Source organism: Pseudomonas sp. 34 E 7 (assembly GCF_900005715.1).
Taxonomy (GTDB): domain Bacteria; phylum Pseudomonadota; class Gammaproteobacteria; order Pseudomonadales; family Pseudomonadaceae; genus Aquipseudomonas; species Aquipseudomonas orientalis_A.
The window spans coordinates 57,722-115,392 of the sequence record NZ_CVTX01000153.1 but is presented as its reverse complement, the minus strand read 5'-3'; the positions used below and the strand labels follow the sequence as shown (position 1 = coordinate 115,392).

Sequence of the window (57,671 nt, the reverse complement as noted above, 5' to 3'; positions counted from 1 at the left end):
GGCCGAGCAGGCCCAGCGTCTTGCCTTCCAGCTCGACAATCGGGTAGTCCAGCAGGCAGAACTGCCTGGCCTGCTGCCATTTGCCGGCTGCCACATCGCGCTGATAGTCCTTCAAGCGCGTGGCCAGGTTGAGCAGCAGCATGATCGTGTGCTGGGCCACCGACGGCGTGCCGTAGCCCTGGCAGTTGCTCACGGTGATGCCCTGGGCGCGGGCGGCTTCAAGGTCGATGTTATTGGTGCCGGTGGCCGACACCAGGATCAGCTTGAGCTCGGGGCAGGCCGCCAGGAGCTCGGCACTGAGCGGGACTTTGTTAGTGATGGCGACTTGAGCACCCTGCAAGCGTTCGCGCACATTCTGCGGCGTGGTCTGCTCGCACAGCTGCAGCTCGCTGAAGCAGTCACGCAATCCGCTGAGGTCGAGGTCGCCGATGTCCAGGGAGGGGTGATCGAGGAAAACGGCGCGGCGCTTGTTCATCATCAACTGTACCTTTTGCGGCGGAGTTCGAAGGCGTAATCTGCTGAGCCTATCAGATGAAATAATCCGTTACTTAATGGAGTGAGCATGTACGTCGCCGAGTTTTTGACCGTAGCCTTGATTCACTTGTTGGCGGTCGCCAGCCCCGGACCTGACTTCGCCGTAGTGGTGCGTGAAAGCGTGACCCATGGCCGTCGCGCCGGCACATGGACTGCGCTGGGCGTCGGTTCGGCGATCTTTCTTCACGTCGGCTACTCGTTGCTGGGCATCGGCTTGATCGTGTCCCAGTCCATCGTGCTGTTCAATGCATTGAAATGGGCGGCGGCGGCGTACCTGCTGTATATCGGCTTCAAGGCGCTGCGCGCGCAACCGGCCAAGCCACCGGTGGAAGGCGAGCTGCATCGCGAGGTGGGCGAGCGCACCCCGCGTGGCGCGTTTACCGCAGGTTTTGTGACCAACGGTTTGAATCCCAAGGCCACGCTGTTTTTCCTCTCGCTGTTCACCGTGGTGATCAACCCGCACACACCGCTGGCGGTGCAGGCCGGTTATGGCGTGTACCTCGCGGTGGCGACAGCGCTGTGGTTTTGCCTGGTGGCCATGCTGTTCAGCCAGCAGCGCGTGCGCGCCGGGTTTGCGAAGATGGGGCATTGGTTCGATCGCACCATGGGCGCGGTGTTGATTGCGATTGGGGTGAAGTTGGCGTTCACGAGCATGAAGTAATCGCTGCCCTTGAGCGGGCACGGTAAAAAATGTGGGAGGGGGCTTGCCCCCGATAGCCATAGGTATCGACACACCTGCGTAGCACCCAACCGCAACCACGATGCGAAGCGAGCCGCTCTTGATCTGGCTTTTGATCTTGATCTCAGGCGCCCCGTTAAACCACGCTGGCCGAACGCAGGCTTGAATCCGTGGGTAACCCGGCAGGACGCCGGGTTAGCCGCACTGGGCCATGGATGGCCCATTGCGGCGGCCCACGGATTCAAGCCTGCGTTCGGGCACACCGAGCATTAGCGAGGTGCCGAGTGGTGGGGCATGAGCCCTTTGGTTACTTTGGGGCTTTTCCAAAGTGACCCGCCGTCAGGGCGGAACCCTAAGTGGCCGTTACCGCAGAAACGGATACGTACTCGGTCCAATCCAACATCCTGGTCGGCTCTGAGGCCGCCATCGGGGGCAAGCCCCCTCCCACATTTGGACCGGGATCGACACCAACATCCTGGTCGGCCCAGAGGCCGCTATCGGGAGCTAGCTCCCTCGCCACATGTCGGTGTCATATCAAAGCTGTATAGATACCTATGCCCCGATAGCGGTGGATCAGCTAATAAATACTTGGCTGAAACACCGCCATCGGGGGCAAGCCCCCTCCCACATTGGATCTGCATGCGTCCGAGATCATGGCTAAAAGCTAGCATTTACCGGACCCTGCAAATCATTCCTTTGGCTGATTTAGCTGCAACATAACCTCTCTACAGTGCAGGTCTTCACGCCAAGACCGCGCAGTCATAAAAGGGAGTCGTATGTTGCAGACCCGTGTTATCCCACCCGCCGAAGGCGCTTACCAATACCCGCTGTTGATCAAACGCCTGTTGATGTCCGGGGCGCGTTACGAGAAAACCCGGGAAATCATCTACCGCGACAAACTGCGCTACACCTACCCGACGCTGATCGAACGCGTCGCGCGCCTGGCCAATGTGCTGACCGAAGCCGGGGTCAAGGCCGGTGACACGGTGGCGGTGATGGACTGGGACAGCCACCGTTACCTGGAGTGCATGTTCGCCATCCCGATGATCGGCGCGGTGATCCACACCATCAACGTGCGCCTGTCGCCGGAACAGATCCTCTACACCATGAACCACGCCGAGGACCGCTTTGTGCTGGTCAACAGCGAGTTCGTGGGGCTTTACCAGGCGATCGCCGGGCAGCTCACCAGCGTCGACAAGACCGTGCTGATCACCGACGGCGACAGCAAGACAGCCGACCTGCCCAACCTGGTGGGCGAGTACGAAACCCTGCTGGCGGCGGCGAGCCCGACGTACCACTTCGAGGATTTCGACGAGAACTCCGTGGCCACCACCTTCTACACCACCGGCACCACCGGCAACCCCAAGGGCGTGTATTTCACCCATCGCCAACTGGTGCTGCACACCATCGGCGTGGCGACCATCATGGGCAGTGTCGACAGTGTGCGTTTGCTCGGCACCAACGACGTGTACATGCCCATCACACCGATGTTCCACGTGCACGCCTGGGGCCTGCCTTACGTGGCGACCATGCTCGGTTTGAAGCAGGTCTACCCCGGCCGCTACGACCCCGAATACCTGGTGGAGCTATGGCGCAAGGAAAAGGTCACCTTCTCCCATTGTGTGCCGACCATCCTGCAAATGGTGCTCAATGCCAAGGCCGCTCAGGACGTGGATTTCGGCGGTTGGAAAATCGTCATCGGCGGCAGCGCCCTCAACCGTTCGCTGTACGAAGCCGCCAAGGCCCGCGGCATCCAGTTGACGGCTGCGTACGGCATGTCCGAGACCGGGCCGCTGGTGTCCTGTGCTCATCTCAATGACGAGCTGATGGCCGGCAGCGAAGACGAACGCACCACCTATCGGATCAAGGCGGGTGTGCCCGGGCCGCTGGTGGAGGCGGCGATCATGGACACCGATGGCAACTTCTTGCCTGCCGACGGCGAATCCCAGGGCGAGCTGGTACTGCGCGCACCCTGGCTCACCGAGGGCTATTACAACGAGCCGCAAAAGGGCGCCGAGCTGTGGGCCGGTGGCTGGATGCACACCGGTGATGTCGCCACCCTGGATGCGTTCGGCGTGATCGATATCCGTGACCGCATCAAGGATGTGATCAAGACCGGTGGCGAGTGGGTCTCGTCCCTGGCCCTGGAAGACCTGGTCAGCCGCCACCCGGCGGTACGCGAAGTAGCGGTGGTGGGCATGGCCGACCCGCAGTGGGGCGAGCGCCCGTTTGCCCTGTTGGTGTTGCGTGATGGCCATGTGATAGGGGCTCGTGAGCTCAAGGAACACCTCAAGCCGTTCGTTGAATTGGGCCACTTGAGCAAGTGGGCGATTCCGAGCCAGATCGCCGTTGTTACTGAAATTCCCAAGACCAGCGTCGGCAAGCTCGACAAAAAACGTATCCGTATCGACATCATCGAATGGCAGGCCAACAACAGCACGTTCCTGTCGACCCTGTGACGCCGCTTGCCGTCCCCGTTCGGGGGCGGCAATGCTCTATCTCAGGCCTTTACTTGTGATTTGTGGAATTTCAGCCATCCTTGCCGCGTCGGCTTTCGTCGACGTGGCGAAAGGGTCGGGGCAGACGGGTTGGTGATGCAAATCACACTTTAGAGGGATCAAGCACTACCCCCTGCTGGCTATAGTCCCTTCCAGAGTTTTTCGCGGATGTTGCGCTTCGGGTGAAGGTGGCCCGGTTGTCGCTCGGCATTGGAATCGTTGTATCCCGGCCGTTACATGCATCTTCCGAAAGAGCTCGCTGCCATAACAATAAAATGCACATGGAGTAGCGTCGATGACCTCAGTAAACCAGTTCTGGCGCCGGGCACGTCTGCCCCTGGCCGTCAGTCTCGCTTCTACGCTCGCCGGGCCCGCATTCGGCGTCAGTTTCAACATTGGTGAAATCGAAGGGAGCTTTGACTCATCCCTGTCGGTGGGCGCCAGTTGGAGCACGTCCAAGGCCAATCGCGACCTGATCGGCGTGAATAACGGCGGCAAGGGCTTGTCGCAGACCTCCGATGACGGGCACCTGAACTTCAAGCGCGGAGAAACCTTTTCGAAGATCTTCAAAGGTATCCATGATCTGGAGCTGAAATACGGCGACACCGGTGTGTTTGTGCGTGGCAAGTACTGGTACGACTTTGAACTCAAGGACGAAAGCCGTCCGTTCAAGGACATCAGCGACAACAACCGCAAGGAAGGCGCCAAGTCTTCCGGCGGGCAGATCCTCGATGCGTTCGTCTACCACAACTACTCGATCGCCGATGCGCCGGGTTCCGTGCGTTTCGGCAAGCAAGTAGTGAGCTGGGGCGAAAGTACCTTCATTGGCGGCGGTATCAACTCGATCAACCCGATCGACGTCTCGGCGTTTCGCCGTCCGGGGGCCGAGATCAAGGAAGGCCTGATTCCGGTCAACATGTTCTATGTGTCGCAGACGCTGACCGATAACTTGTCGGCGGAAGCGTTTTATCAGTTGGAGTGGGACCAGACCGTTACCGACAACTGCGGCACTTTCTTCTCGCAGCCTGATGTTATTTCCGACGGCTGCAGTAACAATTTGCGAGTGTTGAACAGCCGTCGCTTCCTGCCTGCCGCAGTGCTGCCAGGGCTCGCCGCAAATGGCGTAGACGTCAATAATGAGGGTGTATTGGTGCGTCGCGGCGCGGACCGTGATGCGCGCGACAGTGGTCAGTTCGGTGTCGCGTTCCATTACAACTTCGAGCCTCTGGATACAGAGTTCGGCGCTTACTTCATGAACTATCACAGCCGCGCGCCAATCTTCAGTGCCCAGGGCGCCCCACAGTCGGCCTACACCGGCGCAACGCCAGGGGTGCCTGCCCAATTGCGTCCATTGGTGGTCGCGGGTAACTCCAATTATTTCGTTGAGTACCCGGAGGATATTCGTCTCTATGGCTTGAGTTTCTCCACTACCCTGCCCACGGGGACGGCATGGAGCGGCGAGTTGAGCTACCGCCCGAATGCCCCGGTCCAGTTGAGTACGACAGACATTCTGTTTGCCGGTGTCACGCCGCTTCCGCCCTTCAACAATGCATCTGTGTTGAAAGGGTCGCCGGGTCAGGACTTGCATGGTTATAACCGTAAGGAAGTCACCCAGTTCCAAACCACCTTCACGCACTTCTTCGATCAAGTCATGGGCGCCAGTCGCTTGACCACCGTCGGCGAAATCGGCGTGACGCACGTCGGTGGGCTGGAGAGTAAATCTCAGGCGCGTTATGGCCGCGACCCTGTGTTCGGTCCGGGCCAGTTACCTGGTGGTTTCTGTACCGCCCTTAACAACTCCACCGCTCAAGGCGGCGGCCAGGCCAATGCTGCCAACCTCAACACCAACTGCAACAACGACGGCTACACCACCGCAACGTCCTGGGGCTACCGCGCTCGTGCCATCTGGGAATACCCGGACGTGTTCGCCGGCGTCAACCTCAAGCCCAACGTGGCCTGGTCCCATGACGTCAAAGGTTACTCGCCAGGCCCCGGCGGCAACTTCGAAGAGGGGCGCAAGGCGGTCAGCCTGGGCCTGGATGCCGAATACCAGAACACCTACACCGCCAGCCTGGCCTACACCAACTTCTTTGGTGGCAAGTTCAGCACGGTGAATGACCGCGATTTCGTCGCCCTGAGCTTCGGCGCCAACTTCTAAGCACACTCTTTTCAAGTGGTATGTATTCAGGAAGTCCAGAACATGAAAATAACTAAAAGTCTGTTGCACGTGGGTGTGCTTGGGCTGTCGATCCTGGCGAGCAACGTCATGGCGGCGGTGTCGGCGGATGAAGCCGCCAAGCTGGGCACCAGCCTGACCCCGATGGGCGCCGAAATGGCCGGGAACGCGGCCGGTACCATCCCCAAATGGTCACCGATGCCGGTGAACGCAGGGGCGGTGGATGCCAAGGGTTTCCTGGCCAACCCGTACGCCAGCGAACAACCGCAGTTCACCATCACCGCGCAGAACGTCGAGCAATACAAAGACAAACTGGCCCCCGGGCAGTACGCGATGTTCAAGCGTTACCCGGACAGCTTCAAGATGCCGGTGTACCCGACTCATCGCGGCGCCACGGTGCCGGCTGACGTGTTCGCCTCCATCAAGAAAAACGCCACCACGACCAACCTGGTGTCCGGCGGCAACGGCCTGGAAAACTTCGAGACGGCGGTGCCGTTCCCGATTCCGAAAAGCGGCGTCGAGGTGATCTGGAACCACATCACCCGTTATCGCGGCGGTAGCGTCACGCGCCTGGTGACCCAGGCCACCCCGCAAACCAACGGTTCCTACAGCCTGGTGTACTTCCGCGACCAATTCGTGTTCCGCGACAAAATGAAGGACTTCGACCCGAAAAACCCCGGCAACGTACTGTTCTACTTCAAGCAGCAAGTCACCGCGCCGGCGCGTCTGGCCGGTGGTGTGCTGCTGGTGCACGAGACCCTGGACCAGGTCAAGGAACCGCGTTCGGCGTGGGTCTACAACGCCGGGCAACGCCGCGTGCGCCGGGCGCCGCAGGTGTCCTATGACGGGCCGGGCACGGCCGCCGATGGCCTGCGCACCTCCGACAACCTCGACATGTACAACGGCGCGCCGGACCGCTACGACTGGAAACTGGAAGGCAAGAAGGAAATCTACATCGCCGCCAACAGCTACAAGATCGACGATCCGAAGTTGAAATACGCCGACATCATCAAGGCCGGCCACATCAACCAGGACCTGACGCGCTACGAGCTGCGCCGCGTCTGGCATGTGGTCGCGACCTTGAAGGAAGGCCAGCGCCACATCTATGCCAAACGTGACTTCTACATCGACGAGGACACCTGGCAAGCTGCGGTGATCGACCATTACGACGGCCGTGGCCAACTGTGGCGCGTCGCCGAAGCCCATGCCGAGAACTACTACGACAAGCAAGTGCCGTGGTATGCCCTGGAAACCCTCTACGACTTGCAGTCCGGCCGCTACCTGGCCCTGGGCATGAAGAACGAAGAGAAGCAGGCGTATGACTTCGGCTTCACCGCCACCACCAGCGACTTCACCCCGGCAGCCCTGCGCCAGGACGGCGTTCGCTAACCTGCGCTGATCCTCAAATGTGGGAGGGGGCTTGCCCCCGATAGCGGCGCGACAGTCGATGCATGTATTGACTGACCCACCGCCATCGGGAGCAAGCTCCCTCCCACATTTTGTTTGGGGTGTCTGTAGCGATATTTTTTGTCGCAGTTCTTTTTCAGACATTTGTTGCAAAGATCTACAATCCCGCCGCTTTTACCGCTAGTCTGCGGACATCTGCAATGCCGACAACAGCCTTCTACAAGAGCCCGGCGATGACTGATCTGTCCCGAATCCAGGGGCCTGCCGGCGCGGTAATTCCAAGCCTGGGAGGCCGTTTCTACAGGCCGCCGTTGCCCGACGGTTACGTGCTGCGCCCACGCCTGTGCGAACGCCTGGGCGCCGGCCTGGAAGGACGGCTGTTGCTGGTCAGCGCGCCGGCGGGGTTCGGCAAGAGTTCCCTGGCGGTCGAGTTCTGCCAGAGCCTGCCGGCCCACTGGCAAAACCTGTGGCTGGGCCTGAGCCCGCGGGACAACGACCCTGGCCGTTTTCTCGAGCGCCTGCTCGAAGGCTTGCGCGCGTATTTCCCGCAACTGGGTGCCCAGTCCCTGGGCTTGCTGAAAATGCGTCAGCGTCACCAACCCTTCGCCTTTGAAGAATGGCTCGATGGCCTGCTCGATGAGCTGACGGTGCATTTGTCTGTCCACGCGCCGCTGCTGCTGGTGCTCGATGACTACCATTTGGCCCAGGGGCCGGTGCTGGACCGTTGCCTGCAGTTTTTCCTCAATCATTTGCCCGATGGCCTGGTGATGCTGGTTACCAGCCGCCAGCGTCCGGACTGGCACCTGGCGCGCCTGCGCCTGTCGCGGCACCTGCTGGAATTGCATGAGCAGGACCTGCGCCTGACCCATGACGAATCCCTGGCCGTGCTGCACCGGCACAGCAGTTCGCTGCGCGGTGAGGCTCTGGAGAACCTGATCCGTCGCAGTGAGGGCTGGGTCGCCGGCCTGCGCTTCTGGCTGCTGGCGGCCTCCGAAGCCGGCAGCGACGGTGCCTTGCCCCAGGGCCTGAACGGCGGCGAAGGGCTGATTCGCGATTATTTGCTGGAAGAGGTCATCGACTGCCTGCCTGCGCAGGTGCAGGCGTTTCTGTATGACACCGCGCCCCAGGAGCGTTTCTGCGGCGAGCTGTGCGACGCGATCCGCGAGGCCCATGACAGCCCGGAAATCCTGCGCTACCTGCAGGCCCACCAGGTATTTCTGGTGCCGTTGGATGAACAGGGCCACTGGTACCGTTATCACCATTTGTTTTCCGACCTGCTGCGCGCGCGCCGCGAGAAGAGCGCCACCTTGCCCCTGGCCAGTCTGCACCTGCGGGCCTGTCGCTGGTTCAACGCCCAGGGCCTGATTGATGAGGCGGTGGAGCAGGCGCTGCGGGCCGGTCACCTGGATGTGGCGGCGAACCTGGTGCAGAACCTGTCCGAGGAGCAACTGCTGGCGGAACAGAATGTCGGCATGTTGCTGCGCTGGAAAATGGACTTGCCCGACAGCCTGTTGATCAGCACGCCGCGCTTGATCGTGCTCTACAGTTGGGCGCTGGGGTTGGCGTGCCAGTTGGACGCGGCGCAGGAATTATCCAGCTACCTCAGCCGCTTCCTGCCGGCGCCGTCGGCCACCGCGCAGAAATCCATGCTGGCCCAATGGCTGGCACTGAGCGGGATCATCGCCCGCGGGCGAGGGGACCGCGAATTGACCCAGCGCTATTGCAGCGAGGCCCTGGAAAGCCTGCCGCACAAGCGTTATGGCCAGCGCCTGATGTGCCTGTCGACCTTGTCCAACCTGGCGATCGTCGATGCCGATCTCTGGCGTGCCCGTGGCCTGAATCGTGAGTCCCTGGAATTGGCGCAGCGTGTCGGTAACCCGCTGTTTGAAGCCCTGGCCCATTACGACCGCGCCCGGGTGCTGCAGGCGCGCGGCGAGGTCCTGCGTGCCCTGGACGAAGTGCGCCAGGGCCTGCAGCGCCTGCACGGGCTGGCGGCTCAGCGGCTGTATGCCGTGCGCGCGCGATTGTCGCTCTATGAAGGTTTCCTGTTGCTGCTGCGTTACCAGCCCGAAGCCGGCCTTGCGCGGTTGCGCGCCGGCCTGACTGAAGCCCGCGCCTGCCGGGATATCAGCGTGCTGATCGGACATTGTGTGATCGCCAGCTTCGAAGGCCGGCGTGGCGATTTTTCCACGGCCTTTGCCGAACTGGCCGAGGCTGAACGCCTGATGCACATCTGGGACGTGCCGCCGATCTACTACCTGGCGATGATCACCCTGATCAAATGCGAGCTGTGGCTGGCCCAGGGCCGTACCGACCTGGCCGAGGCCTGGCTGGCCCGGCTGGGACAGACCTACACCGGTGAGCAGGCCGCCGCCGCACCGGAGTTTCACCCGCACTTGCCGCAACATGTGGAGCTGCAACAGGCCGCGCTGGATGCCATTCGCCAACAGCCCGACAAGGCGCTGCAACGGCTTGAGGACGTGGCGCAACAGGCGCTCAACAGCGGTCGCCAGATAATCGCCCTGATCGCCCTGGCCCAGCAGGCGCATTTGTTGCTGGCGTGTGGTCAGCAAACCAGGGCCGGGTTGGTGCTGGCCCGCGCCCTCGAAGCCGGCACCGGGGGCGCACTGCAACCGTTCCAGCGGTTGCTGGAGCAATACCCGCAGTGGATGCGCGAGCAGTTGGGCAAGCATCCACACGTTCTGCTGAACCAGGCCTTGCTGGCGTTGCTACCGGCAGTCACCTGTGTTGAAAGCGCGCCTCATCATGAAACCCTGAGCACACGTGAGCTGGCGGTACTGCAACTGATCGCCCAGGGCTGTTCCAACCAGGAGATCAGCAACCAGCTGTTCATTTCCCTGCACACCGTGAAAACCCACGCCAGCCATATCAACAGCAAGCTCGGCGTGGAGCGCCGTACCCAGGCGGTGGCGCGGGCCAAGTCGATGGGGCTGTTGGGCTGATGGCGCTGCGCATTGTGCATCGTTTAATTAAACGATCCACCGCTGTCGGGAGCACGTACCTCCCGAACCTGAATGATCCATGGCCTGGCTCCGGTTTGCGCCTCGCTCACGGAATTTTTACCGTTTGTCGTGTTCTAAACCCGGCACAGGTCCGTTGCCCACGTCCTCTGCATCACCGAATGCAAAAGTAGGAGCTTCCTTCATGTTCACTCCGCGTCGTCTGCTTGTTGTTGCTACCGCCGTAGCCCTTTTATCCGGCTGCGCTTCACCTAATCCTTATGATGGCAGCCAGGGACAGGCCGGCAATGGTTCCGAGAGCGGCATGAGCAAGACCGCCAAGTACGGCGGCCTCGGCGCGCTGGCCGGGGCATTGGCCGGTGCGGCCATCGACCATAACCACCGTGGCAAGGGCGCGCTGATTGGCGCAGTGGTCGCGGGCGCCGGCGCTGCAGGCTATGGCTACTACGCCGACCAGCAAGAGAAAAAACTGCGCGAAAGCATGGCCAATACCGGCGTTGAAGTGCAACGCCAGGGTGACCAGATCAAGTTGATCATGCCCGGCAATATCACCTTCGCCACCAACTCCGACGCTATCGCCAGCAGCTTCTACCAGCCGTTGAACAACCTGGCCAACTCCCTCAAGCAGTTCAACCAGAACACCATCCAGATCGTTGGCTACACCGACAGCACCGGCAGTCGCCAGTTGAACATGGACCTGTCCCAGCGCCGTGCGCAGAGCGTGGCCAACTACCTGACTTCCCAAGGCGTCAGTGCCGCCAACCTGAGCGCACGCGGTGCCGGCCCGGATAATCCGATTGCCAGTAACGCCGACGTCAATGGTCGTGCCCAGAACCGTCGTGTAGAAGTGAACCTTGGTCCGATCCCGGGCCAGCAGTACGGCCAGCCGGGCGCCCAGCAACAGGCGCCGCAGCAGAACAACCAGTTCCAGGGCAACCCGTACTCGCAATACCAGTAAACAACCGATACAAAAAAGGGCGCCGTGCAGTCAATGCACGGCGCCCTTTTTCATGGCTGACGGTTACATGGATCGTTCCCACGCAGAGCGTGGGAACGATCACCTGGGCACTGACGGTTACATCAGTCGATGTATTCGAACACCTTCACGATTTTCTGCACACCCGACACGCCCTGTACCAGGTTGGCCGCGCGAGTGGCTTCAGCCTGGGTCAGCAGGCCCATCATGTAGACGATGCCGTTGTCGGTGACGATCTTGATGCGCGAGCCCGGCACGGCGCTGTCGGTAAGCATCTGCGCCTTGATCTTGGTGGTCAGCAACGCATCGTTGCTGATCGCCAGCAGGGTGATCGGGTCCATGACCTGCAGTTCGTTGTGCACCTTCTTGACCCGCTGCACCGTCGAGGCAGCCTGTTCGGCCTGGGCCTTGAGCTCTTCGCGCGGAGTCTGGCCGGCCAGCAGCACGACGCCGTTGAAGCTGGTCACGACGATGCGCGATGCGCCATTACCCAGGTCCGTGGCCGCTTTGGCGACGTTGACCTTGACCTTGGTTTCGATCAGCGAGTCATCGATGGTGCTGCCGAATGTGCGTGTGCCCCGGTCGTCCTGGATGGGGGTGTCCCGTGTTGCGGTGATTGCCGTGCTGCAACCGCTGATGGCAAGGCACAGCGTGATGGCCAAAAGGCTAAGGCGGTTAACGGTCATTCTTCACTCCCGAACAGTTGGCTGTCGATCAGATCGCACAGGCAGTGGATCGCCAGCAGGTGGACTTCTTGAATGCGTGCAGTGACATTGGCCGGGACGCGAATCTCCACGTCCTCAGGCAGCAGCAATGAGGCCATGCCGCCGCCGTCGCGCCCGGTCAAGGCTACGACAATCATTTCGCGATCATGTGCGGCCTGGATCGCTTGAATGATGTTCGCCGAGTTGCCGCTGGTGGAAATCGCCAGCAACACATCGCCCGGCTGGCCGAGGGCGCGGATCTGTTTGGAGAAGATTTCGTTGTAGCTGTAGTCGTTGGCGATCGAGGTGATCGTCGACGTGTCGGTGGTCAGGGCGATCGCCGGCAGGCTCGGGCGCTCGCGCTCGAAGCGGTTGAGCAGCTCGGAGGAAAAATGCTGGGCGTCACCGGCCGAGCCGCCGTTACCGCACGAAAGCATTTTGCCTTCGTTGAGCAAGGCATTGACCATGACCTGACTGGCTTGCTCGATGTGCGGTGCAAGTACGTCCATCGCCTGTTGCTTGGTGTCGATGCTGGCCTGGAAAAGCTGGCGAATTCGGGATTGCATGTCCATCTGTGTGACCTTAATTAGCGCGGCTGTTTGACACGGAAATGTGCAGCCCGCAAAGCAAAGAGCAAAAGTGTGTGGTGAAGGTGCCGGGTGAGTCAGCTGTCGAAGGCATCTTTGAGCCAGTTCAGATCAGCAGGGCCCGACGGTGTGCTTTCTATGGCAACCACATCGAAACGGCAGGGGGAATTGGCCCAGCGATGCTCTTTTAACAGGAAAAACTGCGCGGCGAGTATCAGCTTCTGACGCTTGCGCCCATCGATACTGGCGAGCGCGCCACCCCATTGTGCGTGTTTTCTGTAGCGGACTTCGACGAATACTACTGTATCGCCGTCAAGCATGACCAGATCAAGCTCACCGCGTTTACATAACCAGTTCTGCGCCAGAAGACGCAGACCCTGTTGCTGCAGGTAGCTCAATGCTTGGTGTTCGGCATCCTTGCCGCTTTGTGCGCTGGACCGCTCGGGCATCAGCGCGGGGTGTCCGGCAGGCGTTGGATTTCGCCGCCGACAAACTTCGCCCAAGGCATCTGGCGGTCAACGCGCTGGTTGGCGCCGATGCCCAGGTTACCGGAGAGACCGTCGACCCGGGTGTCCGGCAGCGCCTTGAGCTGGCCCAGGCGTGGCGCCAGGCGATAGGCATCGACGCCCATCGCGTAGAGCCGGCCCAGGCTGCCATTGGCTTGCGGCCATTGTGCGGCAACCTGGTTGCGCAGCGGGTCGGTGGTGTTGAGCAACCAAGGGGTTTCGCAGAACATCACGTTGGTCATGTCCAGGTACTGGTTGCGGTCGCCGCTGGCGCTGAATACGTGGGAAGTCGCGTAGACAGGCACATCACCGGCGTATTGGAAGTTCAGGGTCGGCTTGATCTGCTGGGCCAGTTGCGGGGTCACGGCCAGGAAGATGAACTCGATGTCCTGGCGACGCGACGGCTGGGCGGCAACGTCAGTACCGACGGTGCTTTGCAGGCTCTTGGCGCGGCCTTCGCTCTTGCGCAGCTGGAACAGGTCAGCGATCTGCTGGGCCAAAGCCACCGGCTGATCGACGTACTCGACGCCCATGACGGTGCCGCCGTTGGCTTCCCAATCCTGACGGAACGCTTTGTACACACGCTCGCCCCATTCGCCACGGGGCACCATGGCGGCGGCGCGGTGCAGGCCGTCGGCCCGGGCGCGGCGCGACACTTCACGGGCTTCGTCTTCAGCGGCCAGGCCGAACTGGAACAGTTGCGCCGGGCCTTGATCGGTTTCGCTGTAGTTCAGCGCCAGGGTGGTGATGGGGAGTTGCGGGCGAGCACTGAGCTGTTTGACCAGCGGCTTTTCCAGTGGGCCGACCACCAGTTGCACGCCGGCGGCCTGGGCCTTGGCGTAGAAGTCGTCGATGGAGGTCAGGCGCGAGCTGTCGTAAAACTCAATCACGGGCGGTTTCTGCCCGGCCTGTTCGGCCTGGTAGTGCGCGGCCATGAAGCCTTCACGCAACGCCTTGCCGACGGCCGCCAGGGCGCCTTCCTGCGGCAGCAACAGGGCGATCTTGTTGAGCGGCTGGCTGGCCAGTTCCTTGAGTTTGGTCAGCGGCGTCGGCAATTGCACCGCCGCCGGATGGCCCGGGTTGCGCGCACGCCAGGTGTCGATGGCGGTTTGCTGTTGTTCCAGTGTGCCGGCGCCCTTGACCGCCTGGGCCAGGGTGATCCAGCCGTCCAGCGTCGGGTTGCCGGTCGCTTGCAACTGCTCGGACGGCAGTGCGGCAATCAGCGCCCAGATCGCTTCGTGATTGTTGTTGGCCGCGTCGCCGCTGAGCAGAGGCGCCATGGCGACACGCTCGCGCGCCGCAGCCAGGGTCTGGCCGTCGGCTTCATAGGCGCGGGCATGCACGGTGCCGGTGCGGACCTGCTGATCGGCCGGCAGCTCCTTCAGGCTTTGCAGGCTGGGATGGTCCAACGCCGTCAAGGCAGCCTTGGGCTGGTTGCGGGTCATCGCCAGTTCCGCTGCCAGGGTGCTGGCAAATATCTGCCCGGCTGGCTTCAGCACATTCAGGGGCACCTGGGCCAGGATCTGCGAGGAACGGCCAGCATTGTTCTGCCGGTAGGCCAGGTCAGCCGCACTCAGGCGCAGCAACGCGGCCTTTTCCGGCGTGCTGGCGGCGGTGGCCTGTTCAAGCAATTGCTCGATACTAGCATCCGGGGTGCGTGGAAGGTCGCCAAGACTCGACGAGGGCGAGCTGGCGCAAGCGGCCAGCAAGGCAGCGAGGCAGAGGGCGGAGAGCAGCCGCAGGCAAGCGATCATGTAAGTGTTCCTGATACCGATCAAATTAGCGTGGAAGTGTACCCAAGCACTGGCTCAGGCGCGATGTTCGTGGCGTGAAACCGTGGATTTAGGTCGTGCAATTGTTGCCGGTTGCTAACAATGGCTGAAACGACATCCGCCGTGACGGCATATTTTCAGCGCGTCGACGCGCTACAATGTGGCTTTTGCCAATCATCGAGGTGTGCGTTTTGACTGCTCCAGGTCCTTTGAATTCCACTGCAGGCTCGCTTTTTGTCGTGGCGACGCCGATTGGCAACCTGGACGACATCAGTGCGCGGGCATTGAAGGTGTTGCGCGAGGTCAAATTGATCGCGGCGGAAGACACGCGGCACTCCCAACGGTTGATGCAGCATTTTGGTATCAGCACGCCACTGGCGGCGTGCCATGAACACAACGAGCGCGAGGAGGGCAGCCGTTTTATCACCCGTTTGCTGGCGGGTGATGATGTTGCGCTGATCTCCGATGCGGGCACGCCGCTGATTTCCGACCCCGGGTACCATCTGGTCCGACAGGCGCGCGCCGCAGGTATCAATGTAGTGCCTGTTCCGGGAGCGTGCGCGCTGATTGCTGCATTATCTGCAGCCGGCTTGCCGTCGGACCGTTTTATCTTCGAAGGCTTCCTGCCCGCCAAGACCGTAGGGCGTCGCGCCCGTCTCCAGGCGTTGAAGGAAGAGCCGCGCACCCTGATTTTCTACGAAGCCCCGCACCGCATCCTGGAATGCCTGCAGGATATGGAGCTGGTGTTCGGCGGCGAGCGCCTGGCGCTGCTGGCGCGTGAGTTGACCAAGACCTTCGAGACCCTCAAGGGCCTGCCCCTGGAAGAGCTGCGCGGGTTTGTCGAAGGCGACAGCAATCAGCAGCGTGGCGAGTGCGTCGTGCTGGTGGCCGGCTGGACGGCTCCCGAGAGTGAGGACGCAGTCGGTAGCGAAGCCATGCGCATCCTCGATTTGCTGTTAAAGGAAATGCCGCTCAAGCGCGCCGCTGCCCTGGCGGCGGAAATTACCGGGGTGCGCAAGAATGTGTTGTATCAAGCCGCGCTCGATAAACAGAAAGCCGAATAGTTCCGGGGCCGGGCCGGTGTTTCGTCCGAACGTGATGGCAATGCTGCACTTTTAATACTTGTCCTGAAGCCGTCGTGCCGTTAACCTGCGCGGCGGAGAGTCGATTGGACAGTCGCTGCCTTCTATGAAAATTAGGGGGGGGAGGAAAGTCCGGGCTCCATAGGGCGAAGTGCCAGGTAATGCCTGGGAGGCGTGAGCCTACGGAAAGTGCCACAGAAAATAACCGCCTAAGCACTTCGGTGCCGGTAAGGGTGAAAAGGTGCGGTAAGAGCGCACCGCACGACTGGCAACAGTTCGTGGCTAGGTAAACCCCACTTGGAGCAAGACCAAATAGGGTCCCAAGGCGTGGCCCGCGCTGGGACCGGGTAGGTTGCTAAAGATGTCCAGTGATGGCCATCGTAGACGAATGACTGTTCAAGACAGAACCCGGCTTACAGATCGACTCTCCACCTTTTTTCCTTCCATCCGTACCTCGGGTGGAAACCGGTAGTAACGCAAGAATCCCTCCCTGCCAAATCATTGGCAGATGCGTCTTCGTAATACCAAAAAAATCTTACTCTTAATAAATTACTTTAACTTTGAGCCTCAGCTCTTTGAGTTGGCTGCGCTTGTTGAGTCAAAAACAACGCTGAAGTCGGGTTTCTCCTCTCTTTACGCTCGTAAATCTCCGTTCTGTAAGGCTTTTCCTTCTATCCGCGCCTTGACGGTGTGGTGGGCGCATTCCTATAGTGTGCGCAAGTGGCGGAAAGTGGCACAAAGTGGGTTTTTTGAACGTAAAACGCTAAAATTTGGAGAAACGCATCTGTGTTTCGCGGAGCTAACGCTATCAGTCTCGATGCAAAAGGCCGTCTCGCTATGCCGAGCCGGTATCGTGACGAGCTCATTTCGCGAAGTTCAGGGCAGTTAATCATCACGATTGACGCTGTTGACCCTTGTTTATGTGTTTACCCCCTCGATGAGTGGGAGTTGATCGAAACCAAGTTGCGCGCGCTGCCTTCATTGCGTGAAGAAAACCGCCGCCTGCAGCGTTTGCTGATCGGTAATGCCGTCGACCTTGAACTCGATGGCAGCGGTCGTTTCCTGGTGCCTCCGCGGTTGCGCGAATACGCCAGGCTCGACAAGCGCGCGATGCTGGTAGGCCAATTGAACAAGTTCCAATTGTGGGACGAAGATGCCTGGGATGCTGTTTCTGCAGCTGACCTGGCTGCTATTCAACAACCGGGCGCCATGCCTGATGAACTGCGTGATTTGATCCTGTGACTATTGATAGCGGCTTTAACCACATCACCGTACTGCTTGACGAAGCCGTTGAGGCTCTCGCCGTACGCGCGGATGGCTGCTATCTGGATGGCACCTTCGGCAGGGGCGGGCACAGTCGGTTGATACTCAGCCAGCTCGGGCCCGACGGTAAACTCCTCGGGTTCGACAAAGACCCTCAAGCGATTGCCACCGGGCAAGCGCTAGCGGCCGAAGACGGCCGCTTTGTCGTTGTGCAGCGCAGCTTTGCCGAGCTTGGCGCCGAAGTCGCCGAGCGCGGCATGGCGGGCAAGGTGGCCGGGGTTCTGCTCGACCTGGGCGTGTCTTCGCCGCAGCTCGATGACCCGGAGCGCGGCTTCAGCTTCATGAACGACGGCCCCCTCGACATGCGCATGGACCCGACGCGTGGCGTCAGCGCCGCGCAGTTCATCGCCACCGCGCCAGTCGAAGAAATCGCCCGGGTGTTCAAGGAATACGGTGAAGAACGCTTCGCCGGCCGCATGGCCCGCGCCGTGGTCGAGCGCCGCGAGATCCAGCCGTTCGAACGCACCGCCGACCTGGCCGAAGTGCTGAAAGTCGCCAATCCGGCCTGGGAGAAGGGCAAGAACCCGGCGACCCGTGCGTTCCAGGGCTTGCGCATTCACGTCAACAACGAATTGGGCGATCTGGAGGCCGGCCTCGAGGCTGCCCTCGAGGCGCTGGAAGTGGGCGGTCGCCTGGTGGTGATCAGTTTCCATTCCCTGGAAGACCGCATCGTCAAACTGTTCATGCGGCGTCTGGTCAAGGGCGAATCGGACAACCTGCCGCGCAACCTGCCGGTGCGTTTCGAAGCCTTTGTGCCGAAAATCAAAATCCATGGCAAAGCGCAGTTCGCCTCCGACGCCGAACTCAAGGCCAACCCACGTTCCCGTAGCGCCGTCATGCGCGTCGCGGAGAAGTTGCGGTGAGCAAGCTTTTCGCCAAACCCCTGCCGGGCGGCAGCTTCTTTATGTTGTTGCTGTTTGTCGGCGTGCTGGTGTCCGCGATTGCGGTGTCCTACAGCGCGCATTGGAACCGTCAGTTGCTCAATACCCTCTACGGGGAATTGAGCGTGCGCGACAAGGCGCAGGCGGAATGGGGTCGGCTGATCCTGGAGCAGAGCACCTGGACGGCCCATAGCCGTATCGAAGTGCTGGCCACCGAACAACTGAAAATGCACATTCCGGGCGCTGCCGACGTTCGCATGGTGGCGCCATGATGAAGCTCGAGGGCGCACTCTACCCATGGCGCTTCCGTCTGATGCTCGGCTTGCTGGCGTTGATGGTAGGCGCGATCGTCTGGCGGATCTTCGACCTGCAGGTGGTCGACCGTGACTTCCTGATCGGCCAGGGCGACGCCCGTAGCCTGCGACATATCCCGATTCCCGCGCACCGCGGCCTGATCACCGACCGTAACGGCGAGCCCCTGGCCGTGAGTACGCCGGTGACCACCCTGTGGGCCAACGCCAAGGAATTGCAGGTGGCCAAGGACAAGTGGCCCGAACTCGCCGCTGCCCTGGGGCAGGATCGCAAAGCCCTGACCGAGCGCCTGGAAGCCCAGGCCAATAAAGAATTCATCTACCTGGTTCGCGGGCTCACCCCTGAGCAGGGTCAGCAAGTGCTCGACCTTAAAATTCCCGGTGTCTATGGCATCGAGGAATTTCGTCGTTTCTACCCGGCCGGGGAAACCACTGCGCACATGGTCGGTTTTACCGATATCGATGACCATGGCCGCGAAGGGGTCGAGTTGGCCTACGACGAATGGCTGGCCGGGGTTCCGGGCAAGCGCCAGGTCATCAAGGACCGGCGCGGCAGACTGATCAAGGATGTACAGGTCACCAAGAACGCCAAGGCCGGCAAGCCCTTGGCGTTGTCGATTGACTTGCGCCTGCAGTACCTGGCCAACCGTGAGCTGCGTAACGCGATCATCGAGAACGGCGCAAAAGCCGGCAGCCTGGTGATCATGGACGTGAAGACCGGCGAGATCCTCGCCATGGTCAACCAGCCGACGTACAACCCGAACAACCGTCGCAACCTGCAACCGGCGATGATGCGCAACCGCGCCATGATCGACGTGTTCGAGCCGGGTTCGACCATGAAAGCCATCTCCATGAGCGCCGCCCTGGAAACCGGACGCTGGAAGCCCAGCGACAAGGTCGAGGTGTATCCAGGTACGTTGCAGTTGGGCAAATACACCATTCGTGACGTGTCCCGTACCGAGGGCCCGGTGCTGGACCTGACCGGCATCCTGATCAACTCCAGTAACGTGGGCATGAGCAAGGTCGCCTTTGATATCGGCGGCGAGACCATCTACCACCTGGCGCAAAAAATCGGCCTGGGTCAACCCACCGGGCTCGACTTCCCCGGTGAGCGCGTAGGCAACCTGCCGAACTACCGTGACTGGAAAAAAGCCGAGACCGCCACGCTGTCCTACGGCTACGGCCTGTCGGTGACCGCGATCCAGCTGGCCCATGCTTTCTCTGTATTGGCCAATAACGGCCGCATGGTTCCGCTGAGCCTGATCCATGTCGACGAAGCGCCGAAGGCCACCCAGGTGATCCCGGAGAAAGTCGCCAAGACCATGCAAGGCATGCTGCAACAAGTGATCGAGGCGCCGCGTGGTGTATTCCGCGCCCAGGTGCCGGCTTATCACGTGGCCGGCAAGTCCGGTACCGCACGTAAAACCTCGGTCGGCACCAAGGGCTATGCGGAAAATTCCTATCGCTCGCTGTTCGCCGGTTTCGGCCCGATGAGCGACCCACGCTACGCCATCGTCGTGGTGATCGATGAGCCGAGCAAGGCCGGTTACTTCGGTGGCCTGGTCTCGGCGCCGGTGTTCAGCAAAGTCATGTCCGGCACCCTGCGCCTGATGAACATCACGCCGGACAATCTGCCTCCGACCCAGCAAGCGAACGCCGCACCGCCGGTAGCCGCCGTAAAAGCCAATGGAGGGCGCGGCTGATGTCTCTTAGCCTGAACAAGATTTTTGCCCACGCCGGCCGCGATCTGTTGATCCGCGAGTTGAGCCTGGACAGCCGCACGGTACGCGCCGGTGACTTGTTCCTGGCGGTGCCTGGTGGCAAATTCGATGGCCGTGCGCACATCGCCGATGCCCTGCAGCGTGGCGCTGCCGCCGTGGCCTATGAAGTGGATGGCGCCACTGTGCTGCCAATCACCGATGTGCCGTTGATTCCGGTGAAGAACCTGGCCGCCCAGCTGTCCGACATCGCCGGGCGCTTCTATGGCGAGCCGAGCCGCCACCTCAACCTGGTGGGCGTAACCGGCACCAACGGCAAGACCAGCGTGACTCAGTTGGTCGCCCAGGCGCTGGACCTGTTGGGCCAGCATTGCGGCATCGTCGGTACCCTGGGCACCGGCTTTTATGGCGCGTTGCAAAGCGGCCTGCACACCACGCCGAACCCGATTGCCGTGCAGGCGACCCTGGCCGACCTGAAAAAGGCCGGTGCCAGGGCGGTTGCCATGGAAGTCTCGTCCCATGGCCTGGACCAGGGCCGCGTGACGGCGTTGGCGTTTGATGTGGCCGTGATGACCAACCTGTCCCGGGATCATCTGGACTACCACGGCACCATGGAGGCGTACGCCGCCGCCAAGGCCAAGCTGTTCGCCTGGAATGATCTGAAATGCCGGGTGGTCAACCTCGACGACGCGTTTGGCCGCCAGCTGGCTGCCCAGGACAGCGAAGCGCGCCTGATCAGCTACAGCCTGGAGGATTCCAGCGCCTACCTGTATTGCCGTGAGGCCCAATTCAATGACGAAGGCGTGCGCGCTACGTTGGTTACGCCTCAGGGCGAACACCATTTGCGCAGCACCTTGCTCGGTCGCTTCAACCTGAGCAACGTGCTCGCCGCTATCGGCGCGCTGCTCGGCCTGGATTACGCCCTCGACGAAATACTCAAGGTCTTGCCGAAGCTTGAAGGCCCGGCCGGTCGCATGCAGCGCCTGGGTGGCGGCACACAACCGTTGGTGGTGGTCGACTACGCTCACACCCCTGATGCCCTGGAAAAAGTCCTGCTGGCGCTGCGCCCCCATGCCAAGGGCAAGCTGTTGTGCCTGTTCGGCTGCGGCGGCGACCGCGATCGCGGCAAGCGTCCGTTGATGGCCGAGATTGTCGAGCGCCTGGCTGACGGCGTGCTGGTGACCGACGACAACCCGCGCAGCGAAGACCCGGGGCGGATTTTCGACGATATCCGCGAAGGCTTCAAAGACACCGCCAACGTCACCTTCGTGGCCGGTCGCGGCGCCGCCATCGCGCAATTGATCGCCAGCGCCAGCGCGGATGACGTGGTCGTGCTGGCCGGCAAGGGGCATGAGGATTACCAGGAAATCAACGGCGAGCGCCATGCCTTTTCCGATCTGGTCGAGGCGGATCGCGCCTTGACTGCCTGGGAGGTCGCCCATGCTTAAGGCGATGACATTCAGCGAACTGGCCCAGGCGTTGTCCGCCCGCGTGCTGTCCAGCGATTGCACGTTCGACGGCGTCAGTATCGACAGTCGCAACATCAAGCCGGGCCAGTTGTTCGTCGCCCTCGCAGGCCCGCGCTTCGATGGCCACGACTACCTTAACGAAGTCGCCGCCAAAGGCGCCGTGGGTGCCCTGGTGCAACGCGAAGTGGCGCACGCCACCTTGCCGCAGCTGCTGGTTGCCGATACCCGCCTGGCCCTGGGCCAACTGGGCGCGCTGAACCGCGCCGCCTTCGACAAGCCGGTTGCCGCCGTCACCGGTTCCAGTGGCAAGACCACCGTCAAAGAGCTGTTGGCCGGTGTACTGCGCACGCGCGGGCCGGTGCTCGCTACCCGTGGCAACCTGAACAATGATTTCGGCGCACCGCTGACCCTGCTCGAACTGGCCCCGGAACACACGGCGGCGGTGATCGAGCTGGGCGCTTCACGCATCGGCGAGATTGCCTACACCGTGGCGCTGACCCAGCCTCACGTCGCCATTATCAATAACGCCGGCACCGCCCACGTCGGTGAGTTCGGTGGCCCGGAAAAAATCGTCGAAGCCAAGGGTGAAATCCTTGAAGGCCTCGACGCCTCGGGCACTGCTGTACTGAATCTGGATGACAAGGCTTTTGAGACCTGGCGTGCACGTGCCGCCGGTCGCAAGGTGCTGACGTTCGCCGTGCTGAACGCCGCGGCCGATTTCCACGCCTCCAACATTACCGTCGATGCACGGGGTTGCCCGTCCTTCACCTTGCACACGCCGCAAGGCAATGAGCACGTGCAACTGAACCTGCTGGGCAACCATAACGTCGCCAACGCCCTGGCCGCCGCCGCTGCCGCTTACGCCCTGGGCGTGTCGCTGTTCGGCATCGCCACAGGCCTGGGCGCGGTGCAGCCGGTCAAGGGGCGCACTGTTGCGCAATTGGCCAGTAACGGCATGCGCGTGATCGATGACACCTACAACGCCAACCCGTCTTCCATCAATGCCGCCGTGGACCTGCTCAACGGCTTCGATGGGCGCAAAGTGCTGGTACTGGGCGATATCGGCGAACTGGGCGACTGGGCCGAGCAAGGCCACCGCGAAGTCGGCGCCTATGCCGCCGGCAAAGTCGACGCGCTCTACGCAGTCGGCCCGAACATGGCTCACGCGGTAGACGCCTTCGGCCCCGGCGCGCGCCATTTCGCGACCCAGGCCGAATTGATCCAGGCGTTGACTGCGGCCGAGCACGACAAACACACAACCATTTTGATCAAGGGATCGCGCAGCGCGGTGATGGAAAACGTCGTCGCAGCCTTGTGTGGCTCAAGTACGGAGAAACATTAATGCTGCTGCTGCTGGCTGAGTATCTGCAACAGTTCCACAAAGGCTTCGCGGTCTTTCAGTACCTGACCCTGCGCGGGATCCTGGGTGTGCTGACCGCGCTGTGTTTGTCGCTGTTCCTGGGGCCGTGGATGATCCGCACCCTGCAGAACCTGCAAATTGGTCAATCGGTTCGCAATGACGGCCCGCAGTCGCACCTGTCCAAGTCCGGCACCCCGACCATGGGCGGTGCGTTGATCCTGTCGTCCATCGGCGTCAGCACCCTGCTCTGGGCGGACCTGCATAACCGCTATGTGTGGGTGGTGCTGCTGGTGACCCTGCTGTTCGGCGCCATCGGCTGGGTGGATGACTACCGCAAAGTGATCGAGAAAAACTCCAAGGGCCTGCCAAGCCGCTGGAAGTATTTCTGGCAATCGGTATTCGGCCTGGCGGCGGCGATCTTCCTCTACACCACCGCGCCTAGCGCTGTGGAAACCACCCTGATCATCCCGATGCTCAAGGACGCCAGCATTCCACTGGGCATCGGCTTTGTGGTGCTGACCTATTTCGTGATTGTCGGCTCCAGCAACGCGGTGAACCTGACCGACGGCCTCGACGGCCTGGCGATCATGCCGACGGTGATGGTGGGCGGCGCGCTCGGCATCTTCTGCTACCTGTCGGGTAACGTGAAATTCGCTGAATACCTGCTGATTCCCTATGTGCCGGGCGCGGGCGAGTTGATCGTGTTCTGCGGCGCGCTGATCGGTGCCGGCCTGGGGTTCCTGTGGTTCAACACCTACCCGGCGCAAGTGTTCATGGGCGACGTCGGCGCACTGGCGCTGGGCGCGGCACTGGGCACCATCGCGGTGATCGTGCGCCAGGAAATCGTGCTGTTCATCATGGGCGGTGTGTTCGTGATGGAAACCCTGTCGGTGGTCATCCAGGTGGCCTCCTTCAAATTGACCGGGCGCCGCGTATTTCGCATGGCGCCGATTCACCACCACTTTGAACTCAAGGGCTGGCCCGAGCCACGCGTGATCGTCCGTTTCTGGATCATCACCGTGATTCTGGTACTGGTCGGCCTTGCCACCCTGAAACTGAGGTAGAAACGAGTGTCCCTGATCGCTTCAGACCACTTCCGCATCGTTGTCGGCCTCGGCAAGAGCGGCATGTCCCTGGTTCGCTTCCTGGCGAACCGGGGCACGTCGTTCGCCGTGGCCGACACGCGGGAAAATCCACCGGAGCTGGTCACGCTGCGCCGTGACTACCCGCACGTGGAAGTGCGCTGTGGCGAACTGGATGTCGAGTTTCTGTGCCGCGCCGATGAGCTCTACGTGAGCCCCGGCCTGGCGCTGGCTACACCGGCCCTGCAAGCGGCTGCGGCACGGGGCGTGAAGCTGTCCGGCGATATCGACCTGTTTGCGCGCAACGCCAAGGCGCCGATCGTGGCCATCAGCGGTTCCAACGCAAAAAGCACCGTGACCACCCTGGTCGGCGAGATGGCGGCTGCGGCCGGCAAGCGCGTGGCGGTGGGCGGCAACCTGGGGATGCCTGCGCTGGACCTGCTCAGCGACGACGTCGAGCTGTACGTGATGGAGCTGTCGAGTTTCCAGCTGGAAACCACTCACGAGCTGGGTGCCGAAGTCGCCACCGTGTTGAACGTCAGCGAAGACCACATGGACCGCTACAGCGGCCTGCCGGCTTATCACCTGGCCAAGCACCGGATCTTCCGCGGTGCCAGGCAGTTTGTGGTCAACCGCCAGGATGCCCTTAGCCGTCCACTGATCGGCGAGGGCATGCCGTGCTGGACCTTCGGCCTGAGCAAGCCCGACTTCAAGGCATTCGGCATTCGCGAAGAGAACGGCGAGAAATACCTGGCCTTCGAATTCCAGAACCTGATGCCGGTGCGCGAACTGAAAATCCGTGGCGCCCATAACCAATCCAATGCCCTGGCAGCCCTGGCGCTCGGCCATGCGGTTGGCTTGCCGTTCGACGCCATGCTCGCCGCCCTGCGCACGTTCGCGGGCCTCGAGCATCGCTGCCAGTGGGTGCGCGACCTCGATGGCGTCAGCTATTACAACGATTCCAAAGCCACCAATGTCGGCGCCGCCCTGGCGGCCATCGAAGGCCTGGGTGCCGATATCGACGGCAAGGTGGTGCTGATCGCCGGCGGCGACGGCAAGGGTGCCGACTTCAAGGACCTTAAAGACCCGGTGGCTGCGCATTGCCGCGCCGTGGTGCTGATGGGCCGCGATTCGGACCTGATCGCCGCCGCCCTGGGTGACGCCGTGCCGCAGGTGCGCGCCACTTCCCTGGATGACGCCATTGCCCGGTGCGAGGCCCTGGCCCAGCCGGGTGATGCGGTACTGCTGTCGCCGGCCTGCGCCAGTTTCGACATGTTCAAGAACTATGAAGAGCGCGGCCAGCTGTTCGCCCGCGCCGTGGAGGCTTTGGCATGAGCCTCAACCTGAAGAACATCATCAAGCCGTACCCGTCGCCGATCATTACCGGGCGCGGCATCGACCTGGATTTCCCAATGCTCGCCGGTTGCCTGGCGCTGCTCGGCCTGGGCCTGGTGATGATCACCTCGGCATCTTCCGAAGTGGCCGCCGTGCAGTCGGGCAACACCCTGTACATGATGATCCGCCACCTGGTGTACCTGGTGATCGGCCTCGGCGCGTGCATCGTCACCATGATGATTCCGATCGCCACCTGGCAGCGCCTGGGTTGGCTGATGCTGATCGGCGCGTTCGGTTTGCTGGTCATGGTGATCCTGCCCGGCATCGGCCGCGAAGTGAACGGTTCGATGCGCTGGATCGGCTTCGGTGCATTCAACGTACAGCCGTCGGAAATCGCCAAGGTGTTCGTGGTGATTTACCTGGCCGGCTACCTGGTACGCCGTCAGAAAGAAGTGCGCGAAAGCTGGATGGGCTTCTTCAAGCCGTTCATCGTGCTGCTGCCCATGGCCGGCCTGCTGCTGATGGAACCCGACTTCGGTGCCACCGTGGTGATGATGGGGGCTGCCGCCGCGATGCTGTTCCTCGGCGGTGTCGGTCTGTTCCGCTTCACCTTGATGGTGGTGCTGGCCGTCGCGGCCGTGACGATCCTGGTGCAGGCGCAACCCTACCGGATGGCGCGGCTGATTACCTTTACCGACCCGTGGTCCGACCAGTTCGGCTCCGGCTATCAGCTGACCCAGGCGTTGATCGCGTTCGGGCGCGGCGAGTGGCTGGGCGTGGGCCTGGGCAACAGCGTGCAGAAGCAGTTCTACCTGCCGGAAGCGCACACCGACTTCGTGTTCTCGGTGCTCGCCGAGGAACTGGGCGTGGTCGGTTCGCTGTGCACCGTCGCGCTGTTCGTATTTGTCTGCGTGCGCGGCATGTACATCGGCTTGTGGGCCGAGAAAGCCAAACAGTATTTCGCCGCCTATGTGGCGTACGGCTTGTCGTTCCTGTGGATCGGCCAGTTCCTGATCAATATCGGCGTGAACGTCGGCTTGCTGCCGACCAAGGGCCTGACCCTGCCGTTCCTCAGTTACGGCGGCAGTTCGTTGGTGATTTGCTGCGCTTGCCTGGGTTTGTTGCTGCGCATCGAGTGGGAAAGTCGTACGCACCTGGGCAGCGAAGAGATGGAGTTCAGCGAAAGCGACTTCGCCGAGGAGCCGACCCATGGGCGCTAACGTGCTGATCATGGCCGGCGGCACCGGGGGCCATGTGTTCCCGGCCCTGGCCTGCGCGCGCGAATTCCAGAGCCGTGGCTACAGCGTGCACTGGCTGGGCACGCCGCGTGGCATCGAGAACGAGCTGGTGCCGAACGCCGGTTTGCCGCTGCACCTGATCAACGTCACCGGCCTGCGTGGCAAGGGCAAATTGTCCCTGCTCAAGGCGCCGTTCGTGCTGCTCAAGGCGGTCATGCAGGCACGCAAGATCATCCGCGAACTGAAGCCGGTGTGTGTGCTCGGCTTTGGCGGTTATGTGACCGGCCCCGGTGGCGTGGCGGCGAAACTCGCCGGCGTACCGGTGATTGTCCATGAACAGAACGCCGTCGCCGGTACCGCCAACCGTCTGTTGGTGCCGTTGGCCGCGCGGGTGTGTGAAGCCTTCCCGAAAACGTTCGCGGCTTCGGACAAGCTTCGCACCACCGGCAACCCGGTGCGTACCGAGCTGTTCATGGCCATCGCACGTGAAGCGCTGGCCGGACGCAAGGCACACCTGCTGATCCTGGGCGGAAGCCTGGGCGCCGAGCCGCTGAACAAATTGCTGCCTGAAGCCGTTGCGCAACTGCCCGAAGCACTGCGTCCGGAAATCTTCCATCAGGCCGGCAAAAACCACGATGAAGTCACCGCCACGCGCTATCGCGAAGCCGGTGTCGAGGCGAACGTACAGCCCTTCATCAAAGACATGGCCCAAGCCTATGGCTGGGCCGACCTGGTGGTCTGTCGCGCTGGTGCGCTGACCGTCAGTGAACTGGCTGCCGCCGGTCTGCCGTCATTGCTGGTGCCTCTGCCCCATGCAATCGACGATCACCAGACCCGCAACGCCGAATATTTGGCCGGGGAGGGCGCTGCCTTCCTGCTGCCGCAAAGAACGACTGGCGCCGCCGATTTGGCCGCACGCCTGACCGAGGTTTTGATGCAACCGGAACGACTCAACAGCATGGCGAGCACCGCAAGCCGCCTGGCCAAACCTGACGCAACCCGCACCGTGGTCGATATCTGCCTGGAGGTGGCCCATGGTTGAGAATCAGAAAGCCATGCCGCAACCGGAAATGCGCCGCATCCGTCGCATCCACTTCGTCGGTATCGGCGGCGTGGGCATGTGCGGCATTGCCGAAGTATTGCTGAACTTGGGCTATCAGGTGTCCGGCTCCGATTTGAAAGAGTCGCCGGTCACCGAGCGCCTGAAGTCCTTTGGCGCGCAGATCTTTATCGGCCACCGTGCCGAGAACGCCGCCGAGGCCGACGTGCTGGTAGTGTCCAGCGCCGTGAACACGTCCAACCCGGAAGTGGCCACCGCCCTCGAGCGTCGTATCCCCGTGGTGCCGCGCGCCGAGATGCTCGCCGAGCTGATGCGCTACCGCCACGGCATCGCCGTCGCCGGTACTCACGGCAAGACCACCACCACCAGCCTGATCGCCTCGGTGTTCGCCGCCGGTGGCCTGGACCCGACCTTCGTCATCGGTGGCCGCCTGAATGCAGCCGGCACCAATGCCCAGCTCGGCACCAGCCGCTACCTGATCGCCGAAGCCGATGAAAGTGACGCGAGCTTCCTGCACCTGCAACCGCTGGTCGCCGTCGTCACCAACATCGACGAAGACCACATGGCGACCTACGACGGTGACTTCAACAAGTTGAAGAAAACCTTCGTCGACTTCCTGCACAACCTGCCGTTCTACGGGTTGGCGGTGGTGTGCCTGGACGATCCGGTGGTGCGCGAAATCCTGCCGCAGGTCAAGCGCCCGACCGTGACCTACGGCTTCAGCGAAGACGCCGACGTGCGCGCGATCAATGTACGCCAGCAAGGCATGCAGACCTTCTTCACCGTGCTGCGCCCCGACCGCGAGCCGCTGGATGTCTCGGTGAATATGCCGGGCAACCACAACGTACTGAACTCCCTGGCGACCATCTGCATTGCCACCGACGAGGGCGTCAGCGATGAAGCCATTGTCGAAGGCCTGTCGCGCTTTGCCGGTGTCGGCCGGCGCTTCCAGGTCTACGGCCAACTGCCGGTCGAAGGCGGTGACGTGATGCTGGTGGACGACTACGGTCACCACCCGACCGAAGTCGCCGCCGTGATCAAGGCCGTGCGCGGTGGCTGGCCGGAGCGCCGCCTGGTGATGGTCTACCAGCCGCACCGCTACAGCCGTACCCGCGACCTGTACGACGACTTCGTCAATGTATTGGCCGATGCCAACGTGCTGCTGCTGATGGAGGTCTACCCGGCCGGTGAAGAACCGATCCCGGGCGCCGACAGCCGCAAGCTGTGCAACAGCATCCGTCAGCGCGGGCAGTTGGACCCGATCTACATCGAGCGTGGTGTGGACCTGGCGCCGATCGTCAAGCCGCTGCTGCGTGCCGGCGACATCCTGCTGTGCCAGGGTGCCGGTGATATCGGTGGTCTTGCCCCCAAACTGCTCGCGAGTCCTTTGTTCGCCGCCGAGAAGGGAGCATCGAAATGATCACTGACTACGCCTCCCTGTTCTCCACGGTCGCGCCTGCCGACTTCGGCCGCGTCGCCGTGCTGTTCGGCGGCAAGAGCGCCGAGCGCGAAGTGTCGCTCAAGTCCGGCAATGCCGTGCTGCAAGCCCTGCAAAGCGCCGGCGTGAATGCGTTCGGCATCGACGTGGGCGATGACTTCCTCGCTCGCCTGCAGGCCGAAAAGATCGACCGCGCCTTCATCATTCTGCATGGCCGTGGCGGTGAAGATGGCAGCATGCAGGGCCTGCTCGAGTGCGCCGGCATTCCCTATACCGGCAGCGGCATCCTGGCGTCGGCGCTGGCGATGGACAAGTTGCGCACCAAGCAGGTGTGGCACAGCCTGGGGATTCCAACCCCGCGTCACGCCGTGCTGTGCAGCGAAGACGATTGTATTTCTGCGGCCAAGGAACTGGGCCTGCCTTTGATCGTCAAACCAGCCCATGAAGGCTCCAGTATCGGCATGGCCAAAGTGAACTCGGCCGCCGAATTGATCGACGCATGGAAAGCGGCAAGCACCTACGATTCGCAAGTGATGGTGGAACAGTGGATCCAGGGTCCCGAGTACACCATCGCCACCCTGCGTGGCCAGGTATTGCCGCCCATCGCATTGGGCACGCCCCACACTTTTTACGATTACGACGCCAAGTACGTGGCTTCCGATACCCAGTACCGGATTCCCTGCGGTCTTGACGCAACCAAGGAACAATACTTGATGGACCTCACGGCGAAAGCCTGTGAGGCGCTGGGTATCGCCGGCTGGGCGCGGGCAGACGTGATGCAGGATGACCAGGGCAATTTCTGGTTCCTGGAAGTCAACACCGCGCCGGGCATGACCGACCACAGCCTGGTCCCCATGGCCGCCCGTGCCGCCGGCCTGGATTTCCAGCAGTTGGTGCTGGCGATCCTGGCCGCCAGCATCGAGCCAAGAGGCTAAGACATGAAAGGCGCATCGCTTCGTCATCAGCCCCCACAAGCACCGAGCCGCAAGCCGGTGCCACGGGGTGCCAGCCGCATGGTGGCCAAAGAGCCGATGTCGGCGCGCCTGCCCAAAGCCAACTTTGGTTTCATCAAGGCGCTGTTCTGGCCGGTGTTGCTGGTGGTGCTGGGTTTTGGCACCTACGAGGGCGCGCAGCGTCTGTTGCCGTATGCCGACCGGCCGATCACCAAAATCAGCGTGCAGGGCGACTTGAGCTACATCAGCCAGCAAGCAGTGCAGCAGCGCATCAGCCCGTTCCTGGCGGCGAGCTTCTTCACCATCGACCTGGCCGGCATGCGCGCCGAGCTGGAACAGATGCCGTGGATCGCCCACGCCGAAGTCCGTCGCGTATGGCCGGACCAGGTCACGATCCGCCTGGAAGAACAACTGCCCGTGGCCCGCTGGGGCGACGGGGCACTGTTGAACAACCAGGGGCAGGCGTTTGCGCCGCGTGAAGTGGCGAACTATGAGCACCTGCCGCAGCTGTTCGGGCCGCAGCGGGCGCAACAGCAAGTGATGCAGCAGTACCAGGCCTTGAGCCAGATGCTGCGGCCACTGGGCTTCTCCATTGCACGCCTGGAATTGCGTGAGCGGGGCAGCTGGTTTCTGACGACCGGGGCAGGCAGTTCCGGCCCGGGCATCGAGTTGTTGCTGGGACGCGACCGCTTGGTGGAAAAGATGCGCCGCTTTATTGCCATCTATGAAAAAACCTTGAAAGAACAGATCACGAACATTGCGAGCGTCGACCTGCGTTACGCCAACGGCCTGGCCGTCGGTTGGCGTGTACCGGCGGCGCCCACGGCAGCACAACCCGCTGTCGCGAAGAATTAAGAAGAGGCAGGACCCATGGCAAACGTGCAAAGCGGCAAAATGATCGTCGGTCTCGATATCGGCACCTCCAAGGTGGTGGCGCTGGTCGGCGAGGTCGGTGAAGACGGCACGATCGAAATCGTCGGTATTGGCACGCATCCGTCCCGGGGCCTGAAGAAGGGCGTGGTGGTGAACATCGAGTCCACCGTGCAATCGATCCAGCGCGCCATCGAAGAAGCGCAGCTGATGGCCGGTTGCCGGATTCACTCGGCGTTCGTCGGCGTGGCCGGCAACCATATCCGCAGCCTGAACTCCCACGGCATCGTGGCGATCCGCGACCGTGAGGTCAGCGCGGCCGACCTCGAGCGCGTCCTCGACGCCGCCCAGGCCGTGGCGATCCCGGCTGACCAGCGTGTGCTGCACACCTTGCCGCAGGACTACGTGATCGATAACCAGGAAGGCGTGCGCGAGCCGCTGGGCATGTCCGGCGTGCGCCTGGAAGCCAAGGTCCACGTGGTGACCTGCGCCGTCAACGCTGCACAGAACATTGAAAAATGCGTGCGCCGTTGTGGCCTGGAAATCGACGACATCATTCTCGAGCAGTTGGCGTCCGCGTATTCGGTACTGACCGACGACGAAAAAGAACTGGGCGTGTGCCTGGTGGACATCGGCGGCGGCACCACCGACATCGCGATCTTCACCGAGGGTGCGATCCGTCACACCGCCGTGATCCCGATCGCCGGCGACCAGGTCACCAACGACATCGCCATGGCCTTGCGTACACCGACCCAGTACGCCGAAGAAATCAAGATCCGCTACGCCTGCGCCCTGGCCAAGCTGGCCGGTGCCGGTGAAACCATCAAGGTGCCGAGCGTCGGCGACCGTCCGCCGCGCGAACTCTCGCGCCAGGCCCTGGCCGAAGTGGTCGAGCCGCGCTACGACGAGCTGTTCACCCTGATCCAGGCCGAGCTGCGCCGCAGCGGCTACGAAGATTTGATCCCGGCCGGCATCGTGCTGACCGGTGGCACCTCGAAGATGGAAGGCGCGGTCGAACTGGCCGAGGAAATCTTCCACATGCCGGTGCGCCTGGGCGTGCCCCATGGCGTCAAGGGCCTGGGCGACGTAGTGCGCAACCCGATTTATTCCACCGGTGTGGGCTTGCTGTTGTACGGACTGCAAAAGCAGACCGACGGCATTTCCCTGTCGGGCCCGAGTATCCGTGACAGCTACCGCAGCGATGACGAAGCCAAAGCGCCGTTGTTCGAGCGGCTGCAGGCGTGGGTCAAAGGCAATTTCTAAAGACTTACCGTGACACCGCAACACCCGTAACAAGCAGTAGGCGAAAAAACTAGAGAAAATGAAAGGAGAGGGAACATGTTTGAACTCGTAGACAACATCCCCGCTAGCCCGGTTATCAAAGTAATCGGTGTCGGCGGTGGCGGCGGCAACGCTGTCAACCATATGGTCAAGAGCAACATTGAAGGCGTTGAATTCATCTGCGCCAACACTGATGCCCAGGCGCTGAAAAGCATCGGCGCGCGGACCATCCTGCAATTGGGCACAGCCGTGACCAAGGGCCTCGGCGCTGGCGCCAACCCGGAAGTCGGCCGTCAAGCCGCTCTGGAAGACCGCGAGCGTATTGCCGAAGTGCTGCAAGGCACCAACATGGTGTTCATCACCACCGGCATGGGCGGCGGTACCGGTACCGGTGCAGCGCCGATCATTGCCGAAGTGGCCAAGGAAATGGGGATCCTGACGGTTGCTGTCGTGACCCGTCCGTTCCCGTTCGAAGGCCGCAAGCGTATGCAGATCGCCGACGAAGGTATCCGTCTGCTGTCTGAAAGCGTCGACTCGTTGATCACCATTCCCAACGAGAAACTGCTGACCATCCTGGGCAAGGACGCAAGCCTGCTGTCCGCGTTCGCCAAGGCTGACGATGTACTGGCCGGTGCCGTTCGCGGTATCTCCGACATCATCAAGCGTCCAGGCATGATCAACGTCGACTTTGCCGACGTACGTACCGTCATGAGCGAAATGGGCATGGCGATGATGGGCACCGGCTGCGCCAGCGGTCCGAACCGTGCACGCGAAGCCACCGAAGCGGCCATCCGCAACCCGCTGCTCGAAGACGTGAACCTGCAAGGTGCACGCGGCATCCTGGTGAATATCACCGCCGGCCCTGACCTGTCCCTGGGTGAGTACTCCGACGTGGGTAGCATCATCGAAGCCTTCGCTTCCGAGCACGCCATGGTCAAGGTCGGTACCGTTATCGATCCGGACATGCGCGACGAGCTGCACGTGACCGTGGTTGCGACCGGCCTGGGTGCGAAAATCGAGAAGCCTGTGAAGGTCATCGACAACACCCTGCACAACAGCCAATCCAGCCACGCCAGCCAGTCGGCTGCCGCTCCAGCGCCTTCGCGCCAGGAACTGCCGTCGGTGAACTACCGTGACCTGGACCGTCCGACCGTGATGCGCAACCAGGCTCAGGCCGGTGCTGCGGCGTCCCGTAGCCCGAATCCGCAAGACGATCTGGACTACCTGGATATCCCGGCATTCCTGCGTCGTCAGGCCGATTAATGGAATGTATCAGGGCTATGAAGGTGATTGGTGTTCAGCAAAGGTCTGGTCTGCTATTATCGCCAGCCTTTGTTGATACCAGTTCGCAATTTGCGCTGAAGCGGTCCAAGCCATGATTAAACAACGCACCCTGAAGAATATTATTCGTGCCACAGGTGTAGGTCTGCACTCCGGGGAGAAGGTATACCTGACCCTCAAGCCTGCACCTGTCGACACCGGCATCGTGTTTGTGCGTGCCGACCTGGACCCTGTGGTGCAGATTCCTGCTCGCGCGGAAAACGTTGGCGAAACCACGATGTCGACCACACTGGTCAACGGTGACGTCAAAGTGGATACGGTGGAGCACTTGCTCTCGGCCATGGCTGGCCTGGGCATCGATAACGCCTACGTCGAGCTCTCCGCGTCCGAAGTCCCGATCATGGATGGCAGCGCTGGACCCTTCGTATTCCTGATTCAATCTGCCGGCCTGGAAGAACAGGACGCAGCCAAGAAGTTCATTCGCATTCTGCGGGAAGTGACAGTAGAAGACGGCGACAAGCGCGCCACCTTCGTCCCGTTCGAAGGCTTTAAAGTGAGCTTTGAGATCGATTTCGATCACCCGGTATTCCGTGACCGCACCCAGAGTGCAAGCGTGGATTTTTCCAGCACTTCGTTCGTAAAAGAAGTCAGTCGCGCCCGTACCTTTGGTTTCATGAGTGACATCGAGTACCTGCGCAAGCACAACCTCGCACTCGGCGGCAGCGTTGAAAACGCCATTGTGGTCGACGCGGATGGTGTACTGAACGAAGACGGCCTTCGCTACGAAGACGAATTCGTCAAGCACAAGATCCTCGATGCAATCGGTGACCTCTACCTGCTGGGCAATAGCCTGATAGGCGAGTTCAAAGGCTTCAAGTCGGGCCACGCCCTTAACAACCAGCTGCTGCGCAAGTTGATTGAGCAGACAGACGCTTGGGAAGTCGTGACGTTCGAAGATGCCAGCACCGCACCGATCTCTTACATGCGTCCCGTTGCGGCGGTGTAAGTAACAACTCTCTTTCTTTAGTTTTTAAAGGCTGCCTTCGGGTGGCCTTTTTTTATGCGCTGATAGATCGTTCCCACGCTCCGCGTGGGAACGCATCCAGTGATGCTCCGCGTCACCATTACGCAGGTGCCGGACTCTGCGCTGAAAGCAGGACGCGGAGCGTCCCGGGCGGCATTCCCACGCGGAGCGTGGGAACGATCGCTCGTAGATCGGTCCTACACAGGCAGGGTTGCCGCGTCCAACGTCCGATTGCGCCCGCTGTGCTTGGCCTCGTACAACGCCTGGTCGGCCTTGAACAGCAGATCCTCAAGGGTGTTACGGCTGTGTTTGTGCCAGGTGCTCATGCCAATGCTCACCGTGATCGGCTGCTCATCCCCAGCCATCCGTGGCAAGTACTGGACGCTCTGGCGGATACGCTCGGCAATCACCCACGCGCCCTTGGCATCGGTATGGGGCAGCACCACCGCGAATTCTTCACCGCCATAACGCGCCGCCAGGTCGGCCGGGCGGCGGATATTACTGTCTATCACCTGCGCCACGGCGCGAAGCGCATCATCTCCGCCCTGGTGACCATGGCGGTCGTTGAAAGCCTTGAAGTGGTCGACATCGATCATCAGCACCGTCAGCGGCTCGGTCGAGCGTTGTGCGCGGTCCCATTCCAGGCGCAGGCGCTGGTCCAGGGTGCGGCGGTTGGCCAGGCCGGTAAGGGCATCGGTACCTGCCAGTTCTGACAGCACCTGCTCGACCCGGTGGCGCCGGCGCAGCTCCTTGCTCAGCGCCCAGGTCAGCCATAACAGGCCAATGCACAACACCCCCGTTGCGAGGCCGACCAACCACGCTGCGCGTCGCCAGGGCGCGAATACCTCATCGCTGGCCAGGGCCACCGCGACGATCAACGGCAAATTGCCGACACTCGAGAAACTGTAGAGCCGCCCCCGATGGTCGACACTGGATACGCTGCGAAAATTGCCGTCTCGCTCGCGCAGCATGCGTGCCACATTGGGCCGCGCACTCAGGTCCTTGTTGATCATGTCCGCTTCCAGCAAAGGCTCCTGCGCCAACAGGATGCCTTGATGGTTGAGCAGAGTGATGGTGCTGCCGGCGCCGATATTCAGGCTGCTGAACAGTTGGTGGAAGTACGAAAGACGCATGGAGGCGACGGCCACCCCTTGAAAGCGCCCGTCCGCCGATGAAAGGCGGCGGCTGAATGCAATGCGCCATGGGTCTTCGCATTCACAGCGGGCCATGAACGGGCGACTGATATACAGCCCGATGTCGGAACTGCCACGGTGAATCTGGAAATAGTCGCGGTCGGCGAAGTTGCCGGACTTGGGTGTGAGCAGGGATGAGTCGGCTATCACCTCGCCGCCTGGACCCAGCAGCAGGATGTCGCCCTTGTAGGGCGCCGCGTTGGAGCGGTCGAACAGCACCAGGTGCCGGATGCTGGCGGGCAGGTCCTGCAGGTCGGTGCGCGCGGTCGCGGCGATCAGGCCTTCCAGCGCCATGTCATACAGCTCGACGTTGCGCAACACATCGGCGTCGATCAATTGAGTGATGGTGTTGGCGGTGCGCTTGGCGGTCTGCAAGGTATTGGCGTGTTCACGAATCAACAAGGCGGTGACGATGCCTACGATCAGCAATACCGTGAGGGTGCTGCCCAGGATCAGCAAGCGCTCCGGGCGGCGGGTAGGGCGGGCAGGGCTTGGGCTCATCGGACGTACTTCTGCGTTGAGATGCCCTTAGCGTAGTAGCAACTCCGGAATATGGCGCAGATCCAAATGTGGGAGGGGGCAAGCCTCCTCCCACATTGGATCTTCACCGTCAGCACGATCGTGCTCAGAACACGTTGATCGGATAGTCCACAATCACCCGGTACTCATCCACATCCCGGTCCACCGCCGAATAGCCATTGCCACCCCGATGGGTCGCCCATTGCAGGCGCACCGCCAGGTCCTTGGCCTTGCCATCTTGCACCACGTACTTGAGGTCGATGTCCCGCTCCCAGTGCCTGGCATTCTTGCCGTCGGCGCTGTACCAACTGCCGTAGCCGCGGCTGTTGGGGTCGACGCGGGTCAGGTCGGTCTTGCCGCTGATATAGGACACGGCGGACGTCAGGCCAGGCAGGCCGACACCGGCAAAATCGTAGGCGTATTTGAGCTTCCACGAACGCTCGTTGGGGCCGTTGAAGTCCGAATATTGCTGGGAGTTGTCCAGGTACACGCTGTCGCCCTGGGTGATGTAGTCGAACGGCGTGTTGCCGTTGACCCGCTGGTACGCGGCGGTGACGCTGTGGTTGCCCACGCCCACGGTGACATGCAGGCTGTAGGTGTTGTTGTCGATATCGCCGAGCAGCGCCTGGCCGGTGTCCTGGGTGTGGTAGTAGTGCAGGCCGGGGGTCAGGCTGACCAGGTCGTTCAGTGCGTAGGTGTATTCAAGGTCGTAGTAGTACTGGTGCCATACGTCCTTGAGTTCGGCGGCGTACAGATTGCTGGTCAGCGCCGGGATTGCGCTGAACGAGACACCGGCCCAGTTCAGGTGCCGGCTGTCGGCGTTGGCCGGCAACGCGCCGTAGCTGGTGCCGATGCGCCGGTGGCCGCTCTGGTTGTAGAGCTTGGTAAAGCTGGCCTGGCCGCCTTCGAACATCCAGCCATCGAGGCTGTGGTTGCTCAGGCTCACACCGCGAAACGTCTGGGGCAGCATGCGCGTCATGCCGCCGGCGATCACCGGGTTGTTGAGGAACAGGTCGCCGGCCTTCAACTCGGTATCGAACGCACGCATTTTCAAGGTGCCGCCAGCGGTGGAAAACGCACCGGGCGCCTTGCCGTTACCGCTGCCGTACGGAAGGATGGTGGAGCCGTCCGTGCCGCCACCGCCGTCGAGCTTGAGGCCGAGCATGGCGTTGAGGTCCAGGCCGAAACCGACCGCGCCCTGGGTGTAGCCGGATTCGAAGGTACCGATAAAGCCCTGGCCCCACTCCTTGCTGTCATCGGTGTGAAGGTCGCGGCGGTCGCGGTTCATGTAGTAGTTGCGGGTGTTGACCGTGAGGTGCGAACCCTCGATGAAACCTTCGGCGGGTGTCGTGTCTGCCGCGTGGGCAAGGGGCGTGATCGTTGCTGCGATTGCGAGGAATAACGGGGTCAGCGTCAGCGAGTTCTTCACCGGTGGAGCTCCTTTGGTCAAGCATGAACGGCCAGTGTCGTGGGGGTGTGCCCGGCCTTTTTTTACGGCAAAAAAAAGCCGCTGAAGTCAGCGGCTTTAAGACAGATTCCCAGTGTAGAGCCCTGGAAATAAGTCGAGGGAAATTCGGGTGAGGGTCAACTGCCTTTGCCGGCGCGCTCATCGATGCGTCAAAGTAACGCAGGTGAGCGCTGTGATACAGAGTGTAACAAGATAATGACTGTTGCCCAAATTGCAACAGTTTGTACGGGTATGGATATTCTAACTGTGGGAGGTGTTCTAGACAGGCAGGGTCATGCCGAAGGTATTGCCGCCACCCTCGCTGCGCACGAACACATCCCCGCCATGCATCAACGCAATCGCCTTGACGATGGCCAGTCCCAGCCCGTGATTCGCGCCGCTGTTGCTGCGGGACGCGTCCACTCGATAAAACCGTTCGAACAGGCGCGGCAGGTGTTCGTCGGCAATCGCCTCACCGGGATTGGTCACGCCGATCATTACCTGTTGGCCCTGCACCTCTATATGCACATCGATGACCTGCCCCGGCGCGGTGTGTTGCACGGCATTGCTCAGCAGGTTGATCAGCGCGCGTCGCAGGTGGGCCTTTTCGATCTGCACCCGAGCATCGCCGTGCACACGTACGGTTACCTGGGCGTCTTCCAGGATGAAGTCCAGGTAGTCGAGGGTGGTGGCGACTTCATCGGCCAGGGCGCTTTCGATCAGCTTGGTGGCCTTGCTGCCCTGGTCGGCACTGGCGAGGAACAGCATGTCGTTGATGATCGAGCGCAGCCGCTCCAGTTCTTCCAGGTTCGATTGCAGCACCTCGAAATAATGCTCGGCCGAGCGCCCGCGGGTCAGTGCGACCTGGGTCTGGCCGATCAGGTTGGTCAGCGGCGAGCGCAGTTCATGGGCCACGTCGGCGTTGAACGATTCCAGGCGCGAGTAGGCGAGTTCGACGCGGTCGAGGGTGGCGTTGAACGAGTTGACGAACTGGCTCAGTTCCGGCGGCAGCGGTGACAGTTGCAGGCGCCCGGAGAGCTTGGGCGGCGCAAGTTTGCGCGCTTCCGCCGAGAGCTTTTGCAGGGGTTTGAGGCCGATGCGCGACACCCAGAAACCCAGCAGCGAGGCCATGATCACGCCGACCAGCGCCAGGCTGACCAGCGCCACCAGCAGATGGTGCTGGGTGGCGCGGAAATTCTCGGTGTCGATGGCGATCATGAAGCGCAGCGGTGGGCGTTGCTCCTTGGCGGCAAACTGGCTGACCAGCACTTTGAACGGATAATCATGGCCGGGCAGGCGCAGGTCGCGTTTACCCGTCGGGCCCTGGGCAAACGCACGAATCTGGGCATCGGGCTCGCCGTATTCGTAACCCGGGTCGCTGCTGACCACCCAGAAGCGAATGCGCTTGTCTTCTTCGCCCAGCAGCTTGAGCTTGGCCTTTATTTTGACCCAATGCTCGGGCGTACCAAAACGGTTCACCGAGGATTCCAGCACGCTGTAGCGCGCATCCAGTTCGGCCCCCGGCAACAGCCCCAGGCCGCGGTCCACTTGCTGGTAGAGCGCGCCGCCGATCAGCACGAAGATCAGCAGCGCCACCAGGCTGAACATGCCGCTCAGGCGCAGGGCGATGGAGTTAGCCGACACTGCGGTTCTCCAGCACGTAGCCCATGCCACGGATGGTGTGCAGCAGCTTGTGCTCGAAGGGCCCGTCGAGTTTGGCGCGCAGGCGTTTGATTGCCACTTCGACGACGTTGGCGTCGCTGTCGAAATTGATGTCCCAGACCATCTCGGCAATCGCGGTCTTGGACAGGATTTCGCCCTGGCGTCGCGCCAATACGCTGAGCAGCGAGAACTCCTTGGCGGTCAGGTCCAGGCGCACGCCGTTGCGGCTGGCCTTGCGGCTGATCAGGTCGATCCACAGGTCGGCCACCGTTACCTGCACCGGCTCATGGCCGCCGCTGCGTCGGGTCAGTGCTTGCAGGCGCGCCACCAGTTCCAGGAAGGAAAACGGCTTGCCCAGGTAGTCGTCGGCGCCTTCGCGCAGGCCACGGATGCGATCTTCCACGCGTTCGCGGGCAGTGAGCATGATCACCGGGGTCTGTTTGCGCGCACGCAAGGCGCGCAACACGCCAAAGCCGTCGAGCGCCGGCAGCATCACGTCCAGCACGATCACCGCGTAATCGTTCTCCAGCGCCAGGTGCAAACCCTCGACGCCTTCGCGCGCCACGTCGACGGTGTAGCCTTGCTCCGTCAGGCCGCGGTGCAGGTAGTCCGCGGTTTTTTCTTCATCTTCAATAATCAGGACGCGCATCAGCCTTTTGTTCCAGGGCGGGGCCTTGGCCTCAGTGTGTGGTCGCCAGCGCGAGCGCCGGTTTGGGCCTGTGGAAAAAACGTTCAAGGTACAAGTATATGACCGGCGTGGTGAACAGCGTCAGCGCCTGGCTCACCAGCAAGCCACCGACCACCGCGATGCCCAGCGGTTGACGCAGCTCCGCGCCGGGGCCCGAACCGAGCATCAACGGCACCGCGCCCAGCAAGGCGGCGAGGGTGGTCATGATGATCGGCCGGAACCGCGTGACACAGGCTTCGTAGATCGCATCCTCAGGTGGCAGGCCCCGCACGCGCTGGGCCTCCAGGGCGAAGTCGATCATCAGGATGCCGTTTTTCTTGACGATACCGATCAGCAGCACCAGGCCGATCAAGGCCATGATTGAAAAGTCCTGGCCCAACAGCCACAGCATGATCAACGCGCCCAGGCCCGCCGAGGGCAGGGTGGAAATGATCGTCAGCGGGTGCACGAAACTCTCGTACAGCACGCCCAGGATAATGTAGACCGCCACCAGTGCCGCGAGGATCAGCCACGGCTGGCTGGCCAGCGAACTCTGGAACGCCTGGGCCGCGCCCTGGAAATTACCGATGATCGCAGCGGGCATGCCGATATCGTTCTTGGCCTGGTTGAGCATGATCACCGCTTCGCCCAGCGCCACCCCGGGGGCCAGGTTGAACGACAGGTTGGCGGCGGGGAACATGCCGTCATGGCTGATGGACAGCGGCCCCACGGTCGGCGGGTCGACCTTGGCCAGCGCCGAGAGGGGCACCATCTCGTTGGTCAGTGGCGAGCGCAGGTAAAAATAGTTCAGGCTCTCGGCCTTGCCGCGCTGTTGGCGGTCCAGCTCCAGCACCACCTGGTACTGGTTGATTTCGGTCTGGTACTCGTTGATCTGGCGCTGGCCGAAGGCATCGTACAGCGCCTGGTCGACATCGGTGGCGCTCAGGCCGAAACGCGCGGCGGCCTGGCGGTCGATCGTGATGTGGGTGATGCTGCCGCCCAGTTGCAGGTCGTTGGACAGGTCACGAAACGCCGGGTTGGTGCGCAGTTTTTCGGTGAGTCGCTGGGTCCAGGTGTTGAGTGTCGGACCGTCGTTGCTCTTGAGCACGTATTGGTACTGGGCGCGGCTGGGGCCGGAGCTCAAGTTGATGTCCTGGCCGGCGCGCAGGTACAGGACGATGCCCGGCACCTTTGCCAGTTGCGGGCGGATGCGGTCGATGAACTGGCTGGCGGACACGTCGCGGTCGGCGCGGTCTTTCAAGGCAATCCAGAAGCGGCCGTTGGCGATGGTCTGGTTGCTGCCGGTCACCCCCACCGAGTGGGAGAACGCCTGCACCGCCGGGTCGGCCTTGACGATCTCGGCCAGTGCCTTGTGCTTGGCGACCATGTCCGGGTACGACACATCGGCCGCCGCCTCGCTGGTGCCGAGCACAAAACCGGTGTCCTGCACCGGGAAGAATCCCTTGGGGATAAACACGTAGCCGACCACGGCCAGGGCCAGGGTCACCACGAAGATCGCCGCCATGCTGCGTTGATGGGCCAGGGCGCGGCGCAGGTTGCGCGCATAACCGGCCAGCAGGCGCTCGCTGAACGTGGGTTTGGCATGGGCGGGATGGGTCGGCGCACCCATGAACAGTGCCGCGAGGGTGGGCGCCAGGGTCAGCGAGACCACCACCGAAATCAGGATGGTCGAGGTGGCGGTCAGCGCAAACTCCTTGAACAGCCGCCCGACCACACCGCCCATGAACAGCAGTGGAATGAATGCCGCCACCAGCGAGAAGCTGATGGAGACCACGGTAAAGCCGATTTCGCCCGAGCCTTTGATCGCGGCCTCGCGCTTGCCCAACCCGGCCTCCAGATGCCGATGGATGTTCTCCACCACCACAATCGCATCGTCCACCACAAAGCCCACGGCAATCACGATGGCGACCAGGGTCAAGTTGTTCAGGCTGAAGCCCATCACATACATCAGCGCGAAAGTGGCCACCAGCGAAACACCGAGCACGGCCGACACAATCAACGTCGCCGACAGTTGGCGCAGGAACAGCGCCATCACCGCCACCACCAGCAGGATGGCGATCAGCAGGGTCATTTCCACTTCATGCAGGGAGGCGCGGATAGTCTTGGTGCGGTCGGTCAATACGCTGACCTGCACCGAGGCCGGCAGCATCGCTTCCAGGCGTGGCAGTGCTTGCTGGATGCGGTCGACCGTGTCGACGATATTCGCGCCCGGCTGGCGCGAGATTACCAGGTTGACCCCCGGGGTATCGCCGGACCAGGCCTGCACGTAGGCGTTTTCCGCACCGTTGACGACCCTGGCGATATCACGCAACTGCACCGGCGCGCCATTTTTGTAGGACACAATCAACTGGCCGTATTCGTCGGGGTGAAACAGTTGATCGTTGGTCGACAGGGTCGACACGCTGTCGGCGCCGTAGATCGCGCCCTTGGCCAGGTTCAGGCTGGACTGCTGGATGGCCAGGCGGATGTCCGCGAGCGTCAGGCCGACCGCCGCGAGTTTGTCGGGGGAGGCCTGCACGCGAATCGCCGGGCGTTGCTGGCCGGTGATGTTGATCTGGCCGACACCGTCGATCTGGCTGATCTGGCGCGCCAGCAGGGTTTCCACGTAGTCGCTCAGTTCGGTGCCGGGCATGCTGGCGGAGCTGACGCTGAGGATCAGCACCGGGCTGTCGGCCGGGTTGACCTTCTTCCAGGTCGGCAGGCTTGGCATATCGCCGGGCAGCTTGCCGGAGGCGGTGTTGATCGCGGCCTGCACTTCCTGGGCGGCGGTGTCGATGCTTTTGTCCAGGGTGAATTGCAGGGTCAACAGGCTCGAGCCCAAGGCGCTGCTGGAGGTCATCTGGGTCATGCCGGGGATGGCGCTGAATTGCACCTCAAGCGGCGTCGCCACCGAGGAGGCCATGGTGTCCGGGCTGGCACCGGGTAACTGGGCCGTGACCTGGATCGTCGGAAATTCCGCTTCCGGCAGTGGCGCGACGGCTAATCGCGGGAAGGCAATGATGCCCAGCAGCACCAGGGCAAATGTCAGCAGCAGGGTGGCGACCGGGTGATCAACGCACCAGGCCGAGGGCGAGCGACTGCCGCTCATGGCTGCACCCTGGCATCGGCGGTCTGGATGATTTGCGGCGGCTCCTTGAGCACTTCCACCTCGGCGCCGGCCTTGAGCCGCGACTGGCCGTCGCTGACCAGCACATCCCCGGCCCGCACGCCCTCGATGATATTCACCTCGCTGTTCTGGTAGCTGACCCGCACCGGCACCACTTCAACGTGGTCACCCTCGAGCCGGTACACGAAATGCGAATCCAGGCCACGCTGCACCACGGTCGGCGGCACCACCAGGGCGTTCCTGTCGAGCGCGGTCTGGATCTTGATGGTCACCAGTTGTCCCGGCCACAGCTTCTGCGCGCCGTTCGCGAACTCGGCCTTGGCGCGCAGGGTGCCGGTGCTGGAACTGATCTGGTTGTCGATCACGCTCAAGTGGCCTTCGCCGAGCAAGTCGCCGGTCTGGCCGTCGGTGTCGGCGCCCAGGTAGGCATTCACGCTGGCTTTCTCGGGCGCGGCGATCAGGCCTTGCAGGCTCGGCAGCATCTGCTGCGGCAGGGAAAACTCGACAGCAATCGGGTCGATCTGGGTGACCGAGAACAACCCCTGGGTATCGCTCATGCGCAGGAAGTTTCCTTCATCCACCGTGCGAATGCCCACGCGGCCACTGACGGGGGAGCGAATCTGCGTGTAGGAAAGTTGAACTTGAGCCGCATCAATCGCTGCCTGGTTACCCTGGACGCTGGCCTTGAGCTGATTGACCAGTGCTTGTTGCTGGTCGTAGGTCTGCTTCGACACACCGTCGTCGATACTCAGGGCCTTGTAGCGCTTGAGGTTGACCAATGCCACTTGCAGCTGCGCCTGGCTTTCCCCCCGTTGCGCCCTGGCCTGGTCGAGGCTGGCGCGGATCGAGCGGTCATCGATGGTTGCCAGCAAGTCCCCGGCCTTCACCCGCTGGCCTTCCTTGACCAGCAACCGAGTGAGGATGCCGTCGATCTGCGGACGGATCACCACGCTGTGCAACGACAACACCGAGCCGATGCCGCTGACGAAGCGGGGCACGTCCTGTTGCGCTACGCTCACCACGCGTACCGGAATCGCGCTGGGGGCCGCCAGCCGGGTCTTGGCGGGGCGATTCAGCGTCCAGGCCGTCACTGCCAGAACCAGAAGGGCGCCCACCAGCAGGGCCGTGTTTCGTTTTATGTGCATAGGTACGGCGCCAGGCAAAGGATTGAAAGCATGAAACGACCGTTATAGACCTTTGATCGGGTCAGCACAGTGACGGCTGTCTGACAGCGCTGTCAGTTAAGCGGCGACCATTCGTACGCCAACGCATAAAGATCTGGAACGCGCAGGTATACTGCGTGCCAGTGTGGCCCGCTTGTCCGGCCCGCTTTATCTTTTGCGCACCTCGGAGCACCCATGACTTCCCCGATCCAACCCCCCGTTGAAGCGGTCGACGCCGACGGCGTTGAAAAAGCCGAAATCCCGGCGTTCAAGTTTCCCTTCAAACCGGGAGAACTGGCCGGGGCCAAGCAGGCCGGCCAGCCTTGGTACAAAGGTGGCGCCAGGAACGGCCATACCAAGACACCCGGTATGGCGCCGCCGGGTACACGCCGTTCAATGGGTAAACGTTGAGAGTAGCGCCTGTAAGTTCGTATAGGCATTTGCCTACAACTCGCGTTGATATTTCTGCTTGTAGGTCCGCAACCGTTTCTTGAAAGCTTGCCCAGCATCGCCATGCCCTGATCAGCTGTATCGGGACATGGCGATGCCGCTCTCTCTGGAAAAGGACGTTTCCCGTGGCCCTGATACACCTTTGTGTGGCGCTTGCCCTCCTGCTGTCGGTGGCGGCGGTGGTCGCCGTCGAGCCGCCGCGACGCGAAATCCGCTTCGCCGTCGCGGCACATTTCCCGCCTTTTCAAAGCCGCAACCCGCAAGGGCAATTGGTGGGGCTCAATATCGAATTGGGTAACGCCTTGTGCGTGCAGCTCAATGTGCAGTGCACCTGGGTCGACCAGGTCGTCATGGAAAATTTTCCCGCCCTCGACGCCCGGCAGTTTGACGCGATCATGGGGATGGCGCCGACCTCGAGCCGACAGCAATGGGTCAATTTCAGCGATGACCTTTACCCGATCACCACGCGCTTGGTGGCACGCAAGGATTCAGGCTTGAGCCCGGACAGGCAGTCACTCAAGGGCAAGCGTGTCGGGGTTCTGTTAAGGAGCAACCGGGAAGCCTTTGCCCTGTCACGCTGGGCGCCTTCGGGCGTGTATATCAAGAGTTTCTGGCTCAATGACCAACTGGTGGGCAGCCTCCTCGCAGGCGAGATCGATGCCACCCTGCAAGGCGCGGTGGAAATCCGCGAAGCCCTGCTCGACAAGCCCGAAGGTATGGATTTCGCTTTCATGGGCTCCCCGGTGTTATCCAAGCTGTTGGGCAGCAGTGTCGCGATTGCGTTACGCAAGACCGATACCGTCCTGCGTACCGAGCTCAACCGCGCCCTGGAGCAACTCAAGCAAAACGGCGAATACCAGCGCATTCTCCAGCCCTACCGCCTCGACACAACCCCTATTGATCCAGCGACGCTCAGGCCGCCCGCAACGGGATAAACGCGTAATTGGCCGGCACCTCGGTGGCAATCTGCGCGCCGGCGTCCAGCAGTTGTTCGGCAATGTCCATGGCGGACACATGAAACACCCACTGATTGGCCGGCGCCGGCTGGGCAGTCGCCGCGTCAATGGCCTGGGCGAACGCCTGCATATCCGGGAGGTACGCGGTGAACCCGTCGCCCTTGAGCGCCGCGGTACGAATGCCCAGCAAGGCGCACACGGACTCCTTGGTCTGCACATCGTCACGGTCGGCCTGGCGTGAACGGCGGATCAGTTCAGCCAGTTCAGCGTCCATCAACTCACCACCAACGATCAACGCCGGGCCCTGTTCCCACGACTCCGGTGGGCAATCCTTGGCGCTCGGGTTCAACGGGATATGCGGATTGATCTCCATCGGATAGATCCGGCACACCAGCGGGCGTCGTTCGTAGATGCCGCAGCGATTGTCTTCGTCAAGATTCCGGCAGCGTCCGGCGTTGTACGCGGCGAAGGTGATTGCCACGAAGGCCTCGGTATTGCCGCTGGGGACCACCACTGAACGGCGCTCGGCATGTTCACGTTGCTGCTGGGGCAAGCCCAGGCCGCTGGCCAGAAAACCCTCGACCAGCACGATCACGTTACCGCCGTCCGCCGCCCAGTGACGGGCCTCTTCGAGGGTCAGGGGGACGTGGTGATCGGAGCAGCATTTGCCGCAACCTACGCAGGAAAAGTGAGTGTTCATGGCGTGATCTGTCACCAGGCAAGGTCAGAAGGCAAGCGTGAGCGGTGACGGGTTTTGACCTCTGTTCACCGCTTGGCCTATCTGGAAGCAAGTTATGCGCCAGTGAACGTCAGTCCTCGGCAACCACGTCGCGCAGGACCAAGCCCATGCCTGCGCTTTCATACAATTGCCGCGCGCGCAGATTACGCTCCAGCACCTTGAGATCCACGTAAGGTTCGCCACGCTGCTTGAACACGTGGAAGGCATGCAGCAACAACGCCCGGCCCAGCCCCTGGCCTTGCGCGCAGGGGTGGACCGAGAGGTTCTTGATAAAGGCGCTGGTCCAGCAGACGGCCACGCCGAGCATGCCATCGGCATTGCTGGCCACCAGGCACAGCCTGGGGTTGAACTCGGCATCGGTGACGAATTGCCGGCGCCACGGCTCAAGGCTCACCACACGGCCACCGCCCTGATCCTGGGTCATGCGCAATACCGCGTGAATGGCCGGGGCCAATTCATCGCGGTAGTGATCCAGTTGCGTACCGGTCGGCCACTGCGGGGCGGGCAGGCTACCGGTAAGATCGCGACGCAGCAGCTGGAAATACTCCGCCAAGGCTTACAAACCCTTTTGCGCCACGGTTTGCGCAGCGACGACCAGGCACTTGGTCAGCTCAGGGGAGGAAAACTTGGTCAGCACCGCATCGGCACCGGCCAGGCGCGCTTTCTCACTGTTCATCGCGCTGTCCAGGGAGGTGTGCAGCAATATGTAGAGATGCTGGAAGTCCGGGGTTTCGCGCAAAGTGCGGGTGAGGGCATAACCGTCCATCTCGGACATTTCGATGTCCGACACCACCACATTGATCTGCTCGCCGGTGCCTTGCAGCTCCAGCAGCACATCGATGGCTTCCTTGGCGCTGCGCGCGGTGTGACAGGTCAGGCCGAGGTTACGCAAGGTGTGCACCGATTGCTGCAGCGCCACTTGGCTGTCGTCGACCACCAGAATGCGCGCGTTGCCGAGGACTTCGGCTTCTTCCATGGTCAGGTCGGTCGGCGCGACTTCGATCGGCGCCGGGGCGATGCCATGGATGACTTTTTCGATATCCAGCACTTGCACCAGGCCACCTTCCACCTGGGTGACCCCGGTAATGAACGCGCGATTGCCGCCGGAGCCATAGGGCGGTGGACGGATATCGGTGGTCAGGCAATGCACGATCTTGCTCACCGCCTGCACATGCAAGCCCTGCTTGGAGCGGCTGACATCGGTGACGATCAGGCAGCCGCCGTTCGGGTCCAGCAACGGCATCTCGCCCAGGGCGCGGCTCAGGTCGATCACGGCCAACGAGTTACCGCGCAACGTGGCAATGCCTTTGACGTGGGGGTGCGACTCCGGCAGTTTGGTCAGCGGAGGGCAGGGGATGATTTCGCTGACTTTCAGCAGATTGATCGCCATCAGCTTGCCGCTGCGCAAGGTAAAGAGCAGAAGCGAGAGTGAATCTGCGCGGGCTTTGGTGGTGGACATAAAAACCTTCTGGGGATCAGGGATGACGATCTATACACCGTTATCGGCCCTGACCCCGAAAACTGTAGGAGCGAGCTTGCTCGCGAAGAACGTCAACGATAACGCAGCGAATCTGGTTTAACGCGGCGTTCTCAGGTTTTTCGCGAGCAAGCTCGCTCCTACAGTGGGGGGTGTCAGCCCTTCCACACCTGCGGGTTCACCAGGTCCTGGGGGCGCTGTCCGAGCAAGGCGCTGCGCAGGTTGTCCAGCGCGCGGTTGGCCATGGCTTCGCGGGTTTCGCCGGTGGCCGAACCAATGTGCGGCAGGGTCACCGCATTGCTCAGTTGGAACAGTGGCGACTCGGTCAGCGGTTCCTTTTCATACACATCCAGCCCGGCGCCACGAATGCGCTGGGTTTGCAGGGCTTCGATCAGCGCCGGCTCATCCACCACCGGGCCACGGGAGATGTTGATCAGGATGGCACCGGGCTTCATCAGCGCCAGTTCCCGGCGACTGATCAGGTGACGGGTCTTGTCGCTCAAGGGCACCACCAGGCAGACGAAATCCGCCTCGGCCAGCAATTGATCGAGGCTGCGAAACTGTGCGCCCAGCTCCTGTTCCAGCGCGCTCTTGCGGCTGTTGCCGCTGTACAGGACCGGCATATTGAAGCCCAGGCGCCCCCGCCGGGCCACGGCCGCGCCGATATTGCCCATGCCGACGATGCCCAGGGTCTTGCCGTGCACATCGCAGCCGAACAACGGTGCGCCAACGCTGGCTTTCCACTGGCCGGCCTTGGTCCAGGCATCCAGTTCGGCCACCCGGCGTGCACTGCTCATCAACAGCGCGAAGGCCAGGTCGGCGGTGCTTTCGGTGAGCACGTCAGGAGTATTGGTGAGCATGATCCCGCGCTCATTGAAGTACCCGACATCGTAGTTGTCGTAGCCCACCGACACGCTGGACACCACCTCCAGGTGGCGCGCGCCTTCAAGCTGTTCGCGGCCCAGCTTGCGGCCCACACCGATCAAGCCATGGGCATGGGGCAGGGCTTCGTTGAATTGCGCGTTGATGTCGCCCAGCTTGGGATTGGGCGCGATCACCTCGAAATCCTGTTGCAGGCGCTCGATCATCTGCGGCGTGACACGGCTGAAGGCGAGGACAGTCTTTTTCATGGCTGGCGGGCTCATCGACGACGAAAGAATGCCTGGCACGCTAACATTTATCCCCTCATCACAAAACCTGTAGGAGCGAGCTTGCTCGCGAAAAACGTCAACGATAACGCGTTCATCCAGATTGAATGCGGTGCCCTCAGGTTTTTCGCGAGCAAGCTCGCTCCTACATAGGTTGTCAGTTCGCCATCCGCACGCCACCCAAACCACCGCTCAACTCATACGCCACCAGCTCCGCCTGGTGCGCCGCGAGGATTTCCGGCAGCGAACCGCGCAGGTATTCCACCCAGGTCTTGATCTTCGCATCCAGGTATTGGCGCGACGGGTAGATGGCGTACAGGTTCAACTCCTGGGAACGGTAGGTCGGCATCACGCGCACCAGCGTGCCGTTGCGCAGCCCTTCGATGGCCGCGTACACCGGCAGCAGGCCGACGCCCATGCCGCTGGTGATGGCGGTTTTCATCGCATCGGCCGAATTCACCAGGAACGGCGAGCTGTTGATCGCCACGCTTTCCTGGCCTTCAGGGCCGTTGAAGGTCCATTTGTCCAACTGGATCACCGGACTGACCAGGCGCAGGCAGGCATGGTTGAGCAGATCCTGGGGCCGTTGTGCGCAGCCCTTGGCCTTGACGTACTCCGGCGAGGCGCAGGCGATGCTGTAGGTGATGCCCAGGCGTTGCGAGACGAAACCCGAATCCGGCAGTTCGCTGGCCAGGACGATGGACACGTCGTAGCCCTCATCGAGCAAGTCCGGCACGCGGTTGGCCAGGGTCAGGTCGAAGGTCACATCGGGGTGGGTGCGGCGGTAGCGGGCGATGGCGTCGATCACGAAATGCTGGCCGATACCGGTCATGGTGTGCACTTTCAATTGCCCGGCGGGGCGCGCGTGGGCGTCGCTGGCTTCTGCTTCGGCTTCCTCGACGTAGGCGAGGATCTGCTCACAGCGCAGCAGATAGCGTTTGCCCGCCTCTGTGAGGGCGATGCGGCGGGTGGTGCGGTTGAGCAAGCGGGTTTGCAGGTGGGCCTCAAGGTTTGAGACCGCGCGCGAGACGTTGGCGGTGGTGGTGTCCAGTTGCGCGGCGGCGGCGGTGAAGCTGCCGGCCTCTGCAACACAACTGAACGCGCGCATGTTTTGCAGGGTGTCCATGGGGTGTTCTCAAGGGAGATGGCAAATTGTGACATGAAGTAGCGCACAGGTGTGTATCCGCTCGGCCTGGCGCTTCAGGACAGCGTCCAGGCTTCACTGACTTTCGCCTCATAGTGCGGCAGGTAGGCCACTAGCACGGCATTGAACGCCGCCAGCGCCTGGCTGCGGTTTTCGGCAGTGGGGGCCGCAGCCGCGGTGCGCGCCTGCCGGGTGAGTGTTTCAACCGCCGAGGCGAGCGCCGGAGTGATGCGCTTGAGCGCGTCGAGTTCGCTGCTCAGCACCGTGCCAGGGTGTTGCTCGCCGATCCTGTCGAGCAGTGCCTGAACGTCATCGGCGTGCCGCTGCAGGTAAGCGTCCCAGGCGTGTGATTGTTCGCGCGATTGCAGGCAGTGCCGGGCTACCGGCAACAGATGGTCCAGGGATTGGTCGCCCACGTGCTCCTGGCGCAAGGTCTTCCGGGTGCGCAGGGACTGCAGGTCAAGGCCGCTGTGCTGCTCGGCCGGATGCGGCAGCGTCAGGTCACGCGCCTTGCTCAGCGTATGACGGGTGAGCAGCACCACCGGCTCCCCGTGCTTGATTTTAACCAGCACCTGAGTGTGCGACGGCTTGGCGGGGTTGAGCAGTGATTCGCTGATCGAGCGGATCAGGTGGTCCCACTCGAAGGTCTGCTCGCCAATCGCCGACAATGCCTGGCGCAGGCTTTTTTTCAGCGCATCGGCTGGTTTGAGCGGGGCAATGTCGATCGTCAGGTAATCGCCGCTCAGATGCGGGTCATCCCGTTTGCGGTGGCTGATTTCAATCGTCACCCCTCTGCCGCTGCCTGCCTGTGACGACGCCGTGATGCCGGACGAGCCGCTCAGCGTCCGGGAGGGGGCTGTGAGCCTGTACACCTTTAACGAATCGGGTCGAAGCAATACGCGATGTTGATCGATCAGGGCCCGAATGGCGTTGTCCTGCTCGGGATCGATACGCGAGTTGGCCTTGAGCCGCACATAGCGTTCCAGCAGCGAGCAGGCGTGTCGGTGGTCTGCGCTCAGGCCGCGGTTCAATGCGGATGCCGGCAGGCGCGCACTGGCCCGCAGGGTGAACCGCCGGCTGCTGTCGGCCACGTGGGTGTTCATCGCAGTGAGCAGCGTCACTGCGTCGTCATCCTGGCGTTTGGAGCTGGCCATGTGTTGCAGCGCCAGGGCCGGCGCCATGTCGTGCAGGCCGAGGATATCCAGCACTTTGCTCAGGCGGGTGCGTTGCAGGGTCAGCGTCAGGGTGGAATTCACGTTCAATACGCTGAAAAAATCCATCGCCACCTTGCTGTGTACAGTCAGTGCGATGCCTTTTTCGCGGATGATCGGCGCCGAGGGCGGGTGCAGGACGGGTAATTCCACTGCGGCCAGGCCTGCACGCGCCAGTGCCTGGCGAACGTAGGGCTGGCTCAGCGCCGAATAGGCCCGGTGTCGATGCAGGTGGCGATGGTCGCTCACCAGCTCGCGCAATTGCCCGAGCGTACGCCCGATGCTTTCGCTCAGCGACGTGCGTAGCGAGCCGCTGCGGCTGTCGGCGTAATGCTCCAGGCTGGCATACGTGCGGGACATCACATGTCCCAGGCTGAGGTGCTGCTCAGACCGGCCCTCACTCAGTTCCGTCAGCGTGGACTTGAGCTTGCCTTGCAGGGCGATCACACGGGTGCTGTGCACCCGCTGGTCCGGGCCGGTGTGCAGGTGCGAGTCGATGGCCAGGCGCGGGCCTGCACTGAGCTGGCGCGTTGACTCCAATGGGTAGTCGATGCCGATATGACGATGGTTGCTGCGTTCTCCACCCTTGCGCACGTAGGCCAGCGACGTCAGTAACCGTTGCGTCAGGCGTTGATGCCGGCCGTCGCTGATCGCTGCGCGAAACTGCCACTTCAGGGCGCGGCACAGTGTGTAGTCCGCCTCGATATCCGGGTCTCGGCGGGTGCGATGTTGCTTGAGCAGGTGTTCGGCCTTTTTGAAGAAGGCGTAGAAACCCGGTAGCTCATCGACCGACAGTTCCAGCCGCTGTTGGCTGTTGCACAGTCGCTGGTGAAGCGCCTCGATGGCGAGCCGGTGGCGTTGATCGCCGCCAAGCGGTTCCAGCTGTTGCACGATGTGGTCGGCGATCCAGCGCACATCTCTTTGCAGCGGCAGCGTGCCGGGGCTTGCAGGCCCCGGCTGCATATGCAGCTGCCTTTGCAGCACTGCGGCGGTGTCATACAGGGGCGGCTGAGTCGACACTGGGCTGGGGACGCGAAGCATCGGATGTTCCTGAGGCCGGACGGGCTCAGGATTGTGAAGGCTGGTAATGCCGGGCGATGTAGGAGGAGTTCTTGGGTCTCTGGAAAACCGTCTGAACCGTGCAGGCCCCGCCTGGATTATCGTCGGAACGGTAATAAAGATTCACAGGAATGCCCGCTTATCGTTCCCGGTCGTGCCCCCTAGAATTGCGCCACTTTCCCCGCGTCAACCACCTCAGGAATTCGCAAGCCGTGCCGCGTCGCATCAGCAGAGAGCTGAAGACTCTCAGTGTTTGGGCCTTATCGTTAGCAATAAGCGGCTGCATCGGAACCTCTGGCATCGGCCCCCAGGGCCGGGCCTTGGACGCCAATCATCTGGCCACCGACGAAGCGATCCAGAGCGCTGCCAGCGACGCCCATTGGCCCACCGCGCAATGGTGGCGAGCCTACGGCGATGCACAGCTCAACCATTGGGTTGAACTCGCCACGCAAGACAGCCCCAGTATGGCCATGGCCGCCGCACGGGTGCGTGAAGCGCGGGCGCTGGCCGGAGTGGCCGAATCGGCAGAGTCGCTGCAGATCAACAGCGACACCACCCTCAAGCGCCACAACTGGCCGAAGGATCAGTTCTATGGCCCCGGTGAGTTGAGCGGTGCGAACACTTGGGACAACAACGCGTCCCTGGGGTTGAGCTACGCCCTTGACCTGTGGGGGCGCGAGCGCGATGCCAGCGAGCGTGCCGTCGACCTCGCCCACATGCGCGTCGCCCAGGCGCGCCAGGCCCAGCTCGAGCTGCAGAACAATGTGGTGCGCGCCTATATCCAGTTGTCCTTGCACTACGCCGAGCGCGATATCGTCGCGGCCACCCTGGCTCAGCAGGAGCAGATCCTGGACCTGGCCAACAAGCGCCTGAGCGCCGGGATCGGCACGCACCTGGACGTCAGCCAGGCCCAGACCCCACTGCCGGAAACCCACCGGCAGTTGGACGCGCTGGATGAGCAAATCGCCCTGAGCCGCAACCAGCTGGCGGCGTTGGCCGGCAAAGGGCCGGGGGAGGGCGCGCAGTTGCGACGCCCGAGCCTGTCGCTTGCCGCTGCGTTGAGGCTGCCCTCGACCTTGCCCGCACAGTTGCTCGGCCAGCGCCCGGATGTCGTCGCCAGTCGCTGGCAGGTGGCGGCCCAGGCGCGGGGTATCGATGTCGCCCACGCGGGCTTTTATCCCAACGTCGACCTGGTCGGCAGCCTCGGTTACATGGCCACCGGTGGCGGCATGCTGGCGTTTCTGGCGGGCAAGAAATTCAACTACAACGTCGGCCCGGCAATCACCCTGCCGATCTTCGACGGTGGGCGTCTGCGTGCGGAGTTGGGTGAAGCCAGCGCCGGTTATGACAGTGCCGTGGCGCACTACAACCAGACCCTGGTCAATGCGCTCAAGGGCATCAGTGACCAGTTGATCCGCCGCGAGTCGATGGACAAGCAGGCGTCGTTTGCCGCGCAATCGGTGGCGTCGGCGCAGAAAACCTACGACATCGCCACCATCGCCTACCAACGCGGCCTGACTGACTACCTCACGGTGCTGAACGCCCAGACCCTGCTGTTTCGCCAGCAGCAGCTGGAGCAACAGGTACAGGCCGCGCGCCTGAGCGCCCACGCCGAACTGGTGACCGCCCTGGGCGGTGGCCTGGGTGCCGGCGACGATGTGCCGCGTAACGACAAAACCCTCCCCAGCAAGACTCCGGCGGCGCTGGCCGTGTTCGATCACTGAGTAGATGGCGATGACTCCCTTGCCTGCACCACTGCGCTGGCTGCACTCCCTTGAGTGGCGCCGTGGTTTTTTCGACTGGGCACGCAGCGATGGCGTGACCTGGGTGTATATCTTCAAGGTGCTGCTCGCCGCATTCCTCACCCTGTGGCTGGCGATGCGCCTGGAACTGCCGCAGCCGCGCACCGCAATGATCACGGTGTTTATCGTGATGCAACCGCAGAGCGGCCAGGTGTTTGCCAAGAGCTTTTACCGCTTCCTCGGCACGCTGGCGGGGTCTGCGGTGATGGTGCTGCTGATCGCATTGTTTGCGCAGAACACCGAACTGTTCCTCGGCGCCCTGGCCATCTGGGTGGGCATCTGCACCGCCGGCGCCACGCGTAATCGCAATTTTCGCGCCTACGGGTTTGTGCTCGCCGGCTACACGGCGGCGATGGTCGGTTTGCCGGCCCTGGCCCACCCGGACGGCGCCTTTATGGCGGCGGTGTGGCGGGTGTTGGAAATCTCCCTGGGGATTCTCTGCTCGACGCTGGTCAGCGCCGCGATCCTGCCTCAGACCTCCAGCGCCGCGATGCGCAATGCGCTCTATCAACGTTTCGGGGTGTTCGCGTTGTTTGTCACCGACGGCCTGCGCGGACGCAGCCAGCGTGAAGCCTTTGAAAGCGCCAACGTGCGCTTTATCGCCGAAGCGGTTGGTCTGGAGGGCCTGCGCAGCGTCACCGTGTTCGAAGACCCGCATATGCGCCGGCGCAACGGTCGGCTCAGTCGCCTCAACAGCGAGTTCATGGGCATCACCACACGCTTCAACGCCTTGCATCAGTTGCTGGCGCGACTGCGCGCCGACGCCGCCGACCATGTGGCGGCGGCGATCAAGCCCGGCCTGCAGGACCTGGCCGAAGTGCTCGATGCTTTTTCCGCGCGCGCCCTGACCAGCCCCGACGCTGCGCGCCTGGTCAACGTGCTCAGCGCCTACCGGGACAGCCTGCCCGCCAAGGTGCGCAACCTGCGCGCGACCTTCCAGGAAGGCAATCCCACCGAAGCCGAGCAACTGGACTTTCATACCGCCTACGAGCTGCTGTACCGCTTTGTCGACGACCTGCACAACTATGCGCAAACCCACGCGTCCCTGGCCGATCACCGTCACGCACGGGAAGACTGGAACGAGGCCTATACGCCGAAAACCAACTGGCTGGCCTGCGCCGCCGCCGGTCTACGCGCCTCGTTCATCCTGATCGTGCTCGGCAGCTACTGGGTGGCCACTGCCTGGCCCAGTGGGGCAACCATGACCCTGATCGCAGCCGCCACGGTCGGCCTGTCCGCTGCGACGCCCAACCCCAAGCGCATGGCCTTCCAGATGGCCTGCGGCACCTTGATCGGTGCGCTGGTGGGCTTTGTCGAAATGTTCTTCGTGTTTCCCTTGATCGATGGCTTCCCGCTGCTGTGCGTGATGCTCGCGCCGGTGATCATCTTCGGCGCCTTCCTTGCCTCCCGCCCGCAGTACGCCGGGGTCGGCGTGGGCTTGCTGATCTTCTTCAGCACCGGCTCGGTGCCGGATAACCTGACGGTCTATAACCCCTACCTCTTTATCAACGACTACATCGCCATGGTCATCGGCATGCTGGTGTGCGCGGCAGCCGGGGCGATCATCCTGCCGCCCAACAGCCGCTGGCTGTGGCAGCGCCTGGAGCAGGACCTGCGCGAGCAAGTGGTGTACGCGATCAGCGGCAAGCTCAAGGGCCTGGCGTCGAGCTTTGAAAGCCGCACCCGTGACCTGCTGCACCAGGCCTATGGCCTCGCCGCCGGCCAGCCGCAGGTGCAGCGCGACCTGCTGCGCTGGATGTTCGTGGTGCTGGAGGTCGGTCACGCGATCATCGAGTTGCGCAAGGAACAGGCGATCCTGCCGGTGCATCCGGCATACGCGCAATCCCAGCCGTGGCGCCAGGCCATCCGCGTCATGGGGCGCTCGTTGGTGCGGCTGTTCCTGCAACCCAGCGCCAGCAACCTGGAGCGCGGATTGATCGCCGTCGACCATGCGCTCAGCCGCGTGCAGGCCACCGACGAACCGTTCGCCCCGCACTTCGACACTTCGGCCCTGCGCCGGGTGAAAAGCTACCTGCACTTTATCCGCACCTCATTGATGGACCCGCAATCGCCGTTGGCGGCGCTGAAAGGATCTGCAAATGCCCCGTGAAATTGCCTTCCACGGCCTTTACATGCCGACCATGACCCTGATGTTCCTGGTCGCGGCCGTCCTGGCCTGGGCCCTGGACCGCTTCCTGGCCGGGTTCGACCTGTACCGGTTTTTCTGGCACCCGGCGTTGCTGCGCCTGAGCCTGTTCGTTTGCCTGTTCGGCGCCCTGGCGCTGAGCGTCTACCGTTGAGAATGCCCCCGATGAAAAAATTTTTCAGCCTGCTCGCGACCCTGCTGGTGCTGGCGTTGGCGATCTGGATTGGCCGCACGTTGTGGGTGCGCTACATGCAAACCCCGTGGACCCGCGACGGCCGCGTGCGCGCAGACATCATCAACGTCGCGGCCGATGTGACGGGCGAGGTGGTGGACTTGCCGGTACGCGATAACCAGTGGGTGAAGAAAGGCGACCTGCTGATGCAGATCGACCCCGAGCACTACCGCATCGCGGTCAAGCAGGCGCAATCGTTGGTGGCTTCACGCAAAGCCACCTGGGAGATGCGCAAGCTCAATGCCCACCGCCGCGCCGACCTCGACGCCCTGGTGATCTCCCGGGAAAATCGCGACGACGCCAGCAACATCGCCGATGCGGCCCTGGCCGATTACCAGCATGCGCTGGCGCAACTGGAAGCCGCTGAACTGAACTTGAAACGCACCCACGTCGTGGCGGCTGTCGACGGTTATGTCACCAACCTCAATGTGCATCGCGGCGACTATGCGCGCATCGGCGAAGCGAAAATGGCTGTGGTGGATATGAACTCGTTCTGGGTCTATGGCTTCTTTGAAGAAACCAAACTGCCCCATGTGAAAGTCGGAGATAAAGCCGATATGCAATTGATGAGCGGCGAGACGCTCAAGGGCCATGTGGAAAGCATCTCGCGCGGCATCTACGACCGCGACAATCCCGAGAGTCGCGAGCTGATTGCCGATGTGAACCCGACGTTCAACTGGGTGCGTTTGGCCCAGCGTGTGCCGGTGCGGATTCATATTGATGAAGTGCCCGAAGGCGTGTTGTTGGCGGCGGGGATTACCTGCACAGTCATCGTAAACCCAACACAAAACTGAAAAATGTGGGAGGGGCGTGAGTATCTACACAACTTTTAGGTACCACGCGGGACCCTGTGGGAGGGGACTTGCCCACGATGGCGGCCTCTGGGCTGGCCAGGATGCTGGATTGGACCGGGTACATATCCGTTTCTGCGGTAACGGCCACTTAGGGTTCCGCCCTGACGGCGGGTCACTTTGGAAAAGCCCCAAAGTAACCAAAGGGCTCT

46 protein-coding genes and 1 other RNA gene (1 of these 47 cut by a window edge) are annotated in these 57,671 nt (G+C 62.3%); 30 read left to right on the top strand and 17 right to left on the bottom strand.

The window, feature by feature from the left end:
* Positions 1 to 478, bottom strand: the start of a protein-coding gene (locus BFP96_RS19045) for a 2-hydroxyacid dehydrogenase (RefSeq protein WP_065936820.1). Its footprint begins 488 nt before the window's first position; the window shows 478 of its 966 coding nt (coding positions 1-478); it begins with the start codon at positions 476 to 478; the stop codon falls past the left edge of the window.
* An 84-nt stretch (positions 479 to 562) separates the two neighbouring features.
* Between BFP96_RS19045 and BFP96_RS19040 the strand changes: the two genes are divergently transcribed.
* From BFP96_RS19040 to BFP96_RS19015, 6 genes are all read left to right on the top strand, one after another.
* Positions 563 to 1,195, top strand: coding sequence for a LysE family translocator (locus tag BFP96_RS19040; protein ID WP_065892626.1), 633 nt, complete (start codon positions 563 to 565; stop codon positions 1,193 to 1,195).
* A 794-nt stretch (positions 1,196 to 1,989) separates the two neighbouring features.
* Positions 1,990 to 3,672, top strand: a complete 1,683-nt coding sequence (locus BFP96_RS19035) for a fatty acid--CoA ligase (protein ID WP_065933756.1) — start codon at positions 1,990 to 1,992, stop codon at positions 3,670 to 3,672.
* Positions 3,673 to 4,006: 334 nt separating this feature from the next.
* A complete protein-coding gene (locus tag BFP96_RS19030) occupies positions 4,007 to 5,869 on the top strand; it encodes a DUF1302 domain-containing protein (RefSeq protein WP_065936819.1) in 1,863 nt (620 codons plus the stop codon).
* Between the two features lie 42 nt (positions 5,870 to 5,911).
* The gene (locus BFP96_RS19025; RefSeq protein WP_065885816.1) at positions 5,912 to 7,276 is read left to right on the top strand and encodes a DUF1329 domain-containing protein; all 1,365 of its coding nucleotides are present in this window, start codon (positions 5,912 to 5,914) and stop codon (positions 7,274 to 7,276) included.
* Positions 7,277 to 7,527: 251 nt separating this feature from the next.
* A complete protein-coding gene (locus BFP96_RS19020; protein ID WP_065892623.1) occupies positions 7,528 to 10,257 on the top strand; it encodes a LuxR C-terminal-related transcriptional regulator in 2,730 nt (909 codons plus the stop codon).
* Between the two features lie 202 nt (positions 10,258 to 10,459).
* The gene (locus BFP96_RS19015; RefSeq protein ID WP_065933758.1) at positions 10,460 to 11,233 is read left to right on the top strand and encodes an OmpA family protein; all 774 of its coding nucleotides are present in this window, start codon (positions 10,460 to 10,462) and stop codon (positions 11,231 to 11,233) included.
* A gap of 122 nt (positions 11,234 to 11,355) precedes the next feature.
* Here the strand turns inward: BFP96_RS19015 and BFP96_RS19010 are convergent, their stop codons facing one another.
* The 4 genes from BFP96_RS19010 to BFP96_RS18995 all read right to left on the bottom strand — a co-directional run bounded on the left by BFP96_RS19010 (position 11,356) and on the right by BFP96_RS18995 (position 14,802).
* Positions 11,356 to 11,937 carry a BON domain-containing protein gene (locus BFP96_RS19010; RefSeq protein ID WP_065885819.1) on the bottom strand — a complete coding sequence of 194 codons (582 nt, stop codon included), beginning with the start codon at positions 11,935 to 11,937 and terminating at the stop codon, positions 11,356 to 11,358.
* Complete coding sequence (locus BFP96_RS19005; RefSeq protein ID WP_003216190.1) at positions 11,934 to 12,527, bottom strand: phosphoheptose isomerase; 594 nt, start codon at positions 12,525 to 12,527, stop codon at positions 11,934 to 11,936. The genes BFP96_RS19010 and BFP96_RS19005 overlap by 4 nt, the downstream gene beginning before the upstream one ends.
* A 92-nt stretch (positions 12,528 to 12,619) precedes the next feature.
* Positions 12,620 to 12,991: a YraN family protein gene (locus tag BFP96_RS19000; protein WP_065892622.1), complete on the bottom strand. Its 372-nt coding sequence runs from the start codon at positions 12,989 to 12,991 to the stop codon at positions 12,620 to 12,622.
* Positions 12,991 to 14,802, bottom strand: a complete 1,812-nt coding sequence (locus BFP96_RS18995) for a penicillin-binding protein activator (protein ID WP_065892621.1) — start codon at positions 14,800 to 14,802, stop codon at positions 12,991 to 12,993. The genes BFP96_RS19000 and BFP96_RS18995 overlap by 1 nt, the downstream gene beginning before the upstream one ends.
* Positions 14,803 to 14,978: 176 nt before the next feature.
* On the opposite strand from BFP96_RS18995, the gene rsmI reads away from it, so the two are divergent.
* The 18 genes from rsmI (at position 14,979) to lpxC (ending at position 34,508) form a co-directional block, all read left to right on the top strand.
* Complete coding sequence (gene rsmI, locus BFP96_RS18990; protein ID WP_163001701.1) at positions 14,979 to 15,884, top strand: 16S rRNA (cytidine(1402)-2'-O)-methyltransferase; 906 nt, start codon at positions 14,979 to 14,981, stop codon at positions 15,882 to 15,884.
* A 96-nt stretch (positions 15,885 to 15,980) separates the two neighbouring features.
* Positions 15,981 to 16,334, top strand: an RNA gene (gene rnpB, locus BFP96_RS18985) — RNase P RNA component class A.
* Between the two features lie 354 nt (positions 16,335 to 16,688).
* Positions 16,689 to 17,144: a division/cell wall cluster transcriptional repressor MraZ gene (mraZ, locus tag BFP96_RS18980; protein WP_004371993.1), complete on the top strand. Its 456-nt coding sequence runs from the start codon at positions 16,689 to 16,691 to the stop codon at positions 17,142 to 17,144.
* On the top strand, positions 17,141 to 18,088 hold the full coding sequence (gene rsmH / locus BFP96_RS18975; protein ID WP_065936818.1) for a 16S rRNA (cytosine(1402)-N(4))-methyltransferase RsmH: 948 nt from the start codon (positions 17,141 to 17,143) through the stop codon (positions 18,086 to 18,088). Before mraZ ends, rsmH begins: the two co-directional genes overlap by 4 nt.
* Positions 18,085 to 18,378, top strand: a complete 294-nt coding sequence (gene ftsL, locus BFP96_RS18970) for a cell division protein FtsL (RefSeq protein ID WP_057724615.1) — start codon at positions 18,085 to 18,087, stop codon at positions 18,376 to 18,378. The genes rsmH and ftsL overlap by 4 nt, the downstream gene beginning before the upstream one ends.
* Complete coding sequence (locus tag BFP96_RS18965) at positions 18,378 to 20,120, top strand: peptidoglycan D,D-transpeptidase FtsI family protein (RefSeq protein WP_163001703.1); 1,743 nt, start codon at positions 18,378 to 18,380, stop codon at positions 20,118 to 20,120. The genes ftsL and BFP96_RS18965 overlap by 1 nt, the downstream gene beginning before the upstream one ends.
* Positions 20,120 to 21,583 (top strand): UDP-N-acetylmuramoyl-L-alanyl-D-glutamate--2,6-diaminopimelate ligase, encoded by a 1,464-nt coding sequence (locus BFP96_RS18960; protein WP_065936817.1) that lies wholly within the window; start codon positions 20,120 to 20,122, stop codon positions 21,581 to 21,583. Before BFP96_RS18965 ends, BFP96_RS18960 begins: the two co-directional genes overlap by 1 nt.
* Positions 21,576 to 22,946 carry a UDP-N-acetylmuramoyl-tripeptide--D-alanyl-D-alanine ligase gene (gene murF, locus BFP96_RS18955; protein WP_065897309.1) on the top strand — a complete coding sequence of 457 codons (1,371 nt, stop codon included), beginning with the start codon at positions 21,576 to 21,578 and terminating at the stop codon, positions 22,944 to 22,946. The genes BFP96_RS18960 and murF overlap by 8 nt, the downstream gene beginning before the upstream one ends.
* Positions 22,946 to 24,028, top strand: coding sequence for a phospho-N-acetylmuramoyl-pentapeptide-transferase (gene mraY / locus BFP96_RS18950; RefSeq protein ID WP_057724619.1), 1,083 nt, complete (start codon positions 22,946 to 22,948; stop codon positions 24,026 to 24,028). The genes murF and mraY overlap by 1 nt, the downstream gene beginning before the upstream one ends.
* A 6-nt stretch (positions 24,029 to 24,034) precedes the next feature.
* Positions 24,035 to 25,381, top strand: a complete 1,347-nt coding sequence (gene murD / locus BFP96_RS18945) for a UDP-N-acetylmuramoyl-L-alanine--D-glutamate ligase (protein WP_065936816.1) — start codon at positions 24,035 to 24,037, stop codon at positions 25,379 to 25,381.
* A complete protein-coding gene (gene ftsW, locus BFP96_RS18940) occupies positions 25,378 to 26,601 on the top strand; it encodes a putative lipid II flippase FtsW (protein ID WP_065885825.1) in 1,224 nt (407 codons plus the stop codon). Before murD ends, ftsW begins: the two co-directional genes overlap by 4 nt.
* The gene (gene murG / locus BFP96_RS18935; RefSeq protein ID WP_065892616.1) at positions 26,591 to 27,661 is read left to right on the top strand and encodes an undecaprenyldiphospho-muramoylpentapeptide beta-N-acetylglucosaminyltransferase; all 1,071 of its coding nucleotides are present in this window, start codon (positions 26,591 to 26,593) and stop codon (positions 27,659 to 27,661) included. The genes ftsW and murG overlap by 11 nt, the downstream gene beginning before the upstream one ends.
* Positions 27,654 to 29,099 (top strand): UDP-N-acetylmuramate--L-alanine ligase, encoded by a 1,446-nt coding sequence (gene murC, locus BFP96_RS18930; RefSeq protein ID WP_065936815.1) that lies wholly within the window; start codon positions 27,654 to 27,656, stop codon positions 29,097 to 29,099. Before murG ends, murC begins: the two co-directional genes overlap by 8 nt.
* Positions 29,096 to 30,052: a D-alanine--D-alanine ligase gene (locus BFP96_RS18925; protein ID WP_065897312.1), complete on the top strand. Its 957-nt coding sequence runs from the start codon at positions 29,096 to 29,098 to the stop codon at positions 30,050 to 30,052. The genes murC and BFP96_RS18925 overlap by 4 nt, the downstream gene beginning before the upstream one ends.
* Before the next feature lie 3 nt (positions 30,053 to 30,055).
* Positions 30,056 to 30,925 carry a cell division protein FtsQ/DivIB gene (locus BFP96_RS18920; RefSeq protein WP_065885829.1) on the top strand — a complete coding sequence of 290 codons (870 nt, stop codon included), beginning with the start codon at positions 30,056 to 30,058 and terminating at the stop codon, positions 30,923 to 30,925.
* 15 nt (positions 30,926 to 30,940) lie between these two features.
* Positions 30,941 to 32,203 (top strand): cell division protein FtsA, encoded by a 1,263-nt coding sequence (gene ftsA / locus BFP96_RS18915; protein WP_057724626.1) that lies wholly within the window; start codon positions 30,941 to 30,943, stop codon positions 32,201 to 32,203.
* Positions 32,204 to 32,278: 75 nt separating this feature from the next.
* Positions 32,279 to 33,484 carry a cell division protein FtsZ gene (gene ftsZ / locus BFP96_RS18910; RefSeq protein WP_065936814.1) on the top strand — a complete coding sequence of 402 codons (1,206 nt, stop codon included), beginning with the start codon at positions 32,279 to 32,281 and terminating at the stop codon, positions 33,482 to 33,484.
* A gap of 112 nt (positions 33,485 to 33,596) precedes the next feature.
* Complete coding sequence (gene lpxC, locus BFP96_RS18905; protein WP_003171886.1) at positions 33,597 to 34,508, top strand: UDP-3-O-acyl-N-acetylglucosamine deacetylase; 912 nt, start codon at positions 33,597 to 33,599, stop codon at positions 34,506 to 34,508.
* A gap of 215 nt (positions 34,509 to 34,723) precedes the next feature.
* Here the strand turns inward: lpxC and BFP96_RS18900 are convergent, their stop codons facing one another.
* From BFP96_RS18900 to BFP96_RS18875, 6 genes are all read right to left on the bottom strand, one after another.
* Positions 34,724 to 36,220 carry a sensor domain-containing diguanylate cyclase gene (locus BFP96_RS18900; RefSeq protein ID WP_065897313.1) on the bottom strand — a complete coding sequence of 499 codons (1,497 nt, stop codon included), beginning with the start codon at positions 36,218 to 36,220 and terminating at the stop codon, positions 34,724 to 34,726.
* A gap of 124 nt (positions 36,221 to 36,344) precedes the next feature.
* Entirely contained in the window at positions 36,345 to 37,667 is a 1,323-nt protein-coding gene (locus BFP96_RS18895) for an OprD family porin (protein WP_065936813.1), read from the bottom strand.
* Positions 37,668 to 37,964: 297 nt separating this feature from the next.
* Positions 37,965 to 39,329, bottom strand: coding sequence for a heavy metal sensor histidine kinase (locus tag BFP96_RS18890; protein ID WP_065936812.1), 1,365 nt, complete (start codon positions 39,327 to 39,329; stop codon positions 37,965 to 37,967).
* The gene (locus BFP96_RS18885; RefSeq protein WP_065892611.1) at positions 39,319 to 39,996 is read right to left on the bottom strand and encodes a heavy metal response regulator transcription factor; all 678 of its coding nucleotides are present in this window, start codon (positions 39,994 to 39,996) and stop codon (positions 39,319 to 39,321) included. Before BFP96_RS18885 ends, BFP96_RS18890 begins: the two co-directional genes overlap by 11 nt.
* Positions 39,997 to 40,027: 31 nt before the next feature.
* Positions 40,028 to 43,123 (bottom strand): multidrug efflux RND transporter permease subunit, encoded by a 3,096-nt coding sequence (locus BFP96_RS18880; protein ID WP_065892610.1) that lies wholly within the window; start codon positions 43,121 to 43,123, stop codon positions 40,028 to 40,030.
* A complete protein-coding gene (locus BFP96_RS18875) occupies positions 43,120 to 44,286 on the bottom strand; it encodes an efflux RND transporter periplasmic adaptor subunit (RefSeq protein ID WP_065936811.1) in 1,167 nt (388 codons plus the stop codon). The genes BFP96_RS18880 and BFP96_RS18875 overlap by 4 nt, the downstream gene beginning before the upstream one ends.
* 213 nt (positions 44,287 to 44,499) lie before the next feature.
* Between BFP96_RS18875 and BFP96_RS18870 the strand changes: the two genes are divergently transcribed.
* A complete protein-coding gene (locus BFP96_RS18870) occupies positions 44,500 to 44,715 on the top strand; it encodes a hypothetical protein (RefSeq protein WP_065892608.1) in 216 nt (71 codons plus the stop codon).
* Between the two features lie 164 nt (positions 44,716 to 44,879).
* Positions 44,880 to 45,689 carry a transporter substrate-binding domain-containing protein gene (locus BFP96_RS18865; RefSeq protein ID WP_065897323.1) on the top strand — a complete coding sequence of 270 codons (810 nt, stop codon included), beginning with the start codon at positions 44,880 to 44,882 and terminating at the stop codon, positions 45,687 to 45,689.
* Here the strand turns inward: BFP96_RS18865 and BFP96_RS18860 are convergent.
* The 6 genes from BFP96_RS18860 to BFP96_RS18835 all read right to left on the bottom strand — a co-directional run bounded on the left by BFP96_RS18860 (position 45,667) and on the right by BFP96_RS18835 (position 52,470).
* A complete protein-coding gene (locus BFP96_RS18860; RefSeq protein WP_065897324.1) occupies positions 45,667 to 46,410 on the bottom strand; it encodes a YkgJ family cysteine cluster protein in 744 nt (247 codons plus the stop codon). The two genes, BFP96_RS18865 and BFP96_RS18860, sit on opposite strands and share 23 nt — an antisense overlap.
* Before the next feature lie 109 nt (positions 46,411 to 46,519).
* Positions 46,520 to 47,002: a GNAT family N-acetyltransferase gene (locus BFP96_RS18855; protein WP_065936810.1), complete on the bottom strand. Its 483-nt coding sequence runs from the start codon at positions 47,000 to 47,002 to the stop codon at positions 46,520 to 46,522.
* Positions 47,003 to 47,005: 3 nt separating this feature from the next.
* Positions 47,006 to 47,908 (bottom strand): chemotaxis protein CheV, encoded by a 903-nt coding sequence (locus tag BFP96_RS18850; protein ID WP_065885840.1) that lies wholly within the window; start codon positions 47,906 to 47,908, stop codon positions 47,006 to 47,008.
* A gap of 173 nt (positions 47,909 to 48,081) precedes the next feature.
* Positions 48,082 to 49,056: a 2-hydroxyacid dehydrogenase gene (locus BFP96_RS18845; protein WP_065936809.1), complete on the bottom strand. Its 975-nt coding sequence runs from the start codon at positions 49,054 to 49,056 to the stop codon at positions 48,082 to 48,084.
* Positions 49,057 to 49,231: 175 nt separating this feature from the next.
* A complete protein-coding gene (locus tag BFP96_RS18840; protein WP_065885842.1) occupies positions 49,232 to 50,200 on the bottom strand; it encodes a LysR family transcriptional regulator in 969 nt (322 codons plus the stop codon).
* 74 nt (positions 50,201 to 50,274) lie between these two features.
* Positions 50,275 to 52,470 carry a hypothetical protein gene (locus BFP96_RS18835; RefSeq protein ID WP_065936808.1) on the bottom strand — a complete coding sequence of 732 codons (2,196 nt, stop codon included), beginning with the start codon at positions 52,468 to 52,470 and terminating at the stop codon, positions 50,275 to 50,277.
* A gap of 230 nt (positions 52,471 to 52,700) precedes the next feature.
* Between BFP96_RS18835 and BFP96_RS18830 the strand changes: the two genes are divergently transcribed.
* From BFP96_RS18830 to BFP96_RS18815, 4 genes are read left to right on the top strand one after another with little or no spacing between them, the layout of a single operon-like run.
* Positions 52,701 to 54,212 carry an efflux transporter outer membrane subunit gene (locus tag BFP96_RS18830; RefSeq protein ID WP_065936807.1) on the top strand — a complete coding sequence of 504 codons (1,512 nt, stop codon included), beginning with the start codon at positions 52,701 to 52,703 and terminating at the stop codon, positions 54,210 to 54,212.
* 10 nt (positions 54,213 to 54,222) lie between these two features.
* Positions 54,223 to 56,400 carry an FUSC family protein gene (locus tag BFP96_RS18825; protein WP_065936806.1) on the top strand — a complete coding sequence of 726 codons (2,178 nt, stop codon included), beginning with the start codon at positions 54,223 to 54,225 and terminating at the stop codon, positions 56,398 to 56,400.
* A complete protein-coding gene (locus BFP96_RS18820; protein WP_057724643.1) occupies positions 56,390 to 56,590 on the top strand; it encodes a DUF1656 domain-containing protein in 201 nt (66 codons plus the stop codon). The genes BFP96_RS18825 and BFP96_RS18820 overlap by 11 nt, the downstream gene beginning before the upstream one ends.
* A gap of 11 nt (positions 56,591 to 56,601) precedes the next feature.
* Positions 56,602 to 57,462, top strand: a complete 861-nt coding sequence (locus BFP96_RS18815; RefSeq protein WP_065936805.1) for an efflux RND transporter periplasmic adaptor subunit — start codon at positions 56,602 to 56,604, stop codon at positions 57,460 to 57,462.
* Positions 57,463 to 57,671: the final 209 nt, after the last annotated feature.

What these genes read in the sequence shown, in the direction of transcription:
- BFP96_RS19040 (WP_065892626.1), top strand. Translation starts at nt 563, where the DNA reads ATGTACGTCGCCGAGTTTTTGACCGTAGCCTTGATTCACTTGTTGGCG.
- BFP96_RS19035 (WP_065933756.1), top strand. Translation starts at nt 1,990, where the DNA reads ATGTTGCAGACCCGTGTTATCCCACCCGCCGAAGGCGCTTACCAATAC.
- BFP96_RS19030 (WP_065936819.1), top strand. Translation starts at nt 4,007, where the DNA reads ATGACCTCAGTAAACCAGTTCTGGCGCCGGGCACGTCTGCCCCTGGCC.
- BFP96_RS19025 (WP_065885816.1), top strand. Translation starts at nt 5,912, where the DNA reads ATGAAAATAACTAAAAGTCTGTTGCACGTGGGTGTGCTTGGGCTGTCG.
- BFP96_RS19020 (WP_065892623.1), top strand. Translation starts at nt 7,528, where the DNA reads ATGACTGATCTGTCCCGAATCCAGGGGCCTGCCGGCGCGGTAATTCCA.
- BFP96_RS19015 (WP_065933758.1), top strand. Translation starts at nt 10,460, where the DNA reads ATGTTCACTCCGCGTCGTCTGCTTGTTGTTGCTACCGCCGTAGCCCTT.
- BFP96_RS19010 (WP_065885819.1), bottom strand. Translation starts at nt 11,937, where the DNA reads ATGACCGTTAACCGCCTTAGCCTTTTGGCCATCACGCTGTGCCTTGCC.
- BFP96_RS19005 (WP_003216190.1), bottom strand. Translation starts at nt 12,527, where the DNA reads ATGGACATGCAATCCCGAATTCGCCAGCTTTTCCAGGCCAGCATCGAC.
- BFP96_RS19000 (WP_065892622.1), bottom strand. Translation starts at nt 12,991, where the DNA reads ATGCCCGAGCGGTCCAGCGCACAAAGCGGCAAGGATGCCGAACACCAA.
- BFP96_RS18995 (WP_065892621.1), bottom strand. Translation starts at nt 14,802, where the DNA reads ATGATCGCTTGCCTGCGGCTGCTCTCCGCCCTCTGCCTCGCTGCCTTG.
- rsmI (WP_163001701.1), top strand. Translation starts at nt 14,979, where the DNA reads ATGTGGCTTTTGCCAATCATCGAGGTGTGCGTTTTGACTGCTCCAGGT.
- BFP96_RS18965 (WP_163001703.1), top strand. Translation starts at nt 18,378, where the DNA reads ATGAAGCTCGAGGGCGCACTCTACCCATGGCGCTTCCGTCTGATGCTC.
- BFP96_RS18960 (WP_065936817.1), top strand. Translation starts at nt 20,120, where the DNA reads ATGTCTCTTAGCCTGAACAAGATTTTTGCCCACGCCGGCCGCGATCTG.
- murF (WP_065897309.1), top strand. Translation starts at nt 21,576, where the DNA reads ATGCTTAAGGCGATGACATTCAGCGAACTGGCCCAGGCGTTGTCCGCC.
- mraY (WP_057724619.1), top strand. Translation starts at nt 22,946, where the DNA reads ATGCTGCTGCTGCTGGCTGAGTATCTGCAACAGTTCCACAAAGGCTTC.
- ftsW (WP_065885825.1), top strand. Translation starts at nt 25,378, where the DNA reads ATGAGCCTCAACCTGAAGAACATCATCAAGCCGTACCCGTCGCCGATC.
- murG (WP_065892616.1), top strand. Translation starts at nt 26,591, where the DNA reads ATGGGCGCTAACGTGCTGATCATGGCCGGCGGCACCGGGGGCCATGTG.
- murC (WP_065936815.1), top strand. Translation starts at nt 27,654, where the DNA reads ATGGTTGAGAATCAGAAAGCCATGCCGCAACCGGAAATGCGCCGCATC.
- BFP96_RS18925 (WP_065897312.1), top strand. Translation starts at nt 29,096, where the DNA reads ATGATCACTGACTACGCCTCCCTGTTCTCCACGGTCGCGCCTGCCGAC.
- BFP96_RS18920 (WP_065885829.1), top strand. Translation starts at nt 30,056, where the DNA reads ATGAAAGGCGCATCGCTTCGTCATCAGCCCCCACAAGCACCGAGCCGC.
- ftsA (WP_057724626.1), top strand. Translation starts at nt 30,941, where the DNA reads ATGGCAAACGTGCAAAGCGGCAAAATGATCGTCGGTCTCGATATCGGC.
- ftsZ (WP_065936814.1), top strand. Translation starts at nt 32,279, where the DNA reads ATGTTTGAACTCGTAGACAACATCCCCGCTAGCCCGGTTATCAAAGTA.
- lpxC (WP_003171886.1), top strand. Translation starts at nt 33,597, where the DNA reads ATGATTAAACAACGCACCCTGAAGAATATTATTCGTGCCACAGGTGTA.
- BFP96_RS18900 (WP_065897313.1), bottom strand. Translation starts at nt 36,220, where the DNA reads ATGAGCCCAAGCCCTGCCCGCCCTACCCGCCGCCCGGAGCGCTTGCTG.
- BFP96_RS18885 (WP_065892611.1), bottom strand. Translation starts at nt 39,996, where the DNA reads ATGCGCGTCCTGATTATTGAAGATGAAGAAAAAACCGCGGACTACCTG.
- BFP96_RS18880 (WP_065892610.1), bottom strand. Translation starts at nt 43,123, where the DNA reads ATGAGCGGCAGTCGCTCGCCCTCGGCCTGGTGCGTTGATCACCCGGTC.
- BFP96_RS18875 (WP_065936811.1), bottom strand. Translation starts at nt 44,286, where the DNA reads ATGCACATAAAACGAAACACGGCCCTGCTGGTGGGCGCCCTTCTGGTT.
- BFP96_RS18870 (WP_065892608.1), top strand. Translation starts at nt 44,500, where the DNA reads ATGACTTCCCCGATCCAACCCCCCGTTGAAGCGGTCGACGCCGACGGC.
- BFP96_RS18860 (WP_065897324.1), bottom strand. Translation starts at nt 46,410, where the DNA reads ATGAACACTCACTTTTCCTGCGTAGGTTGCGGCAAATGCTGCTCCGAT.
- BFP96_RS18850 (WP_065885840.1), bottom strand. Translation starts at nt 47,908, where the DNA reads ATGTCCACCACCAAAGCCCGCGCAGATTCACTCTCGCTTCTGCTCTTT.
- BFP96_RS18845 (WP_065936809.1), bottom strand. Translation starts at nt 49,056, where the DNA reads ATGAAAAAGACTGTCCTCGCCTTCAGCCGTGTCACGCCGCAGATGATC.
- BFP96_RS18840 (WP_065885842.1), bottom strand. Translation starts at nt 50,200, where the DNA reads ATGGACACCCTGCAAAACATGCGCGCGTTCAGTTGTGTTGCAGAGGCC.
- BFP96_RS18835 (WP_065936808.1), bottom strand. Translation starts at nt 52,470, where the DNA reads ATGCTTCGCGTCCCCAGCCCAGTGTCGACTCAGCCGCCCCTGTATGAC.
- BFP96_RS18825 (WP_065936806.1), top strand. Translation starts at nt 54,223, where the DNA reads ATGACTCCCTTGCCTGCACCACTGCGCTGGCTGCACTCCCTTGAGTGG.
- BFP96_RS18820 (WP_057724643.1), top strand. Translation starts at nt 56,390, where the DNA reads ATGCCCCGTGAAATTGCCTTCCACGGCCTTTACATGCCGACCATGACC.
- BFP96_RS18815 (WP_065936805.1), top strand. Translation starts at nt 56,602, where the DNA reads ATGAAAAAATTTTTCAGCCTGCTCGCGACCCTGCTGGTGCTGGCGTTG.